The organism is Anoxynatronum sibiricum, assembly GCF_039414295.1.
GTDB lineage: Bacteria > Bacillota > Clostridia > Peptostreptococcales > Tindalliaceae > Anoxynatronum > Anoxynatronum sibiricum.
In genome coordinates, this window is the sequence record NZ_JBCITM010000010.1 from 57,672 (window position 1) to 115,342 (window position 57,671).

Annotated in this window: 51 protein-coding genes, 1 pseudogene, 1 CRISPR repeat array and 1 other annotated feature (2 of these 54 cut by a window edge); of the genes and pseudogenes, 12 read left to right on the forward strand and 40 right to left on the reverse strand. The window is 50.6% G+C overall.

Annotated elements, in window-relative coordinates; all coding sequences use genetic code 11:
• Positions 1 to 796: direct repeats of the CRISPR family, unit length 32 nt; unit sequence GTTTCAATCCACGCTCCCGCACGGGGAGCGAC (it extends 9,465 nt beyond the left edge of the window).
• A gap of 170 nt (positions 797 to 966) precedes the next feature.
• The 14 genes from cas2 to AAIG11_RS10820 all read right to left on the reverse strand — a co-directional run bounded on the left by cas2 (position 967) and on the right by AAIG11_RS10820 (position 17,955).
• Positions 967 to 1,257, reverse strand: a complete 291-nt coding sequence (cas2, locus tag AAIG11_RS10755; RefSeq protein ID WP_343186255.1) for a CRISPR-associated endonuclease Cas2 — start codon at positions 1,255 to 1,257, stop codon at positions 967 to 969.
• A gap of 11 nt (positions 1,258 to 1,268) precedes the next feature.
• Positions 1,269 to 2,300 (reverse strand): type I-C CRISPR-associated endonuclease Cas1c, encoded by a 1,032-nt coding sequence (gene cas1c, locus AAIG11_RS10760; protein ID WP_283410056.1) that lies wholly within the window; start codon positions 2,298 to 2,300, stop codon positions 1,269 to 1,271.
• Positions 2,301 to 2,342: 42 nt separating this feature from the next.
• The gene (cas4, locus tag AAIG11_RS10765; RefSeq protein ID WP_343186256.1) at positions 2,343 to 2,999 is read right to left on the reverse strand and encodes a CRISPR-associated protein Cas4; all 657 of its coding nucleotides are present in this window, start codon (positions 2,997 to 2,999) and stop codon (positions 2,343 to 2,345) included.
• 4 nt (positions 3,000 to 3,003) lie between these two features.
• Positions 3,004 to 3,858 (reverse strand): type I-C CRISPR-associated protein Cas7/Csd2, encoded by an 855-nt coding sequence (cas7c, locus tag AAIG11_RS10770; RefSeq protein ID WP_283410058.1) that lies wholly within the window; start codon positions 3,856 to 3,858, stop codon positions 3,004 to 3,006.
• A 2-nt stretch (positions 3,859 to 3,860) separates the two neighbouring features.
• The gene (gene cas8c, locus AAIG11_RS10775) at positions 3,861 to 5,840 is read right to left on the reverse strand and encodes a type I-C CRISPR-associated protein Cas8c/Csd1 (RefSeq protein WP_343186257.1); all 1,980 of its coding nucleotides are present in this window, start codon (positions 5,838 to 5,840) and stop codon (positions 3,861 to 3,863) included.
• The gene (gene cas5c, locus AAIG11_RS10780) at positions 5,837 to 6,559 is read right to left on the reverse strand and encodes a type I-C CRISPR-associated protein Cas5c (RefSeq protein ID WP_343186258.1); all 723 of its coding nucleotides are present in this window, start codon (positions 6,557 to 6,559) and stop codon (positions 5,837 to 5,839) included. Before cas5c ends, cas8c begins: the two co-directional genes overlap by 4 nt.
• A 28-nt stretch (positions 6,560 to 6,587) precedes the next feature.
• Complete coding sequence (gene cas3, locus AAIG11_RS10785; protein ID WP_343186259.1) at positions 6,588 to 9,077, reverse strand: CRISPR-associated helicase Cas3'; 2,490 nt, start codon at positions 9,075 to 9,077, stop codon at positions 6,588 to 6,590.
• A gap of 216 nt (positions 9,078 to 9,293) precedes the next feature.
• Positions 9,294 to 10,730, reverse strand: a complete 1,437-nt coding sequence (gene gatB / locus AAIG11_RS10790) for an Asp-tRNA(Asn)/Glu-tRNA(Gln) amidotransferase subunit GatB (RefSeq protein ID WP_343186260.1) — start codon at positions 10,728 to 10,730, stop codon at positions 9,294 to 9,296.
• Positions 10,727 to 12,205, reverse strand: coding sequence for an Asp-tRNA(Asn)/Glu-tRNA(Gln) amidotransferase subunit GatA (gene gatA, locus AAIG11_RS10795; RefSeq protein ID WP_343186261.1), 1,479 nt, complete (start codon positions 12,203 to 12,205; stop codon positions 10,727 to 10,729). Before gatA ends, gatB begins: the two co-directional genes overlap by 4 nt.
• 11 nt (positions 12,206 to 12,216) lie before the next feature.
• The gene (gene gatC, locus AAIG11_RS10800; RefSeq protein WP_343186262.1) at positions 12,217 to 12,504 is read right to left on the reverse strand and encodes an Asp-tRNA(Asn)/Glu-tRNA(Gln) amidotransferase subunit GatC; all 288 of its coding nucleotides are present in this window, start codon (positions 12,502 to 12,504) and stop codon (positions 12,217 to 12,219) included.
• A gap of 78 nt (positions 12,505 to 12,582) precedes the next feature.
• A complete protein-coding gene (gene aspS / locus AAIG11_RS10805; protein ID WP_343186263.1) occupies positions 12,583 to 13,869 on the reverse strand; it encodes an aspartate--tRNA(Asn) ligase in 1,287 nt (428 codons plus the stop codon).
• A gap of 92 nt (positions 13,870 to 13,961) precedes the next feature.
• Positions 13,962 to 14,237: a binding site (T-box leader), on the reverse strand.
• A gap of 109 nt (positions 14,238 to 14,346) precedes the next feature.
• Positions 14,347 to 15,279 carry a S1C family serine protease gene (locus tag AAIG11_RS10810; RefSeq protein WP_343186264.1) on the reverse strand — a complete coding sequence of 311 codons (933 nt, stop codon included), beginning with the start codon at positions 15,277 to 15,279 and terminating at the stop codon, positions 14,347 to 14,349.
• A gap of 281 nt (positions 15,280 to 15,560) precedes the next feature.
• Positions 15,561 to 16,805, reverse strand: coding sequence for an adenosylhomocysteinase (locus AAIG11_RS10815; protein WP_343186318.1), 1,245 nt, complete (start codon positions 16,803 to 16,805; stop codon positions 15,561 to 15,563).
• Between the two features lie 79 nt (positions 16,806 to 16,884).
• Positions 16,885 to 17,955: an HD-GYP domain-containing protein gene (locus tag AAIG11_RS10820; protein WP_343186265.1), complete on the reverse strand. Its 1,071-nt coding sequence runs from the start codon at positions 17,953 to 17,955 to the stop codon at positions 16,885 to 16,887.
• A gap of 323 nt (positions 17,956 to 18,278) precedes the next feature.
• Between AAIG11_RS10820 and AAIG11_RS10825 the strand changes: the two genes are divergently transcribed.
• From AAIG11_RS10825 to AAIG11_RS10845, 5 genes are all read left to right on the forward strand, one after another.
• The gene (locus AAIG11_RS10825; RefSeq protein WP_343186266.1) at positions 18,279 to 19,484 is read left to right on the forward strand and encodes an ABC transporter substrate-binding protein; all 1,206 of its coding nucleotides are present in this window, start codon (positions 18,279 to 18,281) and stop codon (positions 19,482 to 19,484) included.
• 158 nt (positions 19,485 to 19,642) lie between these two features.
• Entirely contained in the window at positions 19,643 to 20,536 is an 894-nt protein-coding gene (locus AAIG11_RS10830) for a branched-chain amino acid ABC transporter permease (RefSeq protein ID WP_343186267.1), read from the forward strand.
• 8 nt (positions 20,537 to 20,544) lie between these two features.
• Positions 20,545 to 21,606 carry a branched-chain amino acid ABC transporter permease gene (locus tag AAIG11_RS10835; protein WP_343186319.1) on the forward strand — a complete coding sequence of 354 codons (1,062 nt, stop codon included), beginning with the start codon at positions 20,545 to 20,547 and terminating at the stop codon, positions 21,604 to 21,606.
• Positions 21,603 to 22,373 carry an ABC transporter ATP-binding protein gene (locus AAIG11_RS10840; RefSeq protein WP_343186268.1) on the forward strand — a complete coding sequence of 257 codons (771 nt, stop codon included), beginning with the start codon at positions 21,603 to 21,605 and terminating at the stop codon, positions 22,371 to 22,373. Before AAIG11_RS10835 ends, AAIG11_RS10840 begins: the two co-directional genes overlap by 4 nt.
• The gene (locus AAIG11_RS10845) at positions 22,366 to 23,079 is read left to right on the forward strand and encodes an ABC transporter ATP-binding protein (RefSeq protein WP_283410071.1); all 714 of its coding nucleotides are present in this window, start codon (positions 22,366 to 22,368) and stop codon (positions 23,077 to 23,079) included. Before AAIG11_RS10840 ends, AAIG11_RS10845 begins: the two co-directional genes overlap by 8 nt.
• Positions 23,080 to 23,132: 53 nt before the next feature.
• Here the strand turns inward: AAIG11_RS10845 and AAIG11_RS10850 are convergent, their stop codons facing one another.
• The 8 genes from AAIG11_RS10850 to AAIG11_RS10885 all read right to left on the reverse strand — a co-directional run bounded on the left by AAIG11_RS10850 (position 23,133) and on the right by AAIG11_RS10885 (position 32,520).
• Complete coding sequence (locus AAIG11_RS10850; protein WP_343186269.1) at positions 23,133 to 25,226, reverse strand: PAS domain-containing protein; 2,094 nt, start codon at positions 25,224 to 25,226, stop codon at positions 23,133 to 23,135.
• Between the two features lie 50 nt (positions 25,227 to 25,276).
• Positions 25,277 to 25,723, reverse strand: coding sequence for a hypothetical protein (locus tag AAIG11_RS10855; RefSeq protein WP_343186270.1), 447 nt, complete (start codon positions 25,721 to 25,723; stop codon positions 25,277 to 25,279).
• A gap of 57 nt (positions 25,724 to 25,780) precedes the next feature.
• A complete protein-coding gene (locus AAIG11_RS10860; protein WP_343186271.1) occupies positions 25,781 to 26,446 on the reverse strand; it encodes an HAD family hydrolase in 666 nt (221 codons plus the stop codon).
• A gap of 123 nt (positions 26,447 to 26,569) precedes the next feature.
• Positions 26,570 to 27,808: a GGDEF domain-containing protein gene (locus AAIG11_RS10865; protein ID WP_343186272.1), complete on the reverse strand. Its 1,239-nt coding sequence runs from the start codon at positions 27,806 to 27,808 to the stop codon at positions 26,570 to 26,572.
• Between the two features lie 155 nt (positions 27,809 to 27,963).
• Entirely contained in the window at positions 27,964 to 29,334 is a 1,371-nt protein-coding gene (locus tag AAIG11_RS10870) for a PhoH family protein (protein WP_343186273.1), read from the reverse strand.
• A 122-nt stretch (positions 29,335 to 29,456) separates the two neighbouring features.
• The gene (locus tag AAIG11_RS10875; protein ID WP_343186274.1) at positions 29,457 to 30,866 is read right to left on the reverse strand and encodes a sensor histidine kinase; all 1,410 of its coding nucleotides are present in this window, start codon (positions 30,864 to 30,866) and stop codon (positions 29,457 to 29,459) included.
• The gene (locus tag AAIG11_RS10880) at positions 30,863 to 31,561 is read right to left on the reverse strand and encodes a response regulator transcription factor (RefSeq protein ID WP_343186275.1); all 699 of its coding nucleotides are present in this window, start codon (positions 31,559 to 31,561) and stop codon (positions 30,863 to 30,865) included. The genes AAIG11_RS10875 and AAIG11_RS10880 overlap by 4 nt, the downstream gene beginning before the upstream one ends.
• Before the next feature lie 47 nt (positions 31,562 to 31,608).
• On the reverse strand, positions 31,609 to 32,520 hold the full coding sequence (locus AAIG11_RS10885; RefSeq protein ID WP_343186276.1) for an MBL fold metallo-hydrolase: 912 nt from the start codon (positions 32,518 to 32,520) through the stop codon (positions 31,609 to 31,611).
• 109 nt (positions 32,521 to 32,629) lie between these two features.
• On the opposite strand from AAIG11_RS10885, the gene AAIG11_RS10890 reads away from it, so the two are divergent.
• Both AAIG11_RS10890 and AAIG11_RS10895 read left to right on the forward strand, forming a co-directional pair.
• Entirely contained in the window at positions 32,630 to 33,451 is an 822-nt protein-coding gene (locus tag AAIG11_RS10890) for a nitroreductase family protein (RefSeq protein ID WP_343186277.1), read from the forward strand.
• Positions 33,452 to 33,504: 53 nt separating this feature from the next.
• The gene (locus AAIG11_RS10895; protein WP_343186278.1) at positions 33,505 to 33,966 is read left to right on the forward strand and encodes a response regulator; all 462 of its coding nucleotides are present in this window, start codon (positions 33,505 to 33,507) and stop codon (positions 33,964 to 33,966) included.
• Between the two features lie 34 nt (positions 33,967 to 34,000).
• Here the strand turns inward: AAIG11_RS10895 and AAIG11_RS10900 are convergent, their stop codons facing one another.
• The 3 genes from AAIG11_RS10900 to AAIG11_RS10910 are packed head-to-tail and all read right to left on the reverse strand — an operon-like array spanning position 34,001 to position 37,562.
• Positions 34,001 to 35,368 carry a VanW family protein gene (locus AAIG11_RS10900; protein ID WP_343186279.1) on the reverse strand — a complete coding sequence of 456 codons (1,368 nt, stop codon included), beginning with the start codon at positions 35,366 to 35,368 and terminating at the stop codon, positions 34,001 to 34,003.
• Positions 35,369 to 35,406: 38 nt separating this feature from the next.
• Positions 35,407 to 36,225 (reverse strand): PRC-barrel domain-containing protein, encoded by an 819-nt coding sequence (locus AAIG11_RS10905; protein WP_343186280.1) that lies wholly within the window; start codon positions 36,223 to 36,225, stop codon positions 35,407 to 35,409.
• On the reverse strand, positions 36,225 to 37,562 hold the full coding sequence (locus tag AAIG11_RS10910; protein ID WP_343186281.1) for a hypothetical protein: 1,338 nt from the start codon (positions 37,560 to 37,562) through the stop codon (positions 36,225 to 36,227). Before AAIG11_RS10910 ends, AAIG11_RS10905 begins: the two co-directional genes overlap by 1 nt.
• Before the next feature lie 360 nt (positions 37,563 to 37,922).
• On the opposite strand from AAIG11_RS10910, the gene AAIG11_RS10915 reads away from it, so the two are divergent.
• Positions 37,923 to 38,345 carry an Hsp20/alpha crystallin family protein gene (locus AAIG11_RS10915; RefSeq protein ID WP_343186282.1) on the forward strand — a complete coding sequence of 141 codons (423 nt, stop codon included), beginning with the start codon at positions 37,923 to 37,925 and terminating at the stop codon, positions 38,343 to 38,345.
• Between the two features lie 183 nt (positions 38,346 to 38,528).
• Here the strand turns inward: AAIG11_RS10915 and AAIG11_RS10920 are convergent, their stop codons facing one another.
• The 4 genes from AAIG11_RS10920 to AAIG11_RS10935 form a co-directional block, all read right to left on the reverse strand.
• Positions 38,529 to 39,962, reverse strand: a complete 1,434-nt coding sequence (locus tag AAIG11_RS10920; RefSeq protein WP_343186283.1) for a flotillin family protein — start codon at positions 39,960 to 39,962, stop codon at positions 38,529 to 38,531.
• On the reverse strand, positions 39,962 to 40,540 hold the full coding sequence (locus AAIG11_RS10925) for a hypothetical protein (RefSeq protein WP_343186284.1): 579 nt from the start codon (positions 40,538 to 40,540) through the stop codon (positions 39,962 to 39,964). Before AAIG11_RS10925 ends, AAIG11_RS10920 begins: the two co-directional genes overlap by 1 nt.
• Positions 40,541 to 40,912: 372 nt before the next feature.
• Positions 40,913 to 41,518 carry a 5' nucleotidase, NT5C type gene (locus AAIG11_RS10930; protein ID WP_343186285.1) on the reverse strand — a complete coding sequence of 202 codons (606 nt, stop codon included), beginning with the start codon at positions 41,516 to 41,518 and terminating at the stop codon, positions 40,913 to 40,915.
• A 105-nt stretch (positions 41,519 to 41,623) separates the two neighbouring features.
• Positions 41,624 to 42,463 (reverse strand): YihY/virulence factor BrkB family protein, encoded by an 840-nt coding sequence (locus AAIG11_RS10935; protein WP_343186286.1) that lies wholly within the window; start codon positions 42,461 to 42,463, stop codon positions 41,624 to 41,626.
• Between the two features lie 119 nt (positions 42,464 to 42,582).
• On the opposite strand from AAIG11_RS10935, the gene AAIG11_RS10940 reads away from it, so the two are divergent.
• Entirely contained in the window at positions 42,583 to 43,491 is a 909-nt protein-coding gene (locus AAIG11_RS10940) for a selenium metabolism-associated LysR family transcriptional regulator (protein ID WP_343186287.1), read from the forward strand.
• 78 nt (positions 43,492 to 43,569) lie between these two features.
• Here the strand turns inward: AAIG11_RS10940 and AAIG11_RS10945 are convergent, their stop codons facing one another.
• The 5 genes from AAIG11_RS10945 to AAIG11_RS10965 form a co-directional block, all read right to left on the reverse strand.
• Positions 43,570 to 44,289: a HesA/MoeB/ThiF family protein gene (locus AAIG11_RS10945; RefSeq protein WP_343186288.1), complete on the reverse strand. Its 720-nt coding sequence runs from the start codon at positions 44,287 to 44,289 to the stop codon at positions 43,570 to 43,572.
• Positions 44,290 to 44,402: 113 nt separating this feature from the next.
• Positions 44,403 to 45,506 carry an FAD:protein FMN transferase gene (locus AAIG11_RS10950; RefSeq protein WP_343186289.1) on the reverse strand — a complete coding sequence of 368 codons (1,104 nt, stop codon included), beginning with the start codon at positions 45,504 to 45,506 and terminating at the stop codon, positions 44,403 to 44,405.
• A gap of 181 nt (positions 45,507 to 45,687) precedes the next feature.
• Positions 45,688 to 46,806, reverse strand: a complete 1,119-nt coding sequence (locus AAIG11_RS10955) for a hypothetical protein (protein WP_343186290.1) — start codon at positions 46,804 to 46,806, stop codon at positions 45,688 to 45,690.
• Positions 46,807 to 47,320: 514 nt separating this feature from the next.
• Positions 47,321 to 48,064 (reverse strand): OmpA family protein, encoded by a 744-nt coding sequence (locus tag AAIG11_RS10960; protein WP_343186291.1) that lies wholly within the window; start codon positions 48,062 to 48,064, stop codon positions 47,321 to 47,323.
• The gene (locus AAIG11_RS10965) at positions 48,048 to 48,869 is read right to left on the reverse strand and encodes a motility protein A (RefSeq protein ID WP_343186292.1); all 822 of its coding nucleotides are present in this window, start codon (positions 48,867 to 48,869) and stop codon (positions 48,048 to 48,050) included. The genes AAIG11_RS10960 and AAIG11_RS10965 overlap by 17 nt, the downstream gene beginning before the upstream one ends.
• Positions 48,870 to 49,110: 241 nt before the next feature.
• On the opposite strand from AAIG11_RS10965, the gene speD reads away from it, so the two are divergent.
• Entirely contained in the window at positions 49,111 to 49,938 is an 828-nt protein-coding gene (gene speD, locus AAIG11_RS10970; protein WP_343186293.1) for an adenosylmethionine decarboxylase, read from the forward strand.
• A gap of 31 nt (positions 49,939 to 49,969) precedes the next feature.
• On the opposite strand, the gene AAIG11_RS10975 is transcribed toward speD, so the two are convergent.
• On the reverse strand, positions 49,970 to 50,962 hold the full coding sequence (locus AAIG11_RS10975; RefSeq protein WP_343186294.1) for a RibD family protein: 993 nt from the start codon (positions 50,960 to 50,962) through the stop codon (positions 49,970 to 49,972).
• 412 nt (positions 50,963 to 51,374) lie between these two features.
• Here AAIG11_RS10975 and AAIG11_RS10980 point away from each other — a divergent pair, with 412 nt between their 5' ends.
• Complete coding sequence (locus AAIG11_RS10980; RefSeq protein ID WP_343186295.1) at positions 51,375 to 53,048, forward strand: potassium channel family protein; 1,674 nt, start codon at positions 51,375 to 51,377, stop codon at positions 53,046 to 53,048.
• Between the two features lie 51 nt (positions 53,049 to 53,099).
• Here AAIG11_RS10980 and AAIG11_RS10985 read toward each other — a convergent pair whose 3' ends face one another.
• Positions 53,100 to 53,279 (reverse strand): hypothetical protein, encoded by a 180-nt coding sequence (locus AAIG11_RS10985; protein WP_343186296.1) that lies wholly within the window; start codon positions 53,277 to 53,279, stop codon positions 53,100 to 53,102.
• Between the two features lie 177 nt (positions 53,280 to 53,456).
• On the opposite strand from AAIG11_RS10985, the gene AAIG11_RS10990 reads away from it, so the two are divergent.
• On the forward strand, positions 53,457 to 55,316 hold the full coding sequence (locus tag AAIG11_RS10990) for a YgiQ family radical SAM protein (protein ID WP_343186297.1): 1,860 nt from the start codon (positions 53,457 to 53,459) through the stop codon (positions 55,314 to 55,316).
• A gap of 87 nt (positions 55,317 to 55,403) precedes the next feature.
• Here the strand turns inward: AAIG11_RS10990 and msrA are convergent.
• The 4 genes and pseudogenes from msrA to AAIG11_RS11010 form a co-directional block, all read right to left on the reverse strand.
• Positions 55,404 to 55,973: pseudogene (msrA, locus tag AAIG11_RS10995) on the reverse strand (peptide-methionine (S)-S-oxide reductase MsrA); the annotation flags it as partial.
• A gap of 12 nt (positions 55,974 to 55,985) precedes the next feature.
• Positions 55,986 to 56,147 (reverse strand): hypothetical protein, encoded by a 162-nt coding sequence (locus AAIG11_RS11000; RefSeq protein ID WP_343186298.1) that lies wholly within the window; start codon positions 56,145 to 56,147, stop codon positions 55,986 to 55,988.
• 32 nt (positions 56,148 to 56,179) lie between these two features.
• Positions 56,180 to 57,055, reverse strand: coding sequence for a universal stress protein (locus AAIG11_RS11005; RefSeq protein WP_343186299.1), 876 nt, complete (start codon positions 57,053 to 57,055; stop codon positions 56,180 to 56,182).
• Between the two features lie 112 nt (positions 57,056 to 57,167).
• A protein-coding gene (locus tag AAIG11_RS11010) for a TetR/AcrR family transcriptional regulator (RefSeq protein ID WP_343186300.1) crosses the window boundary here: on the reverse strand, positions 57,168 to 57,671 show its 3' portion. The gene runs 99 nt beyond the window's last position; 504 of the gene's 603 nt are visible here — the last part of the coding sequence; the start codon falls outside the window, past its right edge; the stop codon is at positions 57,168 to 57,170.

Genomic DNA, 57,671 nt, shown 5'->3' on the forward strand with positions numbered 1-57,671 from the left:
CAACTAGCGCGATTTTACCAAAGGGACACTGGCGAGTTTCAATCCACGCTCCCGCACGGGGAGCGACAAACGCAAATATTGAGGATTTAGATGCAACAGTCGTTTCAATCCACGCTCCCGCACGGGGAGCGACAAGGGGCGTGCATGGAATACGAGTACGCCTGTCGAGTTTCAATCCACGCTCCCGCACGGGGAGCGACCTACCATCAATTTTGTACCAGCGTCAAAGGTTGTGTTTCAATCCACGCTCCCGCACGGGGAGCGACCCGGGGCCGATGTGTATGAGATTGTCATGGACGACGTTTCAATCCACGCTCCCGCACGGGGAGCGACGCTCACTATGTGTGGTAAGATAGTGTCAAAGACTGTTTCAATCCACGCTCCCGCACGGGGAGCGACAAAAACACAAAACTTTATTTCGCACGAAGGGCAAGTTTCAATCCACGCTCCCGCACGGGGAGCGACATACCCACCCATGTAGGCGTGTTCATATCCTATTGTTTCAATCCACGCTCCCGCACGGGGAGCGACGTATATTTTACAGAGGAGGCCAACCAATGAAAAAGTTTCAATCCACGCTCCCGCACGGGGAGCGACGCAAACTGTCCATCAATACCCCTGGCGGCATTGTCGTTTCAATCCACGCTCCCGCACGGGGAGCGACGAAAAAGTGAAGCGGGAAGGGGCAAAACATCATGTTTCAATCCACGCTCCCGCACGGGGAGCGACAATCAATTCAGCCCAAGTCAGACCTATGGGTGTTTGTTTCAATCCACGCTCCCGCACGGGGAGCGACAGTATTTCTATCTAGTTAAGCATTTTCAATGGTTCTACAACTACTTTCCGCGAACTGTTTTCTTTCTGTGTTGAAACGCTCTTTAATGATAGTTAATTTTCGCTGTCATGTGGCATTTCCAGCTTGTGCGAACAAACCGGTAATTACATGGGCGCTTCAGGTTCGCAACGTCAAAAAATCATGGTACCTTCTGGATCATAAGCTTCTTTGGCACCAACATGTTCCACCCTGTTTTTCCAGTTTTTACCCAAAAAGTAGTAACGCAGACTGTCTTTTTCAGGGTCAATTTCATTTTCCAACATGTCTTTAAACTTTGCAAATTCTGTTGGATCCAGAAGGCATTCGAAAACAGAATTCTGGACCCGTTGGCCATAGTTAACGCACGTTTTCGCCACCATCCTCAGCCGCTTTCTGCCTGCTGCATCTTCTGTGTTAACATCATAGGTCACTAATACCATCATGACTGATCATCCTAACTCATCCGATAGGGTGGATAGAGGTCTAAATCTCCTCTGATGCAACGAGCCATTAAAAGTGCCTGGCAGTAGGGCAATAGCCCAATTTCAACTTTTTCCTGCATATATGGATGGTGCACCTGTTGTTGCTTTCTTTTTTGCCAGGCATCAATCACTGTTTTTCGGGAATCCTCTTTCAGGAGAAAAGCACCTGTTTCTTTTTCAATAAAATCCTTCGGGGATACCAGCCTGTTGTTGATCAGAGACAGTGCCAGCCGATCGGCCATGTAAGGCCTCAGCTCTTCCATGATGTCCAGGGCCAGGCTGGCTCTGCCTGGGCGCAGACGATGCAGAAATCCAACTTGCGAGTCTAAACCGACGGTTTCAAGGGCAGACGCACAGTCATGTGTCAACATGCTGTAGAGGAATGATAATAGGGCGTTGACTCTGTCCATGGGTGGCCGCCGACTTCTGCCTTCAAAAGAAAAGTCCTGCTTCTGTTGAAGGATCAGATGACGAAAAACACTAAAGTACTGTCGCGCCCCGTCACCCTCTATTCCCCGAAGCTCGTCCAACGATGTTGCGTTGAGAACTTTTGGCATCAATAGTTTTAGGTGGTTGGCAGTTGATTCCACTGAGGGTACGCCTGGATCTGATTTGTAATCACGGGTAAACCGATTCAGAACAGCTCTTGCATTGGTCAATTTCCCAACAATCACGCTTTTGCTGATCGCCACACTGTCGTCTTCACTGTCGTGCATCTCGTATTGTCTTTTTCGCAACAGGACGTTTCCCTTACCAGCAGGAGTCACCCGGGCCAACAGCCGGGCATTAGTGGTGTGAAAGGCCAGCGACACACCTCTTTCGGCACACAGATTCATGAGCGCCGGACTGGCCCCGGTATAACCCATGGTCACAATGCTTTCAAGATTATGGATGGGAACCCGGAACCGGATCTCATCATCCACTCGAATGACGACATTTTCCCCCTCTTTGCCAAGATGGGCATCAGAGGAAGTCACATAAAGGGTGTTTAGCAATTTTCGCATCTTCTCACCTGCCTTTTGTCCCCTTAATCCATCTTTGCGTCTTTAATCCATCAGTGTTTGGAGGTATTTCGCCACCGACTGACGTTTCGCCAGCTTCGGCATGCAATGTTGATACAGGCTGCAGTTGTCGCAGGCTTTTTTGTACTCGGGAGCAGGCAACCGTCCTTTTTCAAAGCAATCATACATGGCATTGGCGGTTTCAATGGTTTTTTGTCTAAGAAGTGAACTTAACGTCACCATTTCCCGTCGTCTTGTTTTTCCATAAAAGAGATGCCCTTCTGCTACCGGTATGTTAAATGTTTCTTCCAGGCACATTCCCTGCGCACACAACTGAAGTCGGTCCCAGTCGTTGATCTTTTTCTGTCCATGTTTGTATTCCACGGGCAATGGTTGCCATAAACCGGTTTTTCCTTTCAGCACGACCCCCTTCTCACCCCTATGGTACTCCACCACATCTGCCGTGCCATAAAGCTTTAGTCTGTCTGATCGAACAGGAACCGCCCGGGAGACGTAGATATGCTGTCTGGTTTCCTGATAAGAAGGATCATCGGCCTTTTGGTGCAGTTTTTGACCACTGTAAGTCAGTACATTATCTTGCCAGACATTTTCCAGGTGAATCAGCGCCCACTGCCGGGGACAAAAGGCGAAGTGCTGAATACCGCTGAGCATCAGGTATTCTTCTTGTGTGACATGACCCATGGACTCAATTCCCGTCAAGTATTTCCGGTACGAGGCCTTCCATTGGTTCTACCTGAATGACATAGTCGTCAATGTCTTTTGGTTCGGTAATGCCTTCTTTCAACGACACCTTCAGCGTGCGGTGCACTTTGGCGGAAGAATATTGACCGGTGGGGTTACCGTGCTCCCACCAAATCAGCTTATAGAGCTCCATGCTGCCCTCTGGTCTGGCCGAAGATGCATCGTTGTCAAAAAGATGGATCAACGCCTCTTTCATCAGCAGTGCATCTTCCTGAGAAAAACCTGTTCTGGTGGCCAGCTGGGGATTAATGCTGCCATAGAAAACATACGCCCCATGGTCGACGCGGTGTTTCATACCCATGGTGTCAGATCCTCTTTTGCTTCCATCCCCTTCACTGCTGACACTCTTGGTAATCTGAACCGTGGATGCGTTGACAGGCAGCACACTAAAGGCCGGATGAATGGAGACAGGGCCTCTGATCCCTTCTGATACGCCTTTGGCTTCAGACCCTTTAAAAGCAAAGAGCTGGCCAAAAGCACGGACATCATACCACTTTTCGCAGGAAAGTTTTCTCAGCAGCGCTTTGTCTTTAAACGCTTCTTTCGGCAGTTCACCGGTAGCCCTGCTGTAAAGACTGGGATACTCGTCGAATTTATAGTCGTCGGACTGGACAAAAATCCCCTGGCCCTTCTCCAATAACCGGTTTCTGATCTTGCGTTTCAGGCAAACATCCGAAATTTCTCCCAGGCCATCATAGGTCACCCGGGGTCGATTGCCGTTCAATGGGTCTCCGTTGGGATTTGCGTTTTTCACCATGATCACTGCTGCAAAGTCGATTTTGTTTTGAATCACTGCCATTCTTATTCTCCCCCTTCAGTTCCTTCAATTGGTTGATCCTGTGATTGACCCTGTGGTTCATCCTGCTGTTGCTGTTCTTCTGTATTTTTCCAGAGTGCCCGCTTTTGGCAGTGATAACCAAGTAAAAACTCACCCGTCAATTTTTTATCTGAAATAAAGTCATCTGCATCAAACAACGCCATCACTTCTGTCATGCGGTTGATGAGTCCCTTTCCCTTTGCCCCAAGGCGGGCTTTATAGGGATGCAGCGACAGCTCAATGCTGCGCCAGGTTGAAAACGGCCTTTCGGAGAAGCGCTGCATGAGTCTCAAGGCATTGGTTTGTCGCTGTTCGCCGCCTTCTTTCAACGCCCACTCTTCCAGATTGTCTGCCAGTGCCAGTAATCTGCCATAAAGGTAATCCCTTGTCTTCCTGTTTTCTTCCAGTGCCAATGCATATCCCTCCCTTTCACAATGTTTGCGATACATGGCGCAGGCAATGGTCAGTGTCTTCTCCCATTCCCATCTTTCCATCCCCAGGGGGCTGCTTGCCCGGCGCAGGGTTGTTTCCACCAAATCAAGGGGCAGGGGCACTCCATCCAACTGACATCTGAGTACCCGCTCCACCGTCTTATTCTGCAGGGTTTCATCCAGCCTTCTCCCATAGGCGGCTTCAGCTATGTCAAACGGGCTGGGCGCTGACACATACCGCTTGGGTGCACTCTCTTTTACCTCTTTGGACCATTTGGGGTTTCGATACGTATGTACCCAGGCCGCCGTCCGATGCCAGTTTTCAATGCGCTGGATAAAATCTTCCGGCACCAGTTCCCGATACAATCGAATGGACAACCGGCCCGTGGTGGCGGCATCCAGCATGATGATCATGACCTCTTTGGTATGCGCCAGCCTTTTCCGGTACCCATAGAGACACTGTTTCAGTGCTTCGAAAAATTCCTCGGCCGTATACGCCGTGCGCTGTCCACCGTCGTCACTTACATCTCCTCTTGATGAAAGGCCAAAATAATCAGCCATGGGATCGGGAACCACCTCCCCTTTTTGTGCCCAAGTGACCAGCGCAAGGCTTCCATTACGTACACCCTGCCTTTCAATGAGCCACCGCAGGGCATTGTGTGCTTTTTGGGTGACTTCAAAAGAGACCCCTGCTGTTTGATCCCCGTCATGAAACCTTCCCCGAAAAGTATAACCACTGTTATCATTGGCCGATATCAGCTTCGCCTTGTCTCCCTGATTGCGGAGTTTGGCAGGATGGCTCGACGCCAGTTCACTGTCCTGGCCTGTCACGTAGCAGAGTCCTTTAAAGGATTGCATGGATATATAGTAGCTGATCCAGGCATCATAGAGAGTGATGTCTGTCCACACTTCCCGCTGGGGGTTGCCTGGAATTTCAACAGCCCAACGTACAAAAGCATCGCTTTGGACTGCTGTCGGACTTAACACACGAAAAATTTCCGGCATGTTGTCCTTGTCATCTTTGGGCCACTCTACCAGCAGCTGGCCACCTTCATCTGTCCAGAGGCATTGACTGCTAATGAGGTCTGACACCAGCGTCCTTTTTTTGACATAGTGGTAAATGGCTGCCACTTTTTTATGTGTTGCCGGTGATTCGACCCATTGTTTCAGATCCTGACAGTAGCGTTCATAGGGCTCGCCGGGATTTTTCTTAAAGCCAGAGGTCACTGTTCCCCCATGAAGGTTAAAGTCGCCGGCCACGTACTGCAATTTGTCGCACAAAGGGTGGTTGACGGGTTTGACGCCTGCCCGGGAACTTGAACTCTCGGTGCAGGGTATGATGGTCTGGCTGTCTGCTGCCGGGATAATGGAAGCCCTTAGGTAATTGCCTTCACCATCAATCACGACGGTGATCTGTGCTTTTTGAGTGGTGTGGCAAATTGGCAGGAGCACCGGTGCGTCTTCACCCTTAATGACCCCCGCCAGTTGTTTGTTTTCTTCATAAGTTTCGTATAGCTTTTGAATCCAACTCATCGCGACTCCTCCTGCCATACATCTGCCAAAGACAGGTCGTCTTCCAGTGGGATCGCCTGGATGCTTTCAAGCGTCATGGGCCGAACATTTTTTCGAATATCGCAGGCATCCGGAGTGATGAAATCCACAATACCCTGCTTCATGTGTGGTGTCCAGAAGCGTGAAACCAGGATTTCCTGACCCGTTTCACTTGGGTAATCGAAGCCATGGAACATAAGCCCGAAGCTTAGCTGATCGTATTGATCATAAAACCCTTCGCCGTCCCCAAAAGTGCAGGGCTCCACATAGGCCTGGCATTCCCGGGTACCCAGAAAAACATCCCGCCTCCCACCTCTTTCAATCATGCGACGGGCCATAAAGTAATGTTTATTCTCATTTCTGTCATGGCTTAGGTCTGGCCTGTTTTCATTCCACACGAAATGAGCCTCCACCTGATACGCCACGTCACGCAAATAAGTATAGATGGATAAATCATTGCCGCCACTGTACTTCAATGGCTTCACATTTTTACTTTCCGTCCGTATGGCTTTTATCACCCGCACCCGGTCAATCACCCAGACAATGGTGGGTTTCCAGTAGATGGATTCCAGAATGCCCTTCAGCGCCTGGTAGGTGGGTATTTGGTACGATGATTTTTCGCCGCCCACGCGTGTTAGTGGGTCAGAAAAAAGGGCGTACCTGCCGTAAACGGTGAACGCAACTGTGTTTGCATTTTGCATTTTCTCCCCCCTTTGGATTGGTTCCTCATCAGAATGTCATGGTATCCATGGTTTGAAGCGCACCTTGCAGCTGAAGTCCTTTCTCTCGAGAATAGTGCCGGCCATTGAGGTAATAGATGCCTGATCCCTGGGTTGTTTCATGAAGGGCCCCTTCGGCCACAAGACGATTGAGCTCATGGGCATAACAATTCACGGCGTATTGCTGTGACAGCTTCAGAAGTTCTCCAGGACTGTCCCAGGGGCTTAATCCACATAGCGACTTGATGATTCTCTCCCCCTCCTCTCCATAGGGCACGATGACACCCTGTGTGCTTTTATCAATGGCCTGAAAAGCCTTAGCCGCCGTCTGGAAAGACTGGCGCAGCAACATGTCAGGACTCTGTCCATTGATGCGTTGATAGGCACCAACGGCCTGGGGGTTCTCTGCCAGCAAATCAAACAGGCAGCTGTCATTCCCTACTCCTGCGGAGCGGGGAAGGGGGTAACTCATTTCACTTTGACGCTGATAAAAATAGTACTCATAATACCGGTTCATGGCCTTTGCACTCAGCAGATCCTCATCGAAATCACCCGGGTTGTTATGATATTCATTCAGCAGACGCAACGTCACTTCTTTTCCCTCGCGTATATCTGTCAGTCTGCTGAGGTTTTCGTTTTGAAGTTGGAAAAGGAACAATTGACCCTGGGAAATTTTCCCATGGCGATTGCACCGCCCCGCCGCCTGCTGAATGGAATCAAGACCGGCGAGAGCTCTGAAAACGGTGGTGAAATCAATGTCTACGCCAGCCTCTATCAGCTGTGTGCTGATACAGATCACCGGTTTTTTCTCATTTAGGCATTGATTGACATCCTCCAGAATCTGCCGGCGGTGGGCAGGGCACATATGGGTACTCAGATGAAAGACTTTTGTTTCGCTTCCTGTTTCATTTCGAATATCGTCCACAGCATCGTACACCAAGGCGGCATCTTTCTTGGTATTGAAAATCGCCAGTACTGAAGCGGTTGTTTCTGCAGCAGTCATAATTTTTCCTGCCAGAACCTCGTGTGTCCAGTAATTCCCATGGGTTTCGTCATTCACCTTTACCCGTTTGAACTGTTGAAAGAGGGCTTTCACATCGGGGGTGATTTCAGAAATGGCCTTGGAAGAAAGCGCTCTTGAAGCAGGTTGCACCGCTTCCAGCAGCGGCTGGGTGGCTGTGCACAAAACAACCGTGCTGTGACACGCCTTTACCAGAAATCGAATGGCCAGGTTGACCATATGGGTGCATCGAACAGGCAGTGACTGAATTTCATCGAAAATGATCACCGCTCTGGTCATTTGATGGAGACGTCGAACCGGGCCGGTGCCTGATCCAAAAAAAGATTCAAGAAATTGGACCATGGTGGTGAGCACCACGGGAGCATCCCAGTTCTGTGTCCAGAAATGATCGTTATCAGGCACTTCCCGGCGGGGATCAAGGTTGGAATGATGCTCCATGACAATGGCCGGCTCTCCCGCCTCTGTTTCCAGTATGTTTCTGATGGTGCGGGCATTCTGATCGATGATGGCTGTATAGGGCACCACGTAGATGATGCGATCCATCTGATGCTGCTGCGCATGGTGAAGCGCAAACCGAAGGCTTGCCAATGTTTTGCCTCCCCCAGTGGGGACCGTCAGGCGAAAAACGCCTGGCTCCTGGGTTGCCATTTCCCGGCATCGTTCTGAGACTTGCTGCCGATATCTGTCGATGTCGTTGGTGACTGTAAATTGACTTAGCGTTGCTTCAAGCCGTTGCGTCAAGGTTATCCATGATATGTACTGCCCATCTGGCCGCTGCAACGCCACCGTGGGATTTTGATGGTCGATGGTATCCACCCGGTCGGCATCCAGCAGGGTTGAAAAGAGCATGCGTGTCAGTAGGCCCAATTTAAAAGCTCTCGTGACCCGGTCATCTTCTGCTTCCATCACTTTATTGATCACGAGGTGAAGGGACTGTTCCAATGCTGGATCAGCTGCCTTCAGATACATTTTTTCTTTGAAATCATCAGGCAAATTGGTCATCACTTCGTCATAATGTGTTCGCAATTTGTCTTTATCCATGCGCTCCAGAAATCGATTCTCCCCATCTGGCGCAAGGCAGTCGATGAGTTCCGAGTGATGTGAAGCTGTGATCAGCGGCAGCAACTGTCGGGAGAGTACATTGCCTGGCATTGCTTTCAAATGCTGATATAACCACTGGGCTCCTGCCGTTGAGTGGTCAATACTTCCTCTGCCCATGCGTTGCTGCGTGCCGGAAGTTGTGGGCAATCCTTCGGCCGACCGGATATAATCATTAAAGGCCTGGCTTGCCTTTCCCAGATCATGGACGAGACCACACAGGGAAGCGGGTTCCTGGAGACTGATTTTTGACGCATTGGCGGCGGCGCGGTCACTCACATTTGCCAGGTGAGACCACACATCCTGAATGGTGCCGTCTTCTCTGCGGTAATGGGCCACAAATTGATTTGTCTGTTCTTTATCATGAATTTGTTTGGACATGAAACCCCTCCCATGTTCCCACTGCCCCTATTATATAATGAATTCAAGGAATATTGTGCTTATTTTACTATTTTGTTTTACTTTTTGTTTGTTCTTTTTTCTGCACGTAAAAAGACCCCACAGAATCTGTGGAGTCTCGGGTTGCTGACAACATCTGCGAAGCCAAGGGATCTGGTCAGAGCTGCCTTGAAAATTTGGCAAACCAAACGCGTCCTCCTATGCCTGCAGTGCCTTTTCCAGCATCTCTTTGGCTAGTTTGGGGTTGGCCTGGCCGCCGGTGGCTTTCATCACCTGACCCATGAGGAAGCCCAGTGCCTGTTTCTTGCCGCTGTGGTAGTCTTCCACTGAGGCGGGATTGGCTGCCAATACCTGGCTGATGATGGCCGACAATTCGTCGGTGCCGCTGATTTGCTTCAGGCCTTTCTCTTCCACAATGGCTTCTGGATCTTTGCCAGTGTCATACATTTCCTGAAAAACTTCTTTTCCCACGGTGCCGCTGATGGTGCCTGCCTCTACCAACTCGATGAGTTTTGCCAGATGATCTGCCTGCAGGGGCTGATCTTCGGCTTCGGTGTCGGTTTCTTTCAGGCAACGGAGGAGATCCCCCAGAATCCAGTTGGCGGCCGCCTTGGCACTGGCACCGGCTGCCACAGTTTCTTCAAAGAAGCGGCTGAGGGCTTTTTCGCCGGTGAGAATGGCGATTTCCTTTGGCGTGAGTCCGTAGGCCTCACTGAAGCGAAGGGCTTTGGCCGCCGGAAGCTCCGGCAGGGTGCTTCTGGCCGCTTCAATGGCGGCTTCTGCAATCAGAATGGGCTTCAGATCCGGCTCGGGAAAATACCGGTAGTCGTGGGCATCTTCTTTCGTGCGCATGGAGATGGTGCGGCCTTTGGCGGCATCCCAGCGGCGGGTTTCCTGCACCACTTTATGGCCTTCGCCAAAGCTGTACAGCTCCATTTGCCGTTTTTCTTCCTTTTCCAGGGCTTTTTGCAGTTCTTTGAAGGAGTTGATGTTTTTCAGCTCCACTTTTTCATTGAGGGCTTCCTGGCCATAGGGCCGCAGGGAGATGTTTCCGTCGCAGCGCAGAGATCCCTGCTCCATGCGGCAGTCGGAGACGCCGGCGTACTGGAGCACTGCCCGCACTGCCCGAAGATATGCCACAGCTTCTTCAGGCGACCGCATATCTGCCTCTGAGACAATTTCGATAAGAGGCACGCCCACCCGGTTGTAATCGATATAGGAAAGTGGCTCGTATTCGTCATGCAGCAGTTTGCCTGCATCTTCTTCAATGTGAATGCGGTGGATGCGGATGGTTTTCTTCTCCCCGTTCACTTCAATATCCACAGTCCCGCCGGTGCAGATGGGCAGGTCGTACTGGGAGATTTGGTAGGCTTTGGGCAAATCAGGATAGAAATAATTTTTTCGGTCCATTTTACTGACGGTTTGCACTTCGCAGCCCAGGGCCAGCCCAGCTTTAATGGCCATGTCCACTACCGCCTGATTCAGCACCGGCAGGGTGCCGGGAAGTCCCATGCACACCGGGCAGGTGTGCTGGTTGGGAGCGGCTCCAAAGGTGGTGGGGCAGTCGCAGAAAATCTTGGTTTTGGTATCAAGCTCTGCATGAATTTCCAGTCCGATGACGGTTTCCCACTTCATTTCAGCACCTCCTTGGCTACCGGGCTTGTAAGATCAAGGCCCAGGGTTTGTTCCAGCTGGTAGGCCACATGCAGCAGCTTGGATTCCTGTAGATGGCCGCCGATGAACTGAACGCCCACCGGCAACCCGGATTTGGAAAATCCACCAGGAAGGGAGAGTGCCGGCAGGCCCGCCAGGTTCACATCGACGGTGAAAATGTCACCCAGGTACATTTCCAGGGGATTGTCGGTTTTTTCTCCCTGCACATAGGGCAGGGCGGGCGTCACTGGCCCCAGCACCAGGTCGTAGGTGCTGAAAATAGTGGTGAACTGTTCCCGAATCTGATTGCGCAGCAGCTGTGCCCGGTGGTAGTAGGCGTCGTAGTAGCCGGAGCTGAGAGCATAAGTGCCCAGCATGATGCGCCGCTTGACTTCGCTGCCGAAGGCTTCTGAACGGGTTTTCAGCATCAGTTCTTCCAGATTTTCAAAGCTTTCAGGCCGGTAACCGTACCGAATACCGTCGAAACGGGCCAGATTGGAACTGGCTTCGGCGGAAGAAATCAGGTAATAGGCGGAAAGCCCGGCATCGGAGTAGGGCAGTGACACTTCTTCAATGACCACTCCCAGGGATTCAAGGGTGGCTGCCGTTTCTTCCATCACCCGGCGGATTTCCGGATCAATGCCTTCCTGACGGTATTCTTTGGGAAAGGCGGCTTTCATGCCTGTGAGAGGGGCTTCAAGGCCGGCAGTGTATGAAGCCGTTGGCGCATATTGGAGGCTGGAGGCATCCCGACGGTCGTGGCCCGCCAACACGTCCAGTGCCAGGGCGCAGTCTTTTACGTTTTTTGTCATGGGGCCAATCTGATCAAGGGAAGAGGCAAAGGCAATCAGGCCGTAGCGGGAAACCAACCCGTAGGTGGGCTTCAGCCCCACCACGCCACAAAAAGCTGCCGGCTGGCGAATGGAACCGCCGGTGTCTGAACCCAATGCCAGGGAAACGGTGCCGGCGGCCACGGCGGCGGCTGAGCCGCCGGAGGAGCCACCAGGTACCCGGGCGAGGTCCCAGGGGTTGGATGTCACCTGAAAGGCTGAGTTTTCGGTGGTGGAACCCATGGCAAATTCGTCAAGGTTGGTTTTTCCCACGATCACCGCACCAGCGGCTTGCAGCTGGCTGGTAACGGTGGCATCGTAAGGAGGCACAAAATCTGCCAGCATTTTGGAGGCACAGGTGGTAAGAATGCCATCGGTGCACATATTGTCTTTCAGTGCCACGGGCACGCCGGCCAGCGGCCCCAAAGGCTCTCCGGCGGCAAGCTGTCTGTCCAGCCGGTCTGCCTGTTCCAGGGCAGCGGCGTCACACACTGTCAGATAGGCTTTCACTTTCGGCTCTGTTGCTGCAATGCGCTCAAGGGCAGCTGCCGTCAGTTCCCGGGCAGATACCTGCCGGGTGATGAACTGGTGATGCTGTTCCTGCATGGTGCTTGTGGTGGTGTTCATGCTGCCGCCTCCTAATCCAGTATTTTGGGAACGACGATGAGGCCGTCTTTCCGCTGTTTCACGTTTTGATGGAGCTTCTCCTGGTCTTCAAAAAGCCGGGACTGGTCTTCCCGCAGGGGCACCGGGGCCGCCTGGCTGGGGTCGAAAGCGGTGGCCTTTGAAAGGTCGTAGCCATCGATGACGGCAAAATGGGCCAGTATATCGTCAAATTCCCGGGTCATTTGCAGGGTTTCTGCTTCTGTGAGAGACAGGCGGGCCAACTGGGCCACCTTGGTCACTTCTTCAGGCTTAATACGCATGGTCACATCCTCCTTTATGGGAGTGTTCAGTTTGTCAGTGTCAGGTTTGTACACATCCGGTTATCACGCATCAACGCTTTAAGGTGTCAGACGTTTCATATCCCGGGGCAGCAGGGTGGCTTCCCGGATGTTGGTCAGGCCGCACAACTTCATGGTGAGCCGTTCAAGACCGATGGCCAGGCCGCCGTGGGGAGGCATGCCGTACCGAAAGGATTCGGTGTAGAAGGCAAAATCATCCGGGTTCAGGTCAAAGGCTTTCATGTTGCTGACCAGGTGCTGGTAGTCGTGAATCCGCTGACCGCCGGTGGTGATCTCCAGTCCATTCAGCAGCAGATCGAAGCTGCGGGTGACCGTGGGATCATCTTCAAAGGGCATGGTGTACACAGGCCGCTTGGCAGTGGGGTACCGGGTGATGAAGACAAAGTCGGTGTCATAGGTTTCCCGAATATAGGCTGACAGCAGCTTTTCACCCTCTGCATCCAGGTTTCCCGGCGGGGAAGCCTTGCCGTATTTTGCCTGGAGAATTTCCTGGGCTTCCGCCAGGGGCAGCCGGGGGATGGTTTTTACAGCAGGCAGGGTGACACCCAGCAGTTCCAGCTCTGCCTGACAGTGTTCCTGGAGGTAGGGCATGAGGAACCGCATGAAGCCTTCTTCCATGGCCATGATATCTTCTTCGCTTTCGATAAAACCCATTTCCAAATCAAGGCTCACATATTCGTTCAGGTGCCGCCAGGTGTTATGCAGCTCGGCCCTGTAGGCGTGGCCAATTTCAAAGACCCGTTCGAAACCGGCACCCACCATCATCTGCTTGTAAAACTGGGGGCTTTGGGCCAGAAAGGCCCGGGTATCAAAGTACTTGACAGTGAACATTTCTGAACCGCCCTCGGTGCCGGCAGAAAGGATTTTAGGCGTATGAATCTCTGAAAAATGGTTGGCGGTAAGGTACTGACGGAAGGCTTCCACAATGGCCTGCTGCACCACGAAGGGAGCCCGGGTTTTGGGCTGGCGCAGGCTGATGGTGCGATGGTCCAGTTTGGTTTCCAGGTGAACCGCCTCTTCCCGGTTCACGGCAATGGGCAGCACCTCATAGTCGGGTTTCCCCACAATGGTGATGGACGCCACGGCCACTTCCAGCCCCCGGGGGGCTTTTTCATTGGCCTGGCAGATACCTTTCACTTCCACTGCTGCTTCCAGGCGCAGCCCTTCCTTCTGGCTTTCCTCCAGCACCAGTTGTACCAGGCCGGTTTTATCCCGCAGCATCACGAAGGTGATGCGCCCCAGATCGTGAATGCGATGAACCCATCCCTTTAACAAGACTTCCTGATTCAATTCTCCCTGCAGTGTTTTCACATAGGTTCTTTCCATGATCAAAACTCCTTCCATTATCAACATCATTACCCCTGTTAAGCAGCGGTACCCATACAAAAAACCCGTCCATTGCACAGTCTGAGACTGTTGCAAGGGACGGGTTATCTTTTCCGCGGTGCCACCCTGATTAATTTGGCTTTCACAACCAAATTCACTTTTCGGTACGGAAAAGCGGCGCTTTTCGATACCTGTTCCCTGTAACGGGGGACGGCCGTCCGAGTCTACTGGGCGTAGGTGTGTCACCATTGCCGGTTCGGTCGGATGCTCCTGGGTGTTCTTCAATCCGTTCCGCCTGCCGGGCTCACACCTTCCCCGGCTCGCTGAGAGTTGGATACTGGATTTACTCTCCCGTTCAACGCATGTTGCTGTTGGATTGTGAATTATTATAACGAAATGAAAAAGATTATGCAAGCTTTTTTTGAAATATTGATCGCCGGCATTCCAAGATAACTCAAATGCAGGTGTGGTGAAGATTTATGGGTTCACCCAATGAGGGTTGGCATCAATGAGCGCTTTCACTTCATCGGCAGAAATGGCAAAATTCAGGTTTTCTGATTCTGTCACTTTGAAAGTGGTGAGACCCAGCAGTTCTCCCTTCATGTTCAGCAGGGCTCCCCCGGAGTTTCCCGGTGAGATGGGGGCCGAAATCTGAAGGTAGCTGGTGTTATCAAACTGTCTGATCCCAGAAACAATACCGTCTGAAACGGTATTCATGAGACCCCGGGGGCTGCCGATGGTGACAATGCGCTGGCCCGCCGACACTGTGTCAATGCTTCCCAGGGGGATGGGCTGTAAACTGATGTCCCGTGTTCTTTTAAACTGAAGAAGCGCCAGGTCTTTGCTCCTGTCGTATCCCAGCAGCATAAGTTCCCACTGACCAGCCACTCCCGTATCGGCATCAAGCGTTGCCTTGACCAGGTAGGGAGAGTCTTCGATCACGTGAAAGTTGGTGATCACATGCCCCTGGCCACTGATGACCACACCCGATCCCTGGCTTTCCCCCGCTTCCAGCAGTACCACACTTTTTTTCAGTGAGGCGATCTGTTCCATGGATTTTTCAAGGGGTTCTTCCAATCGAAGATATGCAGCAGTCATTTGCATGGGAGGTTGCGCCAGCAGCGGTACCTCTTCTGATTCCGCCGGCGGCACATCCCCACTTTCATTTTCATCCAAAGAAATCATGCTGTCAAAGGAGCTTTCAGTACCCTGGCTGGGGCTTTCGGCAACAGCTGGTGCTGATCCAGGATTCTCTCGAAAGTATTGAAAAAGCAAAAATCCGGCTGTTCCGTAGACAAAAAGTAGCATGAAAGTAAACCCGGCAATCATGGTGATGGCCAGGGATTTGGAGACGGTTTTTGTTTTTGTTGCCGGGGCTTCTTTTGCCTGCCCGGTTTTTTTCGCTGGCATTTTGATCACCACTGATTTTCATTCTTGTAGCTGCTGCATTGCCCGAACACTCATGAAAAAACCGCTGCAAGCTCTTTTTGGCAAAGATGCCATCATCATTCGGCTTTCATTTTAACACGGCCTGTCTGAAATGTACAGACAGGCCACAGAAAAAGCGTTCATCTTTCATTCTGACTTGCAGCAGGAACTCATCTTAATTCGATCTTTGTGCGCTGTTGCAGGTATTATAATGCATGGCTGATGACACTGTGATTGCTGTCGCGAATCGATTGATGGGGAAGCTACTCATGAGACTCCCAGCCTGAAAGATACGCTTGCTGCTCACTGGTGAGGCTGTCGATGGAAAGCCCCATGGCAGCCAGTTTCATATGTGCCACCCGGTCGTCAATTTCACGGGGAATAGCATGGACGCCTGGCTTCAGAGTATCTCTGTTCTGCAGCATATGCAGCACTGCCAGCACCTGAATGGCAAAACTCATATCCATGATTTCTGCGGGATGACCGTCACCGGCACCCAAGTTCACCAGGCGTCCCTCTGCCAGCAGGTTAATCCAGCGTCCGTCAGAGAGTCGGTAGCCTCTGATGTTGGCCCGCACCTCTTTTTCTTCCACTGCCAGTGCCTGAAGTTCAGGAATATCAATCTCCACATCAAAGTGACCGGCGTTGGCCAGCAGCGCACCGTCTTTCATGCTGGCATAGTGGCAGCCACGAATCACCTGGCGGCAGCCTGTTACTGTAATGAACACATCACCCAATGGTGCCGCTTCATCCATGGTCATCACCTGGTAGCCATCCATGGCGGCTTCCAGTGCTTTCACCGGATCCACCTCACACACCACCACATGGGCTCCCAATCCCTGAGACCGCAGGGCAACCCCTCGGCCACACCAGCCATAACCGGCCACCACAACGGTTTTTCCTGCAACAATCAGATTGGTGGTACGGTTGATGGCATCCCAGACAGACTGGCCGGTACCATACCGATTATCGAACAAATGCTTGCAGAAAGCATCATTCACTGCCATCATGGGGAATTCCAGCTTGTTTTGAGCAGCACGGGCCCGCAGCCGCAACACGCCTGTGGTGGTTTCTTCTGCCCCGCCATAGAGGTTTTTCAGAAGTTCCCGTCGCTCCTGATGCAACAGGTGCACCAGGTCACCGCCATCATCGATGATGAGTTGTGGTCCAATATCAAGGGCTGCCAGGAGGTGCTCGGTGTATTCTTCCGGCGTGGCCTGATGCCAGGCATAGACAGCAAGGCCGTCTTCTGCCAGTGCCGCTGCAATGGCATCCTGAGTGGAAAGAGGGTTGCTGCCGGTCACTGCCACCTGGGCTCCCGCAGACGCCAGCACCTTGGCCAGGTAAGCGGTTTTTGCTTCCAAATGAATTGACATGGTCAGACGAATACCCTCCAATGGGCGGGATTTCAGAAAATCAGCCTCCAACTGTCTCAACAGGGGCATGTGACGAATGACCCATTCGATCTTTTGATGGCCTTCCGCTGCCAGGGCAGCGTTGCGAATCATACTTGGTTTTGTCAATGTGGTCACCTCTTTTAGTTTTTAATTGATCTTCTCCAGTGAAAAATATAGGGAAACAGGGAAACTAAGAAGATCCACGGGGATTCGAGACACTGCGCAAGATCACCAGATTTCTCTGCTTCAAGAGATCCACCTCGCGACCCTTCATCGGTCCTTTCACCATTTTTACCACGGGCCGCGTGTGAAAAGGACTATTGGTTTTTTCCACGACCCCCAGACTGCCGTCGTTCATTTCCACGAGTGAGTTCAAGGGATAGGGATTGATGTTTTTAATGAACTCTTTCACCAGTCGGGGATTAAACTGCAACCCGCCGTCGCCCATGATATATTCAAACACCTCTGACACCGGGTGGGCTTTTCGGTAAACACGATCGCTAATCATGGAATCAAACACATCTGCCAGTCCGATAATCTGCCCGAAAAGGGAGATGGCTTCACCGGAAAGACCCTCCGGATAGCCGGTTCCATCCCAACGCTCCTGATGCTGCAGCACCGGCAGTAAAATCGTTTCTTCCAGCTGGGTGTTTTCCTTTAGAAAACGGTAACCCAGGCGGCAATGGCTCTGAATCATCTCATACTCCTTTGGGCTCAACTTCTCCTTTGCCAGTATGTGGGCGGGGACAAACAGCATGCCCACATCATGGAGCATCGCTGCCAGTCCCAGTTTTCGCAGCTCTTCCCGATCCAGGCCAAGACTCGTGCCCAGCAGCAGGGAAACAATCATGGTGCCCACCGAGTGCTGGTAAAGGTACTCCTGAGCATTTCTCATGTCCAGTACTTTTTTCATGATGGCTTTTTCACTAAAAAAATCTTCCACCACTGATCCCATCATGGCACGAATGATGTTCAGCCCAATTTCTTCCGGACCGGCATCCTCCATTTCAGAGATGCTGGATAAATGCCGAAGTTGGAGTATCGTTTTCTGCTGAAAGTCAGGTCGAATCACTGCATCTATCTGGTATTCAATGTCGTCTTCATACACATCAACCGTTTCGTGGCCTTCCATCATTAATCGTGCGCGCACAAAAACCGTCATGAAGGTACCTTTATCATACATCAACTGTCCCGTGGCATCGTACACAGGCTGAGCCAACCGGTCTTTTTCAGCTGCAAAACTGGTTTTTACGCGTTTCATCCCTTACTCTCCTGTTCTATTCCTTTAGCTGCGTCTCTCATTTTGCGGCGCTTCAATACCTTTTATGCCTTTTCATACGCCGAGTCTGGTCACTTTTTCTTTTACTGACCACAATCTTATTATATCCCATTATTCAACCATCCACAATGCCGGTGGCAGAATGACCACTCACCCAGCCGGGTTACTTTCCATTCAGTTAGCAGAGTCTGTCTGCCTATTCTCATCGCAAAAATATTTTGTCAAACATATCTGAATGGGGTATAATGAAGGGGCAACTGATGGGAGACATTTGTGCATACCACGAAAACAAAGGAGGAAGAGGTGTGAAAAAAAGTTTATTGCTGATCATGATGCTGCTACTGAGTTTATCACTGGTGTTGAGTGGCTGTGGCGGTTCCCAGCCTGCTGCTCCCGCACCCGCAGAGCCCGCAGAAACAGAAAGTGGCGAGACCCCTGCAGCAGACGGTGATGTCATCCGAATTGGTGTTTTTGAACCCATGACGGGAGCCAACGCTGCCGGTGGAGCCCTGGAAGTTGAAGGGGTGGAACTGGCAAACGAGCTGTATCCCACAGTTTTGGGAAGACCCGTTGAGTTTGTGGTTGTGGACAATCGCTCTGATGTGGTTGAAGCTGCCAACGCTGCTTCCCGCCTCATCGAACGGGAGAATGTGGTTGCCGTCATCGGCAGCTGGGGCAGCGGTTATTCCATGGCTGCAGGTCCCATCTTTGAAGGCGCTCAGGTGCCTGCTGTGGCCGCATCTGCCACCAATCCGCTGGTGACACAGGGCAATGACTATTATTTCCGCGTCTGCTTTATCGACCCATTCCAGGGTACGGTTATGGCCAACTATGCCTACAACAACCTGGGTGCCCGTAAAGCAGCCATCATCCGCGAAGTCTCCAACGACTATGCCGTTGGTCTTGCCAGCTTCTTTGAAGCAGCCTTCAAGGAACTCACAGGCGACGCTGATGCCATTGTTGAAATTTCTGATTACCAAACCGGTGACCAGGATTTCTCCTCTCAATTACTGAATGTCAGCTCCAAGAATCCTGATGTCATCTTTGCACCGGGCAACTTCACCGAGTCTGCGCTGGTCATCAGCCAGGCAAAAACCCTGGGTATAGAAATCCCCTTTATTGGCGGAGACACCTGGGAAACACCTGAGTTCATTGATATCGGCCAGGACGCCGTTGAGGGTGTCGTGTTCTCCACCTTCTTTGATGCAGATGCGCCGCTCACAGAAGAAACCGATGTCTTCCTGCAGGCTTATCGTGCCAAGTATAACCGGGAACCTGCAGCTGTTACTGCATTGGGATACGATGCCTACATTCTGATTCTCGATGCCATTGAACGTGCTGGCACCACCGACGGCCCTGCATTGCGGGATGCCATCGCTGCCACTTCCGGATTCCCGGGAGCTGCCGGCATCATTACCCTGAATGCCGATGGTGATGCAGAGAAAAACGCTGTTATCAAAACTGTACAGGATGGTTCCTTCACTTACCTCGACACTGTTGAACCTCAATAACCACATCCGGTGATTCTTTCACCTGATCAAGACCGATCCCATCAACTGAACAGTATGCTTCCCTTCCTGTCAGGAGGGGAAGCATCTGTTTGAACAATCCTTTTCTTATATGATTTCTGACAGGAAAGCTACTCCAATCCATTACGGGTGGTGACAAGATGTCTTTTGACTTATTCATGCAGTACCTGACCAACGGGATCTCTCTGGGCAGTCTTTACGCTCTGATTGCCATTGGTTACACCATGGTGTACGGGATTCTTCGACTCATCAACTTTGCCCACGGAGAAATTTTTATGATGTCTTTATACTTTGCTTTTTATGGGGTGGCCCTCTTTGCCCTGCCCTGGTACATTACCTTTGTGGTGGCAATCCTGATGACCGCCCTGCTGGGAATGACGGTGGAACGAGCCGCCTATAAGCCCCTGCGCCATTCTCCCCGAATTACCATCATGGTTTCCGCCATTGGGGCTTCCTTCTTTCTTCAAAACCTGGCGGTGGTTATTTTTGGCGGACGTCCCAAGGCATTCCCAACAGTACCGCTTTTCACACAGGTGATCCGCATCGGCAATATTTCCATGCAGGCCCTCACTCTTTATATTCCCGTGGCCACAGTGGGTTTACTGGTTGGCCTTCATTTTCTCATTCATAAAACCAAAACCGGACTGGGGATGCGGGCCGTCTCCAAAGACCATGACACCGCCCGTCTCATGGGTGTCAACGTGGACCGCACCATCACCATCACCTTTGCCATCGGTTCTATTCTGGCTGCCTTCGGCGGCATCATGTGGGGCATGAAATTTCCCCAAATCGTTCCCACCATGGGGCTGATTCCCGGCCTCAAGTGCTTTATTGCGGCTGTGGTGGGCGGCATTGGCAATATTTCAGGGGCTGTACTGGGAGGCTTTATTCTGGGTATTGGCGAGATCATGCTCATTGCCTTTCTTCCCGGACTCACAGGCTATCGGGATGCCTTTGCCTTTATTTTACTAATTGTCATCTTACTGGTGAAACCCACTGGTTTGATGGGCGAAAAAACAGCAGAGAAGGTGTAACCATGAAGATGAACCAGAAAAAACGGAATCTGATCCTGAATCTGGCGGCCATTCTGGTGCTTTTCCTTTTCCTGATGTACGCCAACTCAAATTTCAGTTCCTATAACATTCGTATTCTCAATTTGTGTGCCATCTATGCCATTCTGGGCATGAGCATGAACCTGATCAACGGTTTCACCGGACTGTTTTCTCTGGGCCACGCCGGCTTTATGGCTGTCGGTGCCTATACCACCGCTCTTCTGACCATGTCTCCGGCAGTTAAGGAACAGAATTATTTCCTGGAGCCCATTGCAGCACCGCTTGCCAACCTCAATGCTCCTTTTCTGGTGGCCATTCTGGTGGGCGGTTTTCTCTCGGCGGTGGTGGCTTTTTTCATTGGAGCACCAGCCCTGCGTCTCCGGGGCGATTACCTGGCCATTGCCACTCTGGGATTCTCTGAAATCATCCGCATTGTCATCACCAATACCCAAAGCATCACCAACGGTGCTCTGGGCCTGAAATCCATTCCCACCACCACAAATCTCTGGTGGAGCTTTGGGGCTGCCCTGGTAACGCTTTATATGATGTTCGCCATTGTGAACAGCAGTTACGGAAAAGCCTTCAAAGCCATTCGGGAAGATGAAATTGCAGCTGAAAGCATGGGCATCGATCTGTTTAAGCACAAGGTACTGGCTTTTGTCATCGGTGCCTTCTTTGCCGGTGTTGGCGGCGGCCTGCTGGCCAGTCTCCAGGGGGCTGTCAACCCGCTGATGTTCCGCTTTGTTCTCACCTTTAACGTGGTGCTTATCGTGGTGCTGGGCGGCATGGGCAGCATGAGCGGTTCTGTCATTTCTGCCTTTGTGGTGACTTCCGGTCTTGAAACGCTCCGGGTGCTGGATGAAGCCATTCGCATCGGCCCCATTAACCTGCCCGGCGTATCAGGCTTGCGAATGGTGGTCTTCTCCACCATGTTGATGATTGTGGTCATCTTTTTCCAAAATGGCTTAATGGGTACCACCGAGTTATCCTGGCAACGCCTCATCGACTTTTTCAGGAAGCACTTCCTCAAAAAGGAGGTGCCGTCTGAATGAGCCTGCTAAAGACCAATGCCATTACCATGCAGTTTGGCGGCCTCACCGCCGTCAACGAATTGAGCCTTGCCATTGACAAGGGTGAAATCGTCGCTGTCATCGGTCCCAACGGTGCCGGCAAAACAACGGCCTTCAACATGATCACCGGGGTGTATAAACCCACCAAAGGAAGCATTCAGTTCAATGATCATGATATCACTGGCCTGAAACCTCATCTCATCACCAAACAGGGCATGGCCCGCACCTTCCAGAATATCCGTCTTTTTAAAGACCTTTCGGTGGAAGATAACATCTTCATTGCCCAGCACCTTCATCTGAAGGCCAACCTGTATCAGGCCATGTTCCGGCTTCCCGGATACCAGAAGGAGGAAAGGCTCATTTTGGAAAAGGTGACTTTTCTGCTGGAAAAAGTGGGTCTGGCAGACCTGGCCCGTGAAAAGGCTTCCAGCCTGCCATACGGGTTGCAGCGAAAGCTTGAAATCGCACGGGCCTTGGCCACTGATCCCCAGTTATTGTTGCTGGACGAGCCGGCGGCAGGCATGAACCCTAAGGAAACCGAAGATCTCACCCTTTTCATTCGCCAGATTCGGGATGAGTTTGATCTCACCATTCTGCTCATTGAGCACCATATGCAGGTGGTCATGGATATTTCCAACCGGATTTATGTGCTGGATTACGGCGTCACCATCGCCGAAGGAACACCTGTGGAAATTCAAAATAACGAACGGGTCATACAGGCCTACCTGGGGGTGGATGAAGATGCTTGAGATTAACAACCTGGTGGTGGCCTATGGCGGCATTCAGGCACTGAAGGGCATCAACCTCAGTGTGGAGCAGGGGAAAATTGTGGCCCTGATTGGTGCCAATGGTGCCGGCAAAAGCACCACCCTGAAGTCTATTGTGGGGCTGGTGAAGCCAGTGAGCGGGAGTATTGTGTACGAGGGAAAAGACCTGCTGAAAGTAAGTACCAAAGACATGGTGCGCCACGGCCTGACACTGGTGCCGGAGGGCCGGAAGATTTTCCCGGATCTGACGGTGTTGGAAAACCTGAACATCGGTGCTTTCTGCCGTAGCGATACCAAAGACATTAACCGGGACCGGGACTGGGTCTATGAGCTGTTTCCCATTCTTAAAGAGCGAAACTGGCAGTTGGCCGGTACCCTTTCAGGAGGCGAACAGCAAATGCTGGCCGTTGGCCGGGCCTTAATGTCCCGCCCCCGGCTGCTGATGATGGACGAACCTTCTCTGGGGCTGGCTCCTCTGATTGTCAAAAACATCTTCAGCATTATTCGGGAAATTCATGAACAGCAGGGTGTCACCATTCTCCTTATTGAACAGAATGCCAACGTCTCTCTAAAAATTGCCGACAAGGGTTATGTCATTGAGACAGGCATGATCAAGCTGGAAGGTACCGGTCAAGAGCTTCTGGTGAACGAAGAAGTGAAAAAAGCCTATCTGGGTGAAGCCCATTAAAGTCTAAATTGAATCAAAGCCCGCTGGTCTCTAATGACCCGCGGGCTTTGTGATTATGATGGTGCTTGATCTTTCAGGGGACAGGTAAAATAAAAAGAACTACCTGCTCCTTCGGTGCTTTCAACCCACATGCGGCCACCCATTTGTTCCACGATTCCCTTCGAAATGGCCAGTCCCAGTCCGGTGCCGCCATATTTTCGGGTGGTGGAACCGTCCACCTGTTGAAAGCTGTCAAAAATTTCCGGTTGCTTATGGTGAGGGATTCCAATGCCGGTATCCCTCACCTGAAAAACCAGTTCTGCTTCACTGATTCCGCTATTGCTATGATCCTGATGTCTGACTTGAATCAGGATTTCCCCTCTTTCAGTGAACTTAATGGCGTTGCCCACCAAGTTTGTCAGCACCTGCCGCAATCGAAAAGGATCTCCTGAAATTTTTACCGGAACTTTTTCTGAAACATCGCAGCCAAGGTGCAGCTTTTTTTCCCGGGCCGACACCTGAAAAAGACTCACCAGATCCTTCAGCAGTATGTGAATGTCAAACACCGTTTCTTCCAGCTGAATTTTTCCGGCTTCTATACGGGTATAGTCAAGTATGTCCTGAATCACCACCAGTAATGAATCAGAAGCCGTTTTTGCCAATTGCAGGTATTCCTGCTGCTCCTGATCCAATGCTGTCATTTTCAAAAGCTGCATCATGCCCATCAATCCGTTGAGAGGGGTGCGTATTTCATGGGACATATTGGCCAGAAACTGGCTTTTTGCCAGATTGGCTGCTTCTGCCTGCTCTTTGGCAAGGCGTAATTTTTCCTGAGACATCATTCGTTCCGTTTCGTCATGAATGTAGCCCTGAATACGTATGATATCACTATCCTGCTGGTATTCCGGCACATTATAATCGTAGATCCAGCGGTAGAAGCCATCTTTATGGCGCACCCGATAGGTCTGAGTATAATGGGGCGCCCGATTCCTTCGAAATTCAACAGCTTCTTTTACCACCTGGTGGTAATCATCGGGATGCATGAGCATTCCATATTCAAAATCTGGCGCCATAATGGTTTCAGGGGTATATCCCAGCAGTTTTTCCACATTGGCAGAGACTCTTTCCACCTGCCACGAACCCGGCGAACCCCGCCAGGTGAAAAACACCACCGGCCCGGAGGCGAAAAGATCCCGTTCTTTTCGAATTTCAAGCTCAACTTCTTTTTTGGCGGTAATATCCAAGTGGGTGCCTGACATAAGCAGCGGCTGGCCATCGGCTGACCATCGTACCACCTTCCCCTGATCCATGATCCAGATCCAGTGGCCATTTTTATGCCTCAGACGGCATTCCACCTGATAAAAGGGTTGTTCACCGGCAATCACTGTCTCCAGTTCCCGGTTGCTAATGATCTTGTCTTCCGGATGAATCAATCGATACCATGTGCCAAGATCAATGGGTTCCATCTCTTCACGGGTGTACCCAACCATTTCCAGATAGCGGTCATTGACTGCCATGGCATTTGTTTGAACATTCCATTCCCAGGTGCCCACCCGTGTTGCTTCAATAATATCCGCCAGTCGCTTTCTTTCTGCCCCCAGCTGTGCTTCAGCCTGATTCCGGTGAAGGGAGACAGACGAAAGCGAAGCATAAAACTCCAGTATTTGCCTGGGAGGGTCTGGCTGATCTGCTGACAGGCCAATGGTGGATGTACCATAGAGTTGACCATCCAGCAAGTGAATGATGGAAATGAAACGATCCAGCCCAGTGAGGTGTTTAATCACCGCCGAAACTTCCAATGACACTTTTCCCTCGGTGGCTTCAGTGAGATTTGCCCAATACAGTACCTGCCCTTCTGATTTGGAATCCATCAACCTGAAATCCACCGGTATTTCCACACTTAGCAAATCCCGTCCTGTCAGACGTATGACACTTTGAAGCATACGATTGGCTGCATCCACTTTTCTGACCTTCAGCACATTTTTTTCTTTCGTGTACTCTGACCAGATGGCGACACTGGTTCCCGATATTTCTTTTAACTGCTGCAACATTAACAACACCAGCGTGTTGGTGTCGCTAACCATTGCCTGTTCCGTTACCATTCGCTGAAGCCTTTCCATACTGTCCAGCACCGGTATCGAAGTAGTTTCTGTTTGTCGCTCCATCATGTGAAAACGGCCTCCTGCTCACCGGTCACTGGCTGCTGCCTGATTTTCCCTCAGCGTCCCGGGAGATGCATTCGTTTCATGTCATAGATGATGTACTCAGTGGTGAACAATGCCTGATGATCCGGATCAAAAACATAGGTATATTTCAGGTCATCGACTTTTGGGAAGGCGGTCATATCAAGATAATAAAGCTGTCTGTCCGGATTCATACGGTTTTCGCTGAAAAATGCCGCCAGATCTTTTTCCTCATCAAGATTCATCTTCTCTGTCAGAGGATAAGTGCCGTGATCCTGTCCATAGGCCACCACCCACTGCTTCACTTCATGATACTCAGCTGCGTAGGTGTCATGCACCCATGTTTCATAACGAAAATACATGGGCAGACTGAAGGCTGCCAGCACTATCAATAAAAAAGTCAGGGCAATCCGCTTGCCGGTATACTTGGTTTGCTTTACTTCAAAAAGAGATTCCAGCTTATCCCGCAGGGTTTCCATCATTTTATCACCTCATGTCTGCTTTCCTTTGTTGTTTTATCATATCGTCTGTTCTCCGAACTATTTTCCCTCCAACCGGTTGATCAAGGCCTTCACATCTGCCACCACCTCAGTGGCGCCGGCGTCGGTCAACTCCTTTTCTGAGCCGTACCCGTAAAGAACACCAATGACAGCCAGTTCATGGGCTTTCGCCCCGATCACATCATGTTCCCGATCACCCACCATGACAGTATCTCCCTTATCCAACCCCTGTTCTGTCAGAACCGCTTCAATCACTGCCGCCTTGGCAGTTCGTCGTCCATCCAGAAAACAGCCGTAAATACCTGAAAAAAAGCTGTCCAGCTCATCTTTTTCCAACATCTGCCGGGCAAATGGTGTTGGTTTTGAGGTGGCCACATACAGTATTTTCCCTGCTTCTTTCAGCCGCCGCAGCATTTCGGGAACACCTGGATACACGCTGTGTTCAAAAATGCCCCTGGTGGTGTAATAGGACCTGTAGTGGGTGAGTGCTTGCTGGGCCTGAACTTCACTCAGTCCATGAAAGTTCATAAAAGAATCGAGGAGCGGCGGCCCTATGTACACCTCCAAATCGTCCAGATTGTCCACCTTGATGTCAAACTGATCCAGCGCATACTGCACTCCCCGGGTGATTCCGGGTTTGGAGTCTGTCAGGGTGCCATCAAGGTCAAACAGAACTGTCTGCCATGTTTTCATTGATGTCTTCATTCCTTTCAGTAAGTCGCGATGAGCATCTTCTGTATGAACTCAGTCTCCTATATGGATGAGATCTTACACATGAGAGATGCCACCTATGAATGATATTCCACTGGCAAAGAAAATATCAGACTTCTATAACACACTCACATGAGAAACTGCGTTGCCGCCTTTGCTCTTTGATTTATAAAGCCCTCTGTCTGCCTGTTCAATCAGAGACACCACCGTGGTACCATCCTGCGGATACACGGCGATCCCCATGGATATGGTGAACGGAGGTTTGGAATTTTCTTTGACACGCTCCCGCATGCGTTCTGCCACCATCGTGGCTTCCGGCAGATTCAGAGACGGAAGCAGAATGATAAACTCATCGCCACCATAACGGCCCAGCCGGTCTTCTCCCCGAATCACATTGCCTGCGGTGTCTGCCAGATGCCTCAGTGCATTGTCACCTGTGACATGACCATAGTTGTCGTTGATGGCTTTGAACTTGTCAATATCAAACATAAGAATCGCAAAGGGCTTCTGTTTATTGCTTCGTATACATTCATCAATGAAATCCATAATGCTGATGCGATTAAAAGCTCCCGTTAATCCGTCTTTTTTGGCATTTTCCATAAGTGTCTGGTGCGTGCGATTCAGTTCATTCTCGCGTTTTTTCGCTGCGTAAAAAGCTGTTTTTTCCGAATGGCGTTTCAGCTGATCCAGTTCCTGGCGGCTAGAAAGCACTTCTTCCCGTGCCGTCAGGTAGAATGAGAGGGTCCACAAACCGTAGGCAAACACTTTCAAACTCAGGGAGACTTCAGGCATGTACAGTGATCTGCCAAACAGCTGCACCCCATAGGCCGCAGTCAATAGGCAGCTCCCTGTGAAAAACAGCCTGATCCTTCTTCCTTCGGCGCGCCCCTGTCTGTAAAGAATGGCCAGCAGCAGTAACAGCGGCCACACCATGTGGTGATCAGGGATGTTCTCCAGCAAATGAGCTGCTCTTTCATACAGCATTCGAGTCAGTAATACCATGGCAATGGGCATCCACACAAAGGGCACCCAGATGCCTTCCATCACCTTTCCCCGCTCTTTTAGGGGGATGATCAGCACCACCAGTGTTAGAACCAACACATCTCCCAGCCAAAGCACCTGCTCAATGCGCAGACCAGGTGTAAAGTGAAGGGCATTCATTACAAACAACGTCAACGGTACCACAAAGACCCGGCTGCGACGTTGTATCACCTCATCGTTGAAAGGGTGAAAGGCAGCCAGAAGAACAATGCTGCTGCTGGTAACCAGAGAAAGCAGCCATGTTAATCGATTAAGAAGATAAATGGTATCCAGCGACAGCACCCCTTTCTTTGCTTTGATCCATAGTACAATCATACCATTCTTTTGCCGGCTTATTCGTCAGAATGTGATTTTTTTCTCCAAGTCTTCTCAAAATACCATTGGATTCATGCCAAAAAACCCCCGGCGCTGTTCATGATCCAGTCAGGGGGTGTTTTGAAAGCATTGTCATCCGGTATTGATTTTTACGATTACATGTTTTTCTCTGCCAACTGAGCCAGCGGGCTCCGCTCTACCTGTCGCAGGGTGATGTGGCCGGTAATATCAAAGGCTTTCATGCGGTCAACGGTGTACACCAGTCCGTTGGACTTGGAATCCACCAGCACATTGTCAATCTGGTTGTCTGAAGGGTCTCCCAGAAAAAGGAATTTCGCCCCTTCTCCTGCCCGGGTAAGCATCAATTTTGCCAGGTGAGGTGTGGTTTCCTGGGCTTCATCAACAATGACCAGTGCATTGGCCAAAGTGCGTCCACGCATATAATTGAAAGTTTTCATCTCCAGAACGCCTGCATCCATATAGGTGCTGATGAAATGTTCCACTGAGAAATCCGGCTTTTCACCTTTTCGATAGATCTGGCCGCCACTTTCCGGTTTCGCTTTCTGCTTCAAGTCAAAAAGGTTATCCACTGCGTCATAGAACGCCTGCATCCAGGGCTTGAGCTTCTCACGTTCTTCTCCGGGCAAAAACCCAATGTCATTGCCGGCAGGTACCACCGGGCGCACAAAAATAATTTTTCTGAAAAGACCTTTTTCCAGTACTGCCTGCAGCGCATAGGCAATGCTGAGAATACTCTTGCCGCTGCCGGCCCCGCCCATGATGCTGGCAAAGTGAATGTGCGGGTCGTGGAGGAGTTCCATGGCCATTTTTTGCTCCCGGTTAATGGGTTTAATTCCCCAGGTGTATTCGTTGGTGTACTCCAGGGGCACTATCTTACCATTACGCAGCTTGGCCAGGATTTCATGCCCCGCCTGGTCCTGACTTTTCACATGAAAGAAATGGTTGGGATACACCGGTTCTTCAAATGCTGTAGGCACCAGAAGTCCGCCGGCATAAACCTGATTGATATCAGAAGAAGACATCATGACTTCGCTGAATCCCTGATACAGATCTTCTGTGCGCACCTTGTCGGTCTCATAGTCTTCCACCTTGAGTCCCAAGGCATCAGCTTTCACGGTCATGCACATGTCTTTGGTGACCAAAATGGTGGGGCGTTCCTGATCTTTATCTGCCAGATTTTTGGCGATGGCCAGAATTCGGTTGTCATTCTTCTTGGTATCAATACCTTCGGGTAAATTCAACACGTCAGTATGATTCATTTCAATGCGAATTTTTCCCCCTCCCGGCAAGGGAATGCCATCCACAAAATTACCCCATTCCCTGGCACGGTTCAGTTCTTTCAGCACCTGCCGGGCATGATAACCCACCATGCCATTGGCTTTTTTAAGGCCGTCCAGTTCTTCCACCGTCACCAGGGGAAGAATCAGGTGGTTATCCTGAAAATTATAGAGAAACAGTGGATCATGGATCATCACATTGGTATCAATGACATAGTTTTTGATCATCGGTTCAGCTCCTTTATCCTGAAAGACTCTTTCCCGGCATGTCATCTGCCGATTCATTCGGTACCCGCTTACTCTCATCATACCCCATTGACGTGTCGCCGAATGAAAAGATATGGTAAATTTTATGGATTTTCCGGCATGTCAAACCAGAAAGTGGTTCCCTCTCCCAGGCGGCTGGTGACGCCAAAACGGGCCTGGTGACCTTCCAGAATGTGCTTCACAATGGCCAGCCCCAGTCCTGAACCTGTATGAAAGCTTTGAGACATGTGATGTCGCGACCGGTGATAGCGTTCCCAGATGGCCTCCAGCTCTTCCTCCGGAATGCCGCTCCCAGTATCAGTAATGCTGATGCGCACCTGATCCTGTATAATTTTCCCCTCCATACGAACACTGCCGCCTTTCGGTGTGTGTTGAAAGGCATTGCTTAACAGGTTCACCAGCACCTGTTCCAGCCGCCGGGGGTCCCCCATCACCTGACAGGCATTTTCACAGACTGCTTCCAGTTGTATGTGGTGCTGATCAGCCAGCAGCTGGAAGGCTTCTGCCGTATGCATGATTGCCTGACACAGGCTCACAGGCTGTTTTTCAAGCTTCAGTTCACCCGCCTGCAGCTGTGACAGGTGGAGAATGTCATCCACAATGCGACTGAGGCGCTGACTTTCGTCAATGATAATCCCGGCGTGTCGATTCCTCTTTTCTGGTTGTTCACCACTGAGGTCCCGAATGGTCTCCGCATATCCCTGAATCAAACTCAACGGCGTTCTCAACTCATGGGAAACGTTGGCGATGAGCTCCTGGCGCAAGGATTCCACCTGGTTGAGCTGCGCTGCCATTTCATTGAAGTTTTCTGTTAACCGGCCTATTTCATCTTGACTCTGGATGGGCACCCTTATATCAAGCTTACCGGCAGTAATTTGCTGAGCGGCTTCCGTTAACTGGTGAATGGGGTTCACCACCATGCGGGCCAGCAGCCAACCGATGATGATGGTGAAAACTGTCAGCAGCAGACTTACCTGCACCAACTGTGTTTTCAGTACGTCCACTGTTTCTGACACCGATTCCATGGGAATGATCACCTGCAGGGTTTCCACCAGTTGATCGTTTTGCAGCTGGGGCAGGCTTACCAGCAGCAATTCTGTCTGAAAGCGGGTGCTCCCCATACCCATGGAAACCGTCCGCCGCTGAACACCGGATTCTGATCCATGGACACTGGAAGTCATGCGCCCCATGGATCGCATCATTCCAGGCCCCATTGATGTGTAACTGCTGGCGATCAACTCTCCTGAAGGACTGATCCTTTCAAGGCTTAGTCGATGGCGATATGCAAAGGCTTCCAGGGCTTCTTCCAGCTCATTCTCATCTGTTGGCCCGGTCACTTCATAGATCTGGGCTGCTTCCCGTTGAATGCCGCTGATTTTGCGATTAATGTACTGCTCCTCCAAAAACACCACCTGATAGAACCAAAGAATACCAATGGTAGTGGCTGTGAGCAGGAAAAGAATGGCAATGATCCTGGTTGAAAGATGTTTCATGGCCCTTCCTCCGGTTCAAATTTGTAGCCGTGCCCCCATACGGTGACAATAAAGTGTTTATAGGGTCTCAGGTTTTCACGGAGCATTTTGATGTGGGTATCCACCGTTCGGTCCTCCCCTTCAAAATCATAGCCCCAGACCTGATTCAGCAACTGTTCCCTGCTGAACGCCTGCCCTGGATGCTGTGCCAGGAATACCAGCAGTTCATATTCCCGGGGGGTCATTTTCAACGGGGCGTCATTAACCGTCACCCGCCTGGCTGCCAAATCAATTGCCAATCTCTGAAACTCCAGGAGATCTTTCGTGGTTCCGGGCGTGGCTCCGGCGGCTTCACTTCGCCGCAGCACCGCCTTCAGACGCGCCATCAGCTCTTTGGGACTAAATGGCTTCACAAGATAGTCATCCACTCCCAGCTCAAACCCGAATAGCTTGTCATACTCTTCTCCCCTGGCTGTGAGCATAATCACCGGCACTTCTGAATGCCGTCTTATTTCACGGCACAGCGACCACCCATCCAGCTCAGGCATCATCACATCCAGAATCATGGCCTCATATTCTTTGGGTTTTTCCCGAAACAACGCCAGGGCTGCCATGCCGTCAGCTGCTTCTGTCACCTGGTATCCATGGGCTTCCAAATGCTCTCTTATCAGTTCGCGCATACGGCTTTCATCATCAACAATCAAAACATGCTTCATGCCTCATCTCCTCTCCCCCAAAGGCATTGGTATTCCCGAAAGTACTGTCAATTCTTTGAGAATGCTGCCTCCCAAAACAGCTTGCCGCCCTGCACACGATGACACAATTTCCCCATTTCTGTCAATCCACTGGCATGAGCTGCAAAAGCAGTGCGGTACAAATGGTACTGAGAGATGGTTTCCATCCCCACTCCATGATGACTGCAAAAATGACAGAGCAGTTCATCCAGCGTTGCCTGTGTCTGTGTGTTCGTCAGGATCCAGTCATCAATGAGATCAAGAGCAGCCAGATTGCGTTCAACAGCGGGGCGATGATCCTCCATGGGGATTCCATGGCCTGGCACACACCAATCCACCACCAGATCTCTTAAACGTAAAAGCGACTCCCTATGGCGTACCACGTCAGAGTTGAAGGGGATCAGGTGCTTATCCAGGTATTCGGCCCCCAGCAGCACATCGGCGGCAAACAGAACACCCTCACAGAGAATTCCCGTTTGCTGGGGCGAATGGCCTGGCAACGGGACCAATGTAATCTGAAAGTCCTGCCAATGCCAGATGCTGTCATCGGGCTCAAAGACACCGGTAACCCGGGAAGGTGTTGCCTTGAGAAATTTATTTTGCAGGGCTGCCGGCGGGTGGGCTGCGCCAAAAAGTCCAAAAGCCTCCAGATAAGGATCTTCAATAAAGGGTTTTTCCAGCCGTGGAGCAAATACCGGCAAATCCCGCTTTTGCTGCAGTTGAGCATTCCCGCCACAGTGATCGGCATGGGAATGGGTGTTGATAATGGCAACGGGTGTAATGTTTTCAGCTTCCAGTGCTCTGATCATTTTGTTGGCATGATCTTTGTCAAGACCCGTATCCACCAAAATCCCCTTTGCTTCATGAACCAACACCCCTGTATTCACCGGCGCCGGTATATAGGCCACTGATTCTGTCAGCCATTTGAGTCTGGGTTGCATTGATGTTTCGCCTCCTGTTTCACTTTGATCCAAGTGTTTTATTTCAGCTTCTACGGGTATTGTATCAGTAAAATCGTCATCGGCAAAGCCGCCTGAAGGAGGGGACACCATGAACTTTATTCATACCATTGAAACCATTAAAACCGTTCGTGATTTCAAAAGCAAACCAGTGCCGACAGATATGCTTCGGGAACTTATTGCCAGAACGCAGGCAACAACTGGACTGCTCTCTGACAAAACATTTTCCATCAGGGTGATTGAGGATGGCCCTGGTTTTTTTGAGATGATGAACGGAAAAGCCGGCTATTTTGGCAAAATGATTGAAGCACCTCAGTATGTGGCACTTTTTGACAATATTCGTGGCGGCGTTTATGAAAACAGCGGCTATTTAATGGAGTTTCTCCGGCTAAACGCCTGGCATCTGGAGTTGGGAACCTGCTGGCTGAGCATGGAAACCCCTCTAGACCTGACTCCCTGGGTGAGTGAACCGGTGACAGGAACAGCCGTGGCATTGGTGGCCATCGGTTATACCGACAGCGGCCTGTTTCGTCAGGATATCCTGAAAACCAGCAGCCGCATGTCCTTAAGTGATCTGGTCTATCTGGAAAAATGGAACCATCGATGTCCACTGGAAGAGCTGGAAACCAGGGGTCTTTCAGAAGTTCTCTTTTATGGTAAACTGGCGCCATCCTGGGGTAATCGGCAGCCGTGGCGCTTCATTCTCCACCACGAAAAAGTGTATCTCACCATTCAACTGGATCCCCATGAAAAACGGGCGCGTACCGACGCCGGCATCGTGATGCTTTATGTGCAGCAGGCCGCTCATGACAGGGGCATGCCCATGAACTGGGCGCTCCTTGAACCGGATGAATCAATGCGACAGGCGCTTTCCCTGCCAGATTCCGAGTCTGTAATTGCCTGCCTGTCCTGACAAAAGGCTGTTCATGACGCATGACAACCGCTGCCGACAAAGGAGGACGTACCATGGATGAAGACTTGATTATCCTCATTGCAGAGGACGATGAGGGACACGCCCGGCTGATTCAAAAAAACCTGAAACGCGCAGGTATCATCAACCGCATCATCCGTTTCAGGGATGGGGAAGAAACCTTGGATTTTTTATTGCAGCAACCCAAACCCAAAGAACTGGAAAAAGGTCACTACCTGCTGTTGCTGGATATCAGAATGCCAAAAGTAAGCGGTGTGGAAGTGTTGGAGCAGGTGAAAGCACATCCCTGCCTGCGGAAAATTCCCGTCATTATGCTGACCACCACTGATGATCCCCGGGAAATTGAAAAATGCCATCTCCTCGGTTGCAATAATTATATTGTAAAGCCTGTAGAGTATGAAAAATTTGTGGCTACCATTCAACAACTGGGAATTTTCATGCGTATGGTACGCATTCCTGAAACCACTTTCAACAAAGATTTCCATTCCCCAGAATGACCGAAGCCTTCCGGCATATGATCGCCGGAAGGCTTTATTTTTGATCATTCAGTTCTTCTCCGGTTCCCCGTCTGATAATACGGGCCACTGGTCGGTAATAGTCGTTGGAAATCAGTTCTTCCCGAAAATCACTTTCGTTCCGGCCGATTAATCGAAAAACCGACAATCTATACCCATTTTTACCTGTCTGTTGAACCACTTCTACTCCTTTTGCCAGTACAGGATCTTCAATCACTCTCACTGGCGGCGATATGGCCTGCCGATTCCTCACTTCAATCTCAATCTCAGGGAGCCGGGCGCTTTCAGGCCCGAGAATCACCGTGTGATAATGCTGTTCATCCAGCCATGTACCAATCATCACGGGAAACTCATAGGGATTGGCAAAACGGAAGTCAATGGAGCCATAAGCAATGGTGGCATCCAACCCCAGTGGCAGGTAGCCAACAGGCAGACTGTGATTGGATCTTTCAACAATCTGAAGCCCACTGCGCAGTGCCGCCTGATAGAGGGTACTGCTGGTCTGGCAGATACCACCGCCAATTCCCTGCACCAAGCGCCCCCCTTGAATCACAGGGGCACGCTGATACCCGTCTTCTGCCGTCACTCTGCCCACAGTTTCATTAAAGGAAAAAACAGCTCCCGGCAACAGTCGCACACTATTCATGCGTTCTCCCGCCAACCGAATGTTCTCCCGACGATTCGCATTTTCTCCCAGTACCGTGCTGTATTCAACCAGTCTCTGGTTGAAGTCACCCAGATCCGCCAGGGTAACCGCCGGTGCTGTTACCGCCACCGCAATATCAATCGGTTCAAATTCAAGGGAGTCCAATGCCGCTCTCACCGGTTCCGTCACATCAGCAGGCTTCAGTAACCGCCCATACTGCTCCGATGTTTCATGCAACTCACCCCGTTCCACCCAAACCTTGGCATCACGAGGCTGCAACGTAATTGCAGACGCCAGTTCATCCGCCCATTGATTCAAGGAAGATTCATCGTAGTGAAGGGATGTCTCAAAATAATACCCCGGAGATGTTATGCGGATCTGACTGATCCACAGCTCCTGCCACTCGGGCTCCATCACCGGGTCCAACCAGTTTCGAATTTGTTGTTCATCAAAACGGGCCTTCACCAGTGACAATGGCAATGCCATTTCATCCAATATATTGTTTGATTCATCCATCAGCCTGATTTCCAGCACCTCCGGCAGTGTCTCCTGAAGCGCATTCAGGGCTTCTTCAGATGTCAGGCCCGCCACCGACATGCCATTGATCCATGTGTCGACGGGCAGCCGTTCACTGGTTCCCGGGAATGTCAGGAGGGCCGCGATGCCCACGTGGGTTGTCATGAGAAGTGCCATCAGAATGGCTGATTTGATGCGGAAGGCTGTCGATATATGTGTCATCCGTCAGACCGGCCTCCTTCTGTTATCATGCCGACAGCTTACTCTGTCAGCATTGTCAGTTCAATTACCTTTTGTCTTCCCATTCCCTGCACCTGGTCAAAAATATCAGGCGTAATGGGCGTACCAGCAACAGCAATCACATTGCCCTCCATATCTTTCAGATCCTGCTTCAGTTCTTTCCCCAAGAGAAAGCTCTTTTGACGGGCAATGAACATCTCCACAGAACTGCCGCTTTCCTGCTCAACCATTTCTTCAACCGGTGCTGCAACCGAGCTTTCCTCAGAATAGCTGAAAGAATCCACCACTTCTGTGTTGACCGGTGTTTCTGGAACTGCTTCAGTTGCTGGTTCATCAGTTTTTTGGGAATCTGTCAGCAAATCAGCCGCTTCTTCAGAAACAATCACCACCTGGCGCCCAATGCTCACCAGGGTTTCCAGCGGCAGTATCCCCTCTTGACCTGATTCTTCCACCAACAGCAGAATTTGAGGAATGCTTCCCGTTTCTGTATCTACCATGTAATCAGTGATGCTTCCCAATAATTTTCCTTTGCGGGTCACCACTTTTTCGTCAATAATGTTCACCCGGTTTTCCAGCAAACTGCCGGCAATATTCATTTTGTTCAGGTCCAGCAATACGCGCTGGTGTTCAATGGTCACGGCATAATTGCCCACACCCACTGCTTCCCGAAAGGGAATGGCCAGGATTTCATTTTCATCTGACCCCTCATTTTTATCCACCAACAAAAACTCCACACTCTTTTTATCCGGATTGACAACCAGCTCCCGAACCGTCCCCAACTCCAGTCCTTCCTGTATGCTAATCACCGGAGAGTTGACGATCTGTCCGCTTTTTTTCATTACGCTTCACTCCTGTTCTGTATTTTTTCCTGATAAGCCAGTGCCATTTTCTTCAATTCTTCCGGCAGTTCCGAATATGGGTTGTCTGCCGGTATACCGTGGGCGTTCAACAGGCTTAAGAGCCGTTTCAGGTAGTGGGTGTGGGCTTCGATGATTCCACTGTATCCAGATACTTTCATCGCCTGCTGTTCCAGTAATACTTCACCCAGATCTATTAATGGCTTCAGTCCTCCCCTTTCGGGCATGATTCTCTTCAACTCTGCATAAGCCATTGCCTGTTGTTCTGGAAGAGTACCTCTTTGACAAACCAGTTTCAATGCTGCCACTGCCTCGTCTTCTGCCTGATCTTCCAATGCCAGCATGGCACTGGTCAACAGCACTTCGCCCAGTGTCTCAGACAGCTGCTGTGGCAATTGTTGTTCCATCCACAACTCCACCGGTTCCCCAGGTTTTTCAGACACTTCCGGCACTACAGGTTCCACCGGCTCTTCTGGTTCTTCCATTACTTCATTTTCTTCAGGTGCTTCTTTTGGTTCTTCTGGTTCTTCTGGTTCTTCTGGTTCTTCCATTACTTCAATTTCTTCAGGTGCTTCAATGACATCCGTCATTTCCGCCATCTTTTCCGGTTCCATGAGTTCTTCAGCTTCCATGAGTTCTTCAGCTTCAAATTCAATGGCTTCTGTCTGAGTTTCGTCACCTTCTCCAAACCTCTCTGGTGGTGATGGTGCTGATGGAGCCACTTCTTCAGCAACTGCTATTGGAACTATTGCGGAAAGCATTTCAGATTCACGCAACTGTGCTGCCAAGTCGTCCGAAACCGTTTCTTCTGCCACCTGAAACAATTCATTTTCAGCATCCTGTGTTTCATCAGTTTCAGATACTGTCACTTTTTCCAATGGTAACGGTACTGTCATTTCTTCCAGTGATGCCGGCGCAGCTGATGCATCTTCTTGAAGCACACGCTCATCCGGTAACTGGACAGGTTCGGTCTCTTCATCTACCGCTGGTTCGTCTTTCAGAGCAGCCGGTGCCTTGGTCAATGTCTCTTCAGATTCTGACATGACACCCTGAACGTTTTTTGTTTCAGTTCCCTGCTCTGCCCGCCCTGGCAGCAGACTGGCAACAGGAAGAAACAGCCCGATCACCGCCGCCATTGCCAGAATGGTTCCCAGAGAGGCCGCAGGTGACATGGTTTCCAGGAGCAGGGGCAACGCTGCGGCCAGTGCCAACGACACCAGCAACATCTTATGAACTGCTTTTCGCTGGTAAACCGGCGCTCTGCGGACAATCCACTGAAGCAGCGCCCAAATCAATGCGGCGGCTGCGATTACTGCCATATAATAGGGAAGCACTCTTTCACCTCTTCCTGATATTGTGATATCCTTCAACGTATTCGACAAAGGAATCCGAAATCCTCTATTTTCGACGAAAAAAATCTAAAGACCCATCATGATTGAAAAGTTCCTCTTCCTAGCATTTTACCCTCAAACCGCTGAGAAAACAAATAAAAAAACAAGAAAAACCGTCAAATCATGAACTTTTTTTTCATAATCGTCCTTCGCTGGTGAAATTCACCTTTTTATGGCCATCATCTACCCTTATGTTATTTGACTATCTTTGACTTTCGTTTTAGAATAGAACCATAGCAACACCCCATCCATTTCACCGATGTTCATATTAAAGAGGAGGTATGAAGCATGTTTAACAGTCTTGTTCCATTTCAAAACCGAAGAACCCGAGAACTTGACACACTGTTTGATCGTTTTCTGCAGGATAGTTGGATGACCCCTTCAGTTGGCACCGGTATCAAGGTGGATATCCAGGAGAAGGATGACCAGTATCTGCTGGAAGCAGAGATTCCCGGTGTCGAAAAAGAGCAGATCAGAGTGGATTATGACAATAACTACCTGACCATTGCGGTGGAACAGCAAGAAGAGATTAACGAAGAGAAGGGGAACTATATCTGCAGGGAGCGCAGAATGGGACGCACCAGCCGCACTTTCCATGTGAAAGACATTGATCCCGATACCATCAATGCTTCCTATGAAAACGGCATTCTGAAAGTGACTCTGCCCAGAACCCATGAAGCCAAACGCCGCACAAGCATTGAAATTCGATGATCACAGGCTGCTGCAAGTTCCTTTTAGACACGGAAAACACTCCATGAGTTTGTCGAAGGTGTCATGTTTCATGCAACTGCTTCACATGTTTTTACAAAAAAAGGCATGATTTCTAAACTTGATAGAAATCATGCCTTTTTTGGTTCTTATGGTTACGCTTACTCTTTAATCGCTATATAACTGCTATTCTAGGTTGTTTTCTACAGGATTATCTGTGTTGGCTTCCTTTATGTTCACAGGAAATTCTTTGGTTTCTTTTGTTTGCAAAAGATAATTTGGCAAATCCAGCCCAGCACTGTTAAAGATGTCCTGCAGCGGCGGAAGTGATTGCATCATTCCTGATAAAAAGTTGGCTGTAGCTGGCTTTCCGCCATCTTTTCCACCACCCATATTATCCCATACAGTGACTTTATCAATGTTGATGCCTTTAATTGCTTCTACCTGTATTTTTACCAGCTCCGGAAGTCGATCAGCGATCATCATCATCACCGCTTTCTCTGGTATCCCTCCGGCAGATTCAATAAGCTTTTGGAAACCTTCTGCTTGTTTTTCAAGCACTTCCTTCGTACCTCTGGCCTGTGCTTCCATCTTAGAAAATATGGCGTCAGCCTCACCTCTGGCTATTCTTCTGAACTCTTCAGCCTGGGCCTCTGCTTCAATTTCCAGCTTTTGCTTTTCGATTTGTGCATGAACAAGTACATCTGCTTCCATGGTGGCTTTTTCTCTTCTGGCCCTGGATTTTTCTGCTTCTTCCTCTGCTAAATAAGCTTCCTCCAGTGCCTTTGCTGCCTGAACCTTTTCTGAAGCACTGGCTCTTCTCTCTGCCTCAGCAGTCCGCTCTCTTTTTTCTGCATCAGAGTTTGCAACAGTGATTTTAGATTTATTTTCACCTTCAACCGCTGTGGCATCAGCCTCCGCCACCTTAACTCTCTGGTCGCGTCTGGCCTGTGCTTCACCAATGGATCCATCTCTATCTTTTTCAGCAACACTCTTTTTCGCATCATTCACTGCCTTAGCAGCCGCTTCTTTTCCCAAGGCCTGTATGTATCCTGATTCATCATTAATATCTGTTACGTTTACATTGATTAATCGCAGACCTATTTTTTTAAGCTCCGATTCTACATTGCTGGAAACAGCTTCAAGAAATTTATCCCTGTCCGTATTAATTTCCTCAATATCCATGGTTGCAATGACTAATCTTAGCTGACCAAAGATAATGTCCTTTGCCAACTCCTGTATTTCTGCAAGACCCAATCCCAATAATCTCTCGGCGGCATTTTGCATGATGCCTGGTTCGGTGGAGATTCCCACTGTAAACCTTGAAGGTACATCAACCCTGATATTTTGCTTACTCAGGGCATTTTGAAGGTTGACTTCGATTGATAAAGGTGTCAAGTCTAAAAACTCAGAATGCTGAATCACCGGCCAGATAAAGGCGGCTCCTCCATGAATACACTTAGAAGACCTGTTTTCATCTCCTTCTTTTCCCACTTTACCATATACGACTAAAATTTTATCCGATGGACATTTCTTATACCTTGCGAAAAGTGCTGCAATTGTTCCAAATATCACAATGACAATAACCGTAATTAGTATGACTCCATATGTTGAACCCATTAAGCATCCTCCTTGTTCATTATTTCAACCAATAAAATACTATTGCTGATTACATCTTTTACAACAATTATATTTCCTGTTGTAATCACATCATCTTCGTCTGTCATGGCATCCAACTCCCTAATGGAACCTTGGAGCTTGATACTTACTTTTCCCATACCTTTTCTTTTGGCGGGAATCCGCAGATACACTTCTCCGGTAACGCCTTTGGCCCGTTGAATATCCATCGTCCCACTGTCGGCAAGCTTTGTAATAAAATAAAAAAGTGCCGATACAATAAGCAGTACAATGATACCAAGTATGGTGGATAATAAAATAGTCGCGAACTGTCCTAATCCAGCATTGGAAAATGTGATTCCAGCCCATCCAAATACCGCGAAGAAGGTAATGAAATTTCTCACCGTAAATAATTGAAATCCCGGTTCAAAATCTCCATCTTCCCCCAGATCCAGCCCATCTTCTCCGCCGTCAAAACCTCCTTCACCGCCAATCCCTACAAAAGTCGCCACCAGCTGTATTGCTAACAGTACGGTGAAGGGTATGGCTAAATACCAATAAATTCTATCAAATGCTAACACTTCTGTGAGCCAATCTATCAAACCAACTCCCCCCTTTTTAGCCCCAAATTAAAATTCATCCTATATACAAGACAGTTAGGATGATAAAATGTTTCAACTTACAGCTATATTTTTTGCAGTTCCATTGCTTATTGCCCTCGTTTTATGTGAAACATTCCACATCTGTTATCCAGTGTATCACAGAAATCGACTAACAAATGTTTCTGCCAGTTGAATTAAGCCAGCCAGCCCATGTTTTTGAGCCGCTTTTTCTAAATCACAAAAGCACTCAGTTTGGCCTTGAATCTTTTTTTCTTGGCCACCGAATGCTTCTGTTTTATTTCATTAGGTTATTGGTTAATTGAACGACCATTGTCTGTTTATTGAGAGGGATCAGGCAGACAGACTCCGAAGCCCGCTGCCCATTGATTTTTCAAGCAAACGCACCGCCTGTTCCACCTGGTGCCAGTTACTGACCCGCTTCACATTGCCGGGAAGGGGGAGGTTTCGGTTATAGTGACAGTCAATCAGCAGCACATCAATACCGCTTTCTGCAATGGCAACCGCATTTTCATACCGGTCTTCCACAAAAAGGTGGCAGCCCAGTCTTTGAGCAGTGGCTACTTTATCGTGACTGCCCAGCAGGTGCAATCCATCTTGGGGGATTTCATAGCGATCCAGCCACTCCTGGGTCACCTGGCGCATGTCCGGGTGCCGTGCCGTCACATAATGGAGCTGATGATCCTGTGACAAGCGCAGGAGAACTGCCGGCGCTTCCCGGCGCACATGGCTGGCCCCATGAAGGGCTTCTCCATAACGGTCATAGAAATCAATGTATGCTTCCTCGGCGATCCCCAAAACCGTGTGAATGTCGTAGCAGGTCACATCTTCAGGTTTCAGATTGCGTTCAAAATGTGCGTTGGCCCATGGGAGCCAATAGTATGGTTCAGTGAGCGTGGCATCAATGTCAATTCCCAGTGTCATAGATTTGAAAAACATGGATTCCCCTCCTGTAAAACGTCTTCGCTGTCAGTATACCAACTCAGCGTCAATCTTCCGTGAAGAATGGGTTAACATTTGGTTAATCTTCATTTTGCAGTTCATTCACAGCCCGGAAGCCTTCTTTTCCAGCTTGTCCCGCAGCCGCCAGGCATTGATTTCGCCTCCCAGCAAAATCACAATACTGCTGAGATAAAGCCAGGTGAGGAGGACGATGATCCCGCCGATACTGCCATAGGTAACGCTGTAATTCCCAAAGGTGTTCACGTAGTGGGCAAATCCGTATGACAGCACCAGCCATCCAATGGTGGTGAACACCGCCCCCGGAAGGGATTCCCTCAATTTGATTCGTTGCTGAGGACTAAAGGTGTAAAAGAGGGTAAATACCAGGATCATCACCGCCAGAGATGCCGCGATCCGGGCCCATTGCCAGGTTTTTCGAAACAGCTGGGAAATTCCAAGTAATTCAAAAAGGTAGGTGCCGATGAGCTGGCCAAAGACCAGCATTAGCAGCAACAGGAGAATGGTGAACGCCAGCACCAATGTAAATATCAGCGCCATGCCCCGCACTTTCCAAAACGGACGCTTTTCCTGGTTCCTGAAGGCTTTGTTTATGCCCCGCAGCAGGGCTGCCACCCCGTTGGATGCCAGAAAGACGGTGGTAATCATGCCGGTGGACATGAGGGTTCCCCGGGGCATCTCCATCATCTGCCTCACATTGCGCATCACCAGATCAAAGGCTTCCTGGGGCAAAAAAGGCTGCAGCTGGTAAAGCACTTCTTCCTGAAGAAGCGGCGTGTAGCTGATCAGGGTGATTAAAAAAATCAAGAATGGAAAGAACGACAGCACCAGATAATAGGTGGACTGGGCCGCCAGGGCCGTCAGTTCATTCTCCTGAATCCGGCTGCCCAGCAGCCGGAGTGCTTTCACTTTTGGGTGTTTCAACAGGTTTATGTCTTGTAAACGAAACCCTTTCATCTGTGTTCCCTCCAATGGGGATATGATATAATCGGTGTAGCCGGCGACCTATTCATCGGTCAAATCACTTTACAGGAGGCCAAGCAATGGACTTTAAACAGCTGGAAACATTCTGTGCAATTGCCAAGTACAAAAGCTATTCCAAAGCGGCTGAGCATCTGTTTCTCACTCAGCCCACCCTCAGCAGTCACATCATTAATCTGGAGAAAGAACTGAAAACAACTCTGGTCAACCGCAGCAGCAAACAGATTTCCCTTACCCCTGCCGGGCAGATTCTATACCAGTACGCCGTGGATCTGCTGTCACTGAAAACCAATGCCCAGTTCAAGCTGGATGAGTATCGGGGTACCTTTGTGGGTCAGGTGGAAATTGCCGCCAGCACCATTCCCGAGCAGTATGTACTGCCCGAACTACTCTGCCAGTTTCACCAGGAATACCCTGATGTCACCCTGAGCATGCACCACCTCCCGTCAGAAAAAATCATCGAAGGAGTTCTCTCAGAGGAGTATAATCTGGGTATTGTGGGCAGCCGCAGCACTCACAACCATTTAGCCTTTCACGAGCTGGTCACGGATGAGCTGGCCCTCATTACCCCCGCCAGCGAAAAATACCGCCGTTTTCGTGAAACCCTTACCTGGTCTGACCTTGTGTCACTGCCCTACATCTTCAGGGAGCAGGGTTCCGGTACCCGCAAACGCTTTGAAACGGCGTTGAAACGCAGTCATCATACGCTGAAAGATCTACGGGTGGTGGCTTACATAGAAAATACCGAAGTCATTAAAACCTGTATCCGCAAAGGAATGGGTGTTTCCATTCTTTCCCGCCGCGCTGTTGAACAGGAGTTAAAAGAAGGCCTGTTTTACGCCTTCGATATCCCCGACTTAGAGCTGCATCGCCACTTCTACCTGGTGCACCACAAATACCGGTCACTTTCACCGCTTGAAGTACGCTTCCGTGATTTTCTCATCGAAGCACTCCGCCACCAGGCCACCTGATGCGGGGTTTTGCATAGCGGCCAGGAGGTCGCAGGTTGACGCCACATGGATCGTGAAGCCCTTCACGAACCTGTGGCGTTATTTTGTTGAACCCCCTGCATCTGGTGCCTCTCCCAGGTTCAGTACCGTGTATTCCTGCTCAAAAAGATCGATGTACAGCATCCGGTGCCTCAGCAGAGTGCCCCGGTTAATCAGCAGTTTCAATACTTCGCTCACCTGCGCCGCCCCCACCAGCGCTGGAGTAAAGGAGGGGTTTCCCAGATCTCTTTCGATCCCCTGGTTATCTGCACCGGCATAAATCACATCCAGGGTTTTGTCTCCCGGCAAAATCGTAGTCACCTGCCCATACCAGCCTCCAATGGCCCCATGCACCAATGGCAGTGCCATAGTTTCTGCGACCTGCTGCAACATCAGCCGGGTACCGATACGGTCCACCGCATCCACAATCACCTGGGCCCCCGCCAGCAGTTCCGGTGCATTTTCAGCTGTCAGCAGCTGTTGTTCTGCTTTGACTTCCACATCGGGGTTCACCAGCGCCATGCGTTCCACTGCTGCCTTCGCCTTTCCCTGGCCCATATTCTTTGTATGTGACAGCAGCTGACGGTTTAAATTGCTGGCTTCGAAAACATCTCCATCCACCGCAATGATCTTTCCAACTCCCAGCCGGCCCAGCATTTCGATGATGCCGCCCCCCAGGCCGCCGCAACCCACCACTGCCACGCAGGTTTGGCGCAGTCGACCATTTTCTTCCGGTGACAACATCTTCATGTTCCGACTGTAACGCTCTTCTTCAGCCATTTGGCAACACCCTCCTCTCGGCATTTCATGAAACCAACAACCTTCACGGCCCTTATGGCAGACCTTACTTCGCAGCATATGCAAGTGTATCAGTCTGCCAGATGCTGACCTGACTAATACAACGTCAGTATCGTTTCCATTCCTGCTGTCTTTTCGATGCGGCCGTCAGGCATCACCCAGATGGCTTCCAGCCCTTCGATACTTTCTGCCATGGGCAGACTCTCTTCAAAGGGGAGCAGAAACAGTTCGGTGGAAAAAAAGTCTGCCATTCCCGAATCTTCCATTACCACTGTGATGGCCCTGTAGTGGGCGGCAGGCATCAGGGTAACAGGATCGATCAGATGGTGTACCGGCTGCCCGTCAACAATATAGAAGCGCTGATAATCACCACTGGTGACCACCGAAGCATTGGTGATGGAAACAGAACCCAACAGGCTGTTGCCTTCAGCAAAAAGGGAGGCATCCGGGTTGTGGAGCCCCACCGTCCAGGTTTCCCGTTCATTATCAAAAGGCCGGTTTGCCGCCCGCACATTGCCGCCGGCGCTGATGATGAAACTTTCAAGTCCTTCACCTTCCAACTCTTTCGCCACCAGCTCAGTGGCATATCCTTTGGCAATGGCGCCTATATCCAGGCGCATGCGGGAATCCGGAAGATACACGGTGCCTGCGGCTTCATCCACTTCAATCAGATGGATATCCGTGTATGCAGTGGCCCGCTGTAAATCCTCCAAAGGAGGCAGTTCTGCCAGCGACGGGTCAAAGAGCCCGTCTGCCCGGTATTCATGCCATATTTTAAGAACAGGGCCCATGGCAATATTGGTTCTTCCAGCTGTGCGATCATGCCATTCCCGGGCAAAAAGAATGAGGCTGATGAGGTCTTCATCCACCGCCACCGGTGCAATTCCCGCCTGATCGTTGACGGTTTTCACGTTGTTCATCCCAGCATAAGTGTTGTAAATGTCATAAAGCTGGTGCAGCTCACGAAAACGCTGATGAGCCTGCTCAAATGCCTGTTGAAACTCTTCCTCAGACGTGGTGTAAGCAATCACTTGTATCAGCGTGTCAAAGGTGTCAAAAAAGCTGTCGGTATGTCTTTCATAGCCGTCATAAGGGTTCTGGGCGGGGGTGCACCCCACTGCCAGTATCATCAGCGCCAACAGCAGGGTTAATATCGCCCGGCATCGTTGGTGTTTTATTGCTGTTAACAGGTGCTTCAATTTTATCTCCTCCAATATGGGCCCGGTCCTGATGAGGATGCCTTCAGGTCCATGATTCAAATACCTTGTTTCACATGGTTTCTCCATTCTTTTCATTTTACCATGAAGGAACCCGAACTGCCAGTAAACAAAAAAACAACCCCCCTGCCGAAACAGGGGAGCTGAGAAGGGACTTGTGTGATTATCTGGCGTTGGCGTAAGCTTCTGCCACAGTGGCCAGGTAGCTTTCCACTGTGATGGTCACAGACGAGGTCAGCTCGGGAACGTCTGGCACGTTTTGATGTGAATCATCAACCACCTTCACAGGAAGAGCTTTGATTTCGTCAATGGTTTTGCCGATCATCCAGGCTTCCAGTTCAGCAATCTGTTCATGCCAGTTTTTGCCGATGGCTGAAACAGCTCCCATGCCGTAGCTGTCACCCAGTTCCGCTTTTGAAAGAATCGGTGCTGCCTTGTCTGAAGTGACTTTACCTTCAGCGTCATAATTTACACGTGTTTGGGCGTTGTCAATCTGAACGCCTACCACCGCACCGGCAGCATCAAAGGCAACAGCTGAAATCACGCTGTCCACCTGTGCCATGGGCAGGGTTTCTTTGCCGTCTGCATCAACAGAGAAATCTCTTGACCTGGCGATGGAAACTTCAGTTCCAAGACCCAGGCTGGCAACATTGCTGACAGGAACAGCGTTTGCGTAGGCTTTTTCAACAGCTTCCAGGTATGTGGATACACTCATGGTCACAGTGGAGGCCATTTCCGGAAGATCAGGGTAGCCATCATTCATGGGAAGGGCTTTGATTTCATCGATGGTTTTACCAACCATCCAAGCTTCCACTTCAGCAATCTGTTCAAACCACTCTTTACCGATGGATGACACATTTCCCATCCCGTAGTCGGCACCCAGTTCTACTTTGGTTTTTACCAGAGCAGTTTTGTCGGAAGCTACCTTCATTTCCTCGTCAAAATTCACACGGGTTTGTGCGTTGTCGATGATCACATCAACCACACGGCCTTCGCTGTCGAAGGTGGCGGCAGCAATAACGGTATCAACCTGCGCACGGGCAGTTTTGTCTGCTTCTGCATCGGTGGATTTACCCATGGATGTCAGCAGAGCCAGACCCATACTAACGGCTTCTCCTGCCTCGCCGGCAGGTGCTTCTGTTACTTCTTCTTCAACAGTTTCTTCTACTTCTGCCGGAGCTTCGGCAGGAGCCGGTTCTTCAGTGGCCCCGGTGGTGCCACAAGCAGTCACCAACAGTGTCATGACCAGCAATAAAGCTAACAGCGATAATGTCTTTTTCAATCCTCTTCCTCCTCAAAATATACTCGTTTGTGTTTTATCTAACGATTTTGAAAACCGTTTTCCCCAGAGTCTTTTCTCGTGGGATAATACTTATTCTAACCTTATTTTGATGAAAGTCAATATGACAGGGACAACAGCGGGACGTATTGCAATTACTTAAGGATGTATGTCCCCTCATCTGTTTTTCCGGGCAGACAACCGTCTTTCCCCGGCGGCAAAAGAGCTTTGCACACACGCTCTTACTTACACTAAAAAACCTGCAGTAACACCTGCAGGCCAGACTGTAGACAAAATAAGATGAAGACAAGGGATTTGGTAAAGGACAGCCTTGGAAATCTTGTCAGTGTTTTTTCGAAAAGAAGAGAAAACCGCCAGCGCCTGCTGTTTGAGCGCAGCGAGTTCAGGCGCTGTTTTCGAGACTTTCGACTAAAAACACACAAGATTGGAGTCAGCTGGCCGGGCCAAAGCCCTTTGTCTTCAACCTCACCTGCAGTAACACCTGCAGGCTTTCATTTTATGGAGTGAGTACGGTTATCTCTATACGTCGGTTATTGGCGCGTCCTGTACTGGTATCATTGGTATCAATGGGGTTTTGTTCTCCGAAGCCAGTTACCGACAAACGTTCTTCCGCCACTCCCAGATCGTAGATGAGATACCGGGCAACGGTGATGGCTCTGGCGCTTGAAAGCTCCCAGTTGGAGGGATATGCGGCAGTGCTGATGGGCACATTGTCCGTATACCCTTCCACCACCACCGGGTTTGGTATTTCAGTCAGCTTCAGACCAATATGCTCCAACAGCTCCAGCCCCTGGGCAGATACTTCGGCACTGCCACTGGCAAAAAGAACACTGTCTTTGAATCGAATCATGAGTCCCCGCTCATTGTCCAGAATCTGCACTTGTTCCATCAAATCATTGTCTCTGAGAAAGTTGATGAAGTCTTCCCGGGAGTGACTCATATCCTGCTGCAGGTGATTAATGCCAAAAAGATGCTGGGAAAGCAGTTGTTTTTCCTGCAGCAGCCGGCTGTTTTCCATGGTGAGACGTCCCACTTCCCGATCCAGGTCATCCACTTGTGCCGTCAGGCGCAGGCGCAGCTCATGAAGCGTGTCAGACTCACTGGCAGACAGAATAAAAAACACCATGAAAAAGCACAGCATGATGGTGATCATATCACTGTAAGTGATGAGCCAGTTGTTGGAAAGCTCAATTTCATGATCCTGGCCGATGGCAGGCTGCTGATCAAATCTCAGGTCCAAGGGAGTTCACCATCCTTTCGCCTTCACCCCGACGGGGGTAAATCAGCCGGTCTTCCTCTTTTAACATCACGTTCATTTTATCAAAAACATTGCGTGCCGAGTCATTTCCGGCAATAAGAAGCACGCCTTCCATAATCATGCGGTAGCGAAGCACCATCTGCTCAATATATTCCCGCAGTCTTACCATGAGTGGCACGGCAATAAAGCTGGCGATCAGACTGCCGTAAAGGGTGCTCACCAGGGCGGTGGCCATGTGCCCCATAATGGCATAAGTCTGGTCCAGGTGAGACAGCAGGCCAATCATGCCGATGAGGGTTCCGATGAGACCAAAGGAAGGCGCCACGTAGGAGACCACCTTCAGCAGGTTATACGACCGGTAAAGATTGGCACGCCGGGACTCAATGTCTTTCTCCATGATATTCTGAACCACTTCCGCTTTTTTATAGTCATTCAGAAGAATCAGGGCATCTCTGACAAAGCTGTCGGTTTCACCGTCAATGTCTCCGTTCAGCGACAGCAGCCCTTCCCGTTTCACCTTGATGGAAATCAGGTGAATTTTGTGCAGGTCTTCCTCATATGTGACGGGCTGAGTGAAACTGTCACGAATGAGCGTCACCGTTTCCACCACTGTTTGAAAGGAGAAACCAACAATGACAGAGAGAATGATCCCTGCCAGAATAATCTCCAGTGCGTACAGGTTAAAGAGCGCCGCCATGGAAATACTGCCGCCGATGGAATGAATCATCAGCACCAGCAGAATCAGCACGATGGGTACTTTGGTATTGTTAAGCCAAGAAGCTTTCATGAAATCCATCCTTTATTCATATTTCTTTCCTGTTTTTTTGTTGCGGCTCTTCTCCTGCTTTTTCCGGCCATCATCGCCAGATGCCCCTATTGTATCAGAAAGCCCCCGGGGAATAAATAAAAAAACCGGTAATTTCCCATTATGACCTTGCAGTCCTGCGGGACCGTGTTATAATAGTATTCACCAGGCGGCACAGGGCCTGGCTTTTGTGATGTCCTGAGGACCATAAGGAGGGATTCTATTGAAAATTAAAGGCATTGACAAGTTGAAGCTCTACGACTTTAATAATCTAACCAAGTCGCTGAGCTTTAATATATATGATATCTGTTATGCCAAAAGCTATGAGCACCGTCAGGATTACATTCGGTATATTGACGAACAGTATAACGCCACCCGGCTGACAGAAATCCTCACCAACGTGACCCATATCATTGGTGCCAACGTGCTGAACATTGCTCAGCAGGACTACGATCCCCAGGGTGCCAGTGTCACCATGCTCATCGCGGAAGGCCCCGTGGAAACCCTGGGCGCCGCCAATGGTTCTGCCCGGCCTGGCCCGGACGCCGAACAGGTACATAAGGAATCTGTGGTGGGCCATTTGGATAAAAGCCATATCACGGTACACACTTACCCCGAGAGCCATCCCGATAAGGGAGTCAGCACCTTCAGGGCCGACATTGATGTTTCAACCTGTGGTCAGATTTCACCGCTGAAGGCTCTCAATTACCTGATTAAGAGCTTTGAGTCAGACATTATCATCATGGACTACCGGGTGCGGGGTTTCACCAGAGATATGAACGGAAAGAAATGCTTCATCGACCACAAAATCAACTCCATTCAAAATTATCTTCCCGCCAAAACCCGGAATCAGTACCAGATGATTGACGTCAACATTTATCAGGAGAACATTTTTCACACTAAGATGATTCTTCGGGAGTTTGATCTGGACAATTATCTTTTTGACTCAGAAAGAAATGAGTTTGACCCTGCCGAGCGGAAGAAAATCAAGAAAAAAATCAAAAAAGAAATGTCTGAAATCTTTTATGGCCGTAATATGGTCAACGTTTAGAAGAGCCCGCCGAATGATCCGGCGGGCTCTTCTAATAGACCAACACCTGCCGGCTGAAGAGCACCGACTCCGGCGTCATGTGAAGGCTGGCCAGCTGCCCCTGGGGTGCCGATGCAGGTTGAAAAGCGTGGCCGGTTCCCGGAAGCACACTGCCACCGGCATAAACACCAGTATGGGTGAGAAAAAATTCATCCAGCTTCTTTTCAGCCATCAGCTGCCAGATCCAGTGGGGGGATTCCACTGCCATCTGACGAACTCCCAGCTGGCGCAGCAGGGACAGCAGGGTGTGAAAGTCGGGGAAATGATCATCCGGCAGGGTGATGACCAAGTGCCGCGGATCGGCGCCTTCCGGGTCTTTTTCCAACTGCCGGTTCACCATTTGTGCCGACATGGCCGCCAAGCCAACAGTCTCTTGGGGGTTGGCACCGTCAATCACCCCATAGCAAAAGCGCCCGCCGGGGCAATCCACCAGCTCCTGACGGCTGGAAGCCGGCACCACCACCAGCAACGGGATCTGGGGAGTTGACAGCACCGGGTGCTGCCAGGGCAATTCTCCCGGCCGCCGGGTGATGATCACATTCCATGGATTCCTGCAAAAACGGCTGTCATGTGCCTCCCGAAAAGCCTGAAGATCCGGGTCATACACATGGCCGGTGAACTCCGGCTCTTCTTTCAGGGTGCCGGTGCCCAGCAGTACGGCATCTGCCCAGGTGCGCACCAGGTTCACCAACCACAGATCCGTTTTCCCCTGGCTGTGATCCAGCTTGTTGGCACTGGTAAGGGTTCTGCTGCTGGATTCATTTTCAAACCCCAAGCGCCCATCTAGGGAAAGCACCAGACAGCCGGTGAGATAGGGACGGTCTGGCGGCGCTGCCGGAAACACCAGGGGGCCGTACACCCGCTCCACCTTTTCGGGAATCTGGCAAAAATCGGCATTTTCTGCCATTTGACGTAACAGATTTTCGTTTCTGTAAAGGCATTGCAACGGTAATTGAGATGCAGGAAAAGCGATTTTTTTCAGCATAACTGCCTCCTATTGAAATGATGGTGTCTATTTTGAATTAATGATACAACCCGTCTTAACATGATGATGTGCTCTTTCTGATAGTGGTGATTCCATCTCTCTCGAAGTGGTGATTAATTCTTCATGGGCGAGTAAGCCTGCTGATTGATGATGCCCTTATTGTCAATCAGTCCCGCCCGATCTGCAATTCCCGGAGGCCGCTTCCCTTGCCGAAAGCAAAACCGCCTTTTTCACGACAGTCGGTATTTTTCCAATCACTCATAATATGATACAATTGAGTGGCGACTCGCCCCTTCTTTAACCAGTACATCCAGAGCAGCGCTGGTGCTGTTATGGCGCAGTGACACTACTGTGGCAATACTTTGTGATTTGCTTATGACCGCTGCATTCATAACACCCCTCACAGGAGTTGATGAAATTGGATAACCGCCGCATCCAGCGCATCGTTCAGCGAATGATGCTGCTGATTCTCATCATGTTTGTTTCCAGCGTTTTTTTAACCCGCTACCTGTATCAAACCTTTGAAGGGAAAAGCATCACCTACTTTCAGAGCATCCTTTTTGTGGTGCAAACCTATACCACCACTGGTTACGGGGAACTGCTGCCCTTTGAAACCGGTATGATGAACCTGTATGCTTCCCTCCAGATGATTCTGGGCACCGGTTTGATCCTCATCGGTTTGGCCACTGCCGCTGCTGCCTGGATGCAAAGCCACTTCCAGGAATTGCCTGCCACCAAGGTCTCTGCCAAGCTGAAAGATCACATGATCATCTGCGGTTACTCACCGCTGGCTGATTCCCTGCTGGATGAGCTTATTATTCAGCAAATGCCTTATGTAATTGTAGAGAAGCGCCATGGAACGGTGCGGGAACTGATGCAGCAGGGCCTGAACGTGATTCAGGGAGACCCCTCTGAACAGCAGATGTTGGAGGCTGCCGGCATTCGCCAGGCACGGGCCCTCATTGCCAGCAGCACCGACGATACCAATGTACACATTGTACTGGAAGCCCGTTCACTCTCTTCGCTGCCCATTCTGGTGGCAGTGGAAAATGAACTGCAGCAGGAAGCACTGGAACTGGCCGGCGCCACTGAAATCGTCGCACCGAAGCGCATCCTGGGAGAAGAGCTGGCCAGGGTGGCCACTTCCAGTCTGGGAAAAGAACTGGTGGCTGACATTGACCAGTTGGGCGACCTGCTGGTGATGGAGTTTCCCATCGGCATGTACTGTCAATATGCCAACCAAACTCTTCAGCAGAGCCGCATTCGCGAAAATACCGGCACCACCATTCTGGGATTGTGGGAAAACGGCGTGTTTCGTTTTGTAGACAGCCCCCATATGGTGCTGTCAGAGGAATCAATGGTGGTTGTTCTTGGCACCCGTGAGCAGCTGCAGCAGCTGGATGACAGCCTTTCCAGCCACCTTTACTCACCGGGCGATAACCGTCACCGGTTCGTTGTGGCCGGCTATGGCGATGTGGCCAAGCGTACAGTGGAACTCCTGTCGAAACAGGGGAATGAAGTACGCCTCATTGTGAATCAACCGGTGCCTGCTCATTCCCATGTTTCCGGAGACATGACTTCCCGGGCGGTGCTGTTGGAAGCAGGCATTGATAAAGCCGGTACTTATATCATTTCTGCCCCAACAGATGAACAGGCCATTTTTTCCACCCTTATGGCCAGAAAAATCAATCCACGACTGCGGATTTACGTGCGGGCCAACAGCCACACCAATGTGAAGAAGCTGTACCGGGCTGGTGCCGATTTTGTCTTGTCTGTTTCCAAGATATCCGGTAACATCATTTCCCGGCTGCTGACCACCGGCCCGGGAGATGTGATTCCCGATGTGGATATTCAGTTTTTTCAGCACCAGGTGGGTGAAGAACTGGACCTGACCACCATTCAGGAAGCTACGATACTGAAAAGCTCAGGCTGCATGATCATCGCCATTAAGAAAGAAGGCACCATTCTTCAGAACCCGCCGGCCGCCACTTTACTGTGCACTGGTGATATCCTGGTACTGCTGGCCCAGGGGGACGGGAGGGAAAAATTCAAAAGAGCCGTTCAATCAGCGAGAGAACCTGCCTAAATAGTGTTACCCTGCTTTCAACAGGTGCTTCATCTGGAACGTGGCTCTCGACTAATATTTCTCCAGCATCAGTTTTTTCCATTTGAACAGCTGCGACAGTGAAATCACCACTTCACTGCTTTGGGCTGTCAATTTTTTAGGGATAAATAAAGTAATCCCCTGGTGATGAAAAGCTTCGTAATCCTCCGGATTACTTTCGGGCTCCCAAAGATCAATCACCGCCACATCCACGGTGCCCGAGTGGCATCAGCCCTGTTTGACATAGTGAATTCCTGCCTTGCCTCCATTCTGGAGGATGTAATCCACCGCCGCTTTTTCCATGTTGATTTTCATGGGGTTTCACCCTTTCCATCTTGTGCTATAATAAGACCACTGCAGACAACACCGCAGCCTGAAAGGAATCTAACGATGACACAACCATTTTTACCCGTTACACTGGAAGAAGCCGAAAAACGGGGATGGGAATTTCCCGATTTTGTTCTGGTAAGCGGCGACGCTTACGTCGACCACCCCGCCTTCGCCCCCGCCGTCATTGGCCGGTGGCTGGAAGCCCATGGGTTTTCTGTGGGCATCATTCCCCAACCCGACTGGACCGACCCGGAGGCCTTTTCTGTTTTTGGCACTCCCCGGCTGGCTTTTCTGGTGACTGCCGGCAACATGGACTCCATGGTGAACCATTACACCGTTAATAAAAAACGGCGCCGACAAGATGCCTACTCTCCCGGCGGCGCTTCCGAAAAGCGTCCCGACCGGGCAGCCACTGTTTACACCCGCAAACTGAAGAAGCTCTTCCCCAAAACACCGGTAATTTTAGGTGGTCTGGAGGCCAGCCTGCGACGCATGGCCCACTATGACTACTGGGAAGACCGAATGAAGCCCTCCATTCTCATGGACACCAAGGCTGACCTGCTGGTTTACGGCATGGGGGAACGCACCATTCTTGAAATTGCCGAGGCCCTGAACAGCGGCCTCTCCGCTGCCAATCTCACCTTTATCCCCGGCACTGCTTTCTATTCCCGGGAGCTGGACACCTTCGACAACCCCCTGGTGCTCCCTTCCTGGCGCACCCTGCAGAGTTCCAAAAAACAAGTGGCCCGCAGCTTTCTCCGGCAGATGGATCACAACGATCCCGTCACCGGCCAGCCACTGGCAGAGCCCTACGACACCGGGTTTATTGTGCAGCTGCCCCCGGCCGAACCACTGACAACAGCCGAAATGGACCAGGTGTACCGGCTGCCCTACCTGCGCCGGGCCCACCCCCAGTACGATAAAGCCGGCGGCGTTCCCGCTCTGGATGAAGTGCAGTTCAGTCTCACCAGCAGCCGGGGATGTTTTGGTGCTTGCCATTTTTGTGCCATCACCTACCATCAGGGCAAGACCGTGCAGCCCCGCAGCCATGAAGCCATTCTGGAAGAAGCCGCTGCCATGACCCAAGACCCGGCCTTCAAGGGTTATTTTCATGATGTGGGCGGCCCCACGGCCAATTTTCGGCAACCGGCCTGCGAAAAAATGACCACCTCCGGTGCCTGTACCCACCGCCAGTGTCTCACACCTCAGCCCTGTCCCAATCTCACAGTGGATCACCATGATTACGTGACCCTGCTGCAAAAACTGCGTAAGCTGCCCCGGGTGAAGAAAGTGTTTGTGCGCTCAGGTGTACGCTATGATTACGTGATGGCTGATACAGACCCCACGTTTTTTGAAGAGCTCTGCCGCCACCATGTGAGCGGCCAGCTGCGGGTGGCACCTGAACATGTGGACGAAAAGGTGCTGGCACTTATGGGAAAACCCTCCAAAGAGGTTTATGAAGCCTTCCGCAAGCGTTTCGAAGACTTTAATGCCCGGGAAAACCTGAACCAGTTTTTGGTGCCCTACCTGATCTCCAGCCACCCCGGCTCTGATCTGAAGGCGGCCATTGAGCTGGCCCTCTACCTGAAAGAACTGGGCCACACCCCTGAGCAGGTGCAAGATTTTTACCCCACTCCCGGTACCCTTTCCACTGTCATGTATTATACCGAAATGAACCCCGTAACTGAAGAGCCCCTTTTCGTTCCCAAAGAACCGGATGAAAAGCGGATGCAACGGGCATTGCTCCAGGCCAAGCTGCCTGAAAACCACGCGCTGGTGCGCCAGGCCCTGAACAAAGCGGGGCGGCGTGACCTCATCGGCCGTCACCCGGACGCCCTGGTACCTCCCGGCGACGAAGTGAAAAAAACAAAGCCTGCACCACCAAAATCCCAGGGGAGCAGGCGCAAAAATAACCGTTAAACAGACTGTCGCCAACCTACAATGAAGATAACCGGTTTGGTGTAAGGTACCCTCTGAACTGTCGGCTAAATCGCCGGCAGTTTTCTTTTACCAATAAGCCGCTGCCATGCGGCGCAGCTGCTGCTCTGCCTCTTCCGACAGATTCATCCATTTCAGGTCTTCCTCCAGCTGCTCCGGTGTTCCGTGACCGGCCAGGTAACCGTTCACCCTGGCGGCGGTGGTGGAGTCCACAAAGGCTTGAAAGGTATCAAACTGGTTTTTCACCTCATCAAACAGCTCCCGCCGGTTTTGCAGATAATACTTCTGGTGGTAATCTTCGGCTGAATAGAAGGTCACTTCTGACCGAATCACTGTTTGCACCTGCTGGCCTTTGGCAGCTTCCAACTGCTGGATAGAATCCTGCAGCGCCTGGGCCTGCGTGTCGTTGTGGGTAAACACCATGCTGCGGTACTGGGCTGACCAGGCCCTTGCAAAGGGGTCGTGGTTTTCCCAGAAGATGTGAAGCAGCGCCTCGTATGTGATCACTTCCGGGTCATAGACAATCTGGATGGTTTCCGTATGGTCGCCAATATGGCGGTACGTGGGGTTGGGGGTGGTGCCTCCGGCATAACCGACACGGGTACGCATCACTCCCGGCTGTTGCCCGAACCGGGCATCAGGTCCCCAAAATCAGCCAAGGGCAAAAGTGGCAGTTGCTTCATGTGTGTTTTGATTCTTTGCTTCCTGCATTCCATCACCTCTTTCTGTTTCTGACGCGGGGGAACCCGCATGTTCCTCTCGGCAGGCAGTACCAACTGCTGCCATCAATACCCATACTATCAATAATCCCATAATCTGAAACCGCTTCCTCTTCAGATTCTTGTTCACAGCAAACCACTTCCATTCATCACATGGGTGTCGCAGGGTACCAGCAACACCGGCTGCTTTGACTGGCGGGTCACAGCTTCAGCAGTGCTGCCCAGCAACAGCTGTTGAATAAAGCCTTCCCCCCGCCGGGGCATCAAAATGAGGCTGATCGCTTCTTCATCGGCAATTTCAAGAATACGCCGGGAGGGAGTACCGTCAGTGAGATGAACCGCCACTTCACAACCTGCCGCTTCCATTTCTTTTTTCATTTGCTGCAGTTCCTGCTCGTTCCGATTCCGCAGTTCCTGCCACATGGCTTCGTCCCGAACCTTTTGCACCACCGACACCAGGACCACCGAATCAATATGGGGCGCCATGGCCATCAGCTCCTGCCACACCTGCCGGGCACAGGGAGAAAAGTCGGTGGGAAACAAAATCCGGTTAAATTTCAGCCGGCACACCGGGGTGTAGTCTTTTCGGTTCACATCTCTGAATTTTTCCACCAATACCGGTACCGGACTGAGACGAACCACATCGAAGGTGGTGCTTCCCAAAAATAGGCTGCGGATCATGCCGCCCCCATGGGAGCCCATTAGAATTAGTGAAGCCCCTTCTTCCACCGCTGTGTTAATGATTTCTTCTGGTGGAAATCCCATGGGTACCCGAATACTCACCTGATACCCTTCTGCTTCCAGCCGTTTTTTTTCCTTTTGCAGCCGTTCTTCGTAGTGGCGCTGCACCTCCAGGGCACTTCCCTGCGCTCTCACAATGCTGACAGCATGAAAGAGCACCACTTCTTCCATTCCCTGTGCCTTCAGTTCTGCCAGGCAGGCCATGAGTTCCTGGGCCGGCGGTGAAAAATCGGTGGCCAGCAGTATTTTTTTCATCAGCATCAAAAAACCCCCTCTCAAGCTTATCACCTTAATGGCTATATACCCATCAAGGCCGGCTTTTAAGAAGAGGCTTTTGTGATGTTTGTTTTAAGATGCGGCTTTTTCCTAATGGTTACGATGCCTGAAGGCTGTCCAGCAGCAACTGTACGCTTCCGATGTGCTTTTGCACATCTTCTCCCTGATGCAGTGCCAGATGAATCAGAAAAGATTCCACCAGCACGTACAGGGTAAAGGCCATACTGGGCGTGGGCATTTCCCGAATTTCGCCCTTTTCTATGCCCTGATCCAGCAGTTCCTGAAAGGTGTGACGAATCTGTGCCATATGATCGTTCACCAGCTCAATGGACGGATGCTCTTCCCGAATCATAATGAGCCAGAGGTCCACCAGCACCACCAGCTTCCGATTGTTGTCGTATTCCCTGAGAATAGCCGGAATCAATTTGCGAATGGTCTGCAGGGGACTTTCTGCCTCGTCGGCCAGAATGATCCGAAAATCTTCCCGCAGCGACTCAAAAAGGTGAACAATGGTATACTGCAATATTTCATCCTTGTTACGAAAATACTGATAAATGGTGGTGCGTCCAATACCGCAGGCGCTGGTGATATCCACCAGGTG

What these genes read in the sequence shown, in the direction of transcription:
- cas2 (WP_343186255.1), bottom strand. Translation starts at nt 1,257, where the DNA reads ATGATGGTATTAGTGACCTATGATGTTAACACAGAAGATGCAGCAGGC.
- cas1c (WP_283410056.1), bottom strand. Translation starts at nt 2,300, where the DNA reads ATGCGAAAATTGCTAAACACCCTTTATGTGACTTCCTCTGATGCCCAT.
- cas4 (WP_343186256.1), bottom strand. Translation starts at nt 2,999, where the DNA reads ATGGGTCATGTCACACAAGAAGAATACCTGATGCTCAGCGGTATTCAG.
- cas7c (WP_283410058.1), bottom strand. Translation starts at nt 3,858, where the DNA reads ATGGCAGTGATTCAAAACAAAATCGACTTTGCAGCAGTGATCATGGTG.
- cas8c (WP_343186257.1), bottom strand. Translation starts at nt 5,840, where the DNA reads ATGAGTTGGATTCAAAAGCTATACGAAACTTATGAAGAAAACAAACAA.
- cas5c (WP_343186258.1), bottom strand. Translation starts at nt 6,559, where the DNA reads ATGCAAAATGCAAACACAGTTGCGTTCACCGTTTACGGCAGGTACGCC.
- cas3 (WP_343186259.1), bottom strand. Translation starts at nt 9,077, where the DNA reads ATGTCCAAACAAATTCATGATAAAGAACAGACAAATCAATTTGTGGCC.
- gatB (WP_343186260.1), bottom strand. Translation starts at nt 10,730, where the DNA reads ATGAAGTGGGAAACCGTCATCGGACTGGAAATTCATGCAGAGCTTGAT.
- gatA (WP_343186261.1), bottom strand. Translation starts at nt 12,205, where the DNA reads ATGAACACCACCACAAGCACCATGCAGGAACAGCATCACCAGTTCATC.
- gatC (WP_343186262.1), bottom strand. Translation starts at nt 12,504, where the DNA reads ATGCGTATTAAGCCTGAAGAAGTGACCAAGGTGGCCCAGTTGGCCCGC.
- aspS (WP_343186263.1), bottom strand. Translation starts at nt 13,869, where the DNA reads ATGGAAAGAACCTATGTGAAAACACTGCAGGGAGAATTGAATCAGGAA.
- AAIG11_RS10810 (WP_343186264.1), bottom strand. Translation starts at nt 15,279, where the DNA reads ATGCCAGCGAAAAAAACCGGGCAGGCAAAAGAAGCCCCGGCAACAAAA.
- AAIG11_RS10815 (WP_343186318.1), bottom strand. Translation starts at nt 16,805, where the DNA reads ATGATTCGCAACGCTGCCCTGGCAGCGGAAGGCCATCAAAAGATCGAA.
- AAIG11_RS10820 (WP_343186265.1), bottom strand. Translation starts at nt 17,955, where the DNA reads ATGAAACGCGTAAAAACCAGTTTTGCAGCTGAAAAAGACCGGTTGGCT.
- AAIG11_RS10830 (WP_343186267.1), top strand. Translation starts at nt 19,643, where the DNA reads ATGTCTTTTGACTTATTCATGCAGTACCTGACCAACGGGATCTCTCTG.
- AAIG11_RS10835 (WP_343186319.1), top strand. Translation starts at nt 20,545, where the DNA reads ATGAACCAGAAAAAACGGAATCTGATCCTGAATCTGGCGGCCATTCTG.
- AAIG11_RS10840 (WP_343186268.1), top strand. Translation starts at nt 21,603, where the DNA reads ATGAGCCTGCTAAAGACCAATGCCATTACCATGCAGTTTGGCGGCCTC.
- AAIG11_RS10845 (WP_283410071.1), top strand. Translation starts at nt 22,366, where the DNA reads ATGCTTGAGATTAACAACCTGGTGGTGGCCTATGGCGGCATTCAGGCA.
- AAIG11_RS10850 (WP_343186269.1), bottom strand. Translation starts at nt 25,226, where the DNA reads ATGATGGAGCGACAAACAGAAACTACTTCGATACCGGTGCTGGACAGT.
- AAIG11_RS10855 (WP_343186270.1), bottom strand. Translation starts at nt 25,723, where the DNA reads ATGATGGAAACCCTGCGGGATAAGCTGGAATCTCTTTTTGAAGTAAAG.
- AAIG11_RS10860 (WP_343186271.1), bottom strand. Translation starts at nt 26,446, where the DNA reads ATGAAGACATCAATGAAAACATGGCAGACAGTTCTGTTTGACCTTGAT.
- AAIG11_RS10865 (WP_343186272.1), bottom strand. Translation starts at nt 27,808, where the DNA reads ATGATTGTACTATGGATCAAAGCAAAGAAAGGGGTGCTGTCGCTGGAT.
- AAIG11_RS10870 (WP_343186273.1), bottom strand. Translation starts at nt 29,334, where the DNA reads ATGATCAAAAACTATGTCATTGATACCAATGTGATGATCCATGATCCA.
- AAIG11_RS10875 (WP_343186274.1), bottom strand. Translation starts at nt 30,866, where the DNA reads ATGAAACATCTTTCAACCAGGATCATTGCCATTCTTTTCCTGCTCACA.
- AAIG11_RS10880 (WP_343186275.1), bottom strand. Translation starts at nt 31,561, where the DNA reads ATGAAGCATGTTTTGATTGTTGATGATGAAAGCCGTATGCGCGAACTG.
- AAIG11_RS10885 (WP_343186276.1), bottom strand. Translation starts at nt 32,520, where the DNA reads ATGCAACCCAGACTCAAATGGCTGACAGAATCAGTGGCCTATATACCG.
- AAIG11_RS10890 (WP_343186277.1), top strand. Translation starts at nt 32,630, where the DNA reads ATGAACTTTATTCATACCATTGAAACCATTAAAACCGTTCGTGATTTC.
- AAIG11_RS10895 (WP_343186278.1), top strand. Translation starts at nt 33,505, where the DNA reads ATGGATGAAGACTTGATTATCCTCATTGCAGAGGACGATGAGGGACAC.
- AAIG11_RS10900 (WP_343186279.1), bottom strand. Translation starts at nt 35,368, where the DNA reads ATGACACATATATCGACAGCCTTCCGCATCAAATCAGCCATTCTGATG.
- AAIG11_RS10905 (WP_343186280.1), bottom strand. Translation starts at nt 36,225, where the DNA reads ATGAAAAAAAGCGGACAGATCGTCAACTCTCCGGTGATTAGCATACAG.
- AAIG11_RS10910 (WP_343186281.1), bottom strand. Translation starts at nt 37,562, where the DNA reads ATGGCAGTAATCGCAGCCGCCGCATTGATTTGGGCGCTGCTTCAGTGG.
- AAIG11_RS10915 (WP_343186282.1), top strand. Translation starts at nt 37,923, where the DNA reads ATGTTTAACAGTCTTGTTCCATTTCAAAACCGAAGAACCCGAGAACTT.
- AAIG11_RS10920 (WP_343186283.1), bottom strand. Translation starts at nt 39,962, where the DNA reads ATGGGTTCAACATATGGAGTCATACTAATTACGGTTATTGTCATTGTG.
- AAIG11_RS10930 (WP_343186285.1), bottom strand. Translation starts at nt 41,518, where the DNA reads ATGTTTTTCAAATCTATGACACTGGGAATTGACATTGATGCCACGCTC.
- AAIG11_RS10940 (WP_343186287.1), top strand. Translation starts at nt 42,583, where the DNA reads ATGGACTTTAAACAGCTGGAAACATTCTGTGCAATTGCCAAGTACAAA.
- AAIG11_RS10945 (WP_343186288.1), bottom strand. Translation starts at nt 44,289, where the DNA reads ATGGCTGAAGAAGAGCGTTACAGTCGGAACATGAAGATGTTGTCACCG.
- AAIG11_RS10965 (WP_343186292.1), bottom strand. Translation starts at nt 48,869, where the DNA reads ATGAAAGCTTCTTGGCTTAACAATACCAAAGTACCCATCGTGCTGATT.
- AAIG11_RS10975 (WP_343186294.1), bottom strand. Translation starts at nt 50,962, where the DNA reads ATGCTGAAAAAAATCGCTTTTCCTGCATCTCAATTACCGTTGCAATGC.
- AAIG11_RS10980 (WP_343186295.1), top strand. Translation starts at nt 51,375, where the DNA reads ATGAAATTGGATAACCGCCGCATCCAGCGCATCGTTCAGCGAATGATG.
- AAIG11_RS10990 (WP_343186297.1), top strand. Translation starts at nt 53,457, where the DNA reads ATGACACAACCATTTTTACCCGTTACACTGGAAGAAGCCGAAAAACGG.
- AAIG11_RS11000 (WP_343186298.1), bottom strand. Translation starts at nt 56,147, where the DNA reads ATGGGATTATTGATAGTATGGGTATTGATGGCAGCAGTTGGTACTGCC.
- AAIG11_RS11005 (WP_343186299.1), bottom strand. Translation starts at nt 57,055, where the DNA reads ATGCTGATGAAAAAAATACTGCTGGCCACCGATTTTTCACCGCCGGCC.